This is a genomic window from Microbacterium sp. (assembly GCF_047607465.1).
Lineage (GTDB): Bacteria > Actinomycetota > Actinomycetes > Actinomycetales > Microbacteriaceae > Microbacterium.
Window position 1 is genome coordinate 1 of record NZ_JASGCY010000058.1, and the last position, 55,091, is coordinate 55,091.

Here is a 55,091-nt window from a genome sequence, read left to right on the forward strand (position 1 = left end):
CCTGGCTCTTTTTCCCGGCGTATACTACCCTGTTCCGCGACCGGAACGGGTGGGGGTGGTCAGAGCGTCAGCGCGGCCTGGCGGGCGGCACCAAGGGCGACGTACTCCCCGGGGGGCGGCACCTCGACCGGCAGTCCGAGGATCTCCGGTGCGATCGCGCGGACGGCCTCGGACTGCGCGCCGCCGCCTATGAGCAGGGCGCGCTCGAGCGGGATGCCGAGATCGCGCAGGGCGTCCAGCCCTGCTGCGAGACCCCGCAGCATGCCCTCGACCGCCGCGCGGGCGAGGTTGGGCCGGGTGGTGGAGGCGAGGGTCATGCCGGTGAGGGAGGCCGTCGCATCCGGCAGGTTCGGCGTGCGCTCGCCCTCGAAGTAGGGGAGCAGCGTGAGCCCGCCGGCCCCCGGGGCGGCCTGCAGGGCGAGATCGCTGAACTCGGCGTGCGTGACGCCGAGCAGGCCGGCCGTCGCATCGAGCACGCGTGCCGCGTTGAGAGTTGCGACCAGCGGGAGGAAGTTGCCTGAGGCATCGGCGAACCCCGCCACGGTGCCGGTCGCATCGGACACCGGTGTCTCGCTGATCGCGCACACCGTGCCGGAGGTGCCGATCGAGACGACGACGTCCCCGACGACCGCGCCGAGCCCGAAGGCTGCGGCCGCATTGTCTCCGGCACCGGGCGCGACCCGTCGGCCGGCGGCATCCGTCACCCACGCCGACGGACCGAGCACGCGCGGCAGCACGGCATCGTGCCCGAGCGCCGCTGTCAGGAGCCCACGGTCATACTCGCCGGTCGCGGGGCTCCAGTAGCCGGTGCCCGAGGCATCGGAGCGGTCGGTGACGAGCTCGTCGAGATGCGGGTCGTCTGGACCGAAGCCGCGCAGCCGCCAGGTCAGCCAGTCGTGCGGCAGGGCGACGGCGGCCACCCTGCGGGCGTTCGCCGGCTCGGCGTCGCGCAGCCAGCGCAGCTTCGTGATCGTGAACGAGGCGACCGGCACGAGCCCGGTGCGCTCGGCGAGGACGGATGCTCCGAACTCGTCGATCAGGTCGTATGCCGCCTGGGCGGAGCGGGTGTCGTTCCACAGCAGCGCATCGCGGACGACACGCCCTTCGGCGTCGAGTGCGACCAGGCCGTGCTGCTGACCGCCGATCGACCAGGCGTCGACGTCGTCGAGACCTCCGGCGTCCGCGATCGCGGCCCGCAGCGCCTGCCACCAGGCCTCTGGGTTGACGCTCGTCCCGTCGGGATGCGAGGCCCGACCGGTGCGCACGACCGCCCCGGTCGCGGTGTCGACGACCACGACCTTGCACGACTGCGTCGAGCTGTCGACGCCGAGCACATGTGCCATTGCGGCATCCTCTCCGTTGCTGCTGCTTGTGCGCGACCGGATTTGCGCCGGATCGGTCAGCGGGCGCCGAGCAGGTGCTCGGTGGCGAGCTGCTGCAGGCGTACGAAGCCGAAGCCCTTGCCGCCGAAGTAGGTGTTCGGGTCGAAGTCCTCGTAGGCCGAGCGGTCGGCGAGGAAGTCGTCGTAGGTCTCGCCTTCGGCGAGAGTCGGCACCGACAGCTCGTCGACGCGGGCGGCGGCCAGCGCCTCCTGCACCTCGGGGTCGGCGCGGAACGCCGCGGCGCGCTCCTTGAGCAGCAGGTAGGTGCGCATGTTCGCGCTCGCGGATTCCCACACGCCCTTCTCGTCCTCGGTGCGGCTGGGCTTGTAGTCGAAGTGGCGGGGGCCGTCGTAGGCGGGGACGCCGTTCGGGCCGCCGTTCTCGAGCAGGTCGACGAGGGCGAAGGCGTTGTGCAGGTCGCCGTGCCCGAACACGAGGTCCTGGTCGTACTTGATGCCGCGCTGGCCGTTGAGATCGATGTGGAAGAGCTTGCCGTGGAACAGCGCCTGCGCGATGCCCGCGGCGAAGTTGAGGCCGGCCATCTGCTCGTGGCCGACCTCGGGGTTGAGGCCGACGAGCTCGGGGCGCTCGAGGGAGTCGATGAACGCGAGGGCGTGGCCGAGGGTCGGCAGCAGGATGTCGCCGCGGGGCTCGTTCGGCTTGGGCTCGATCGCGAAGCGGATGTCGTAGCCCTTGTCGGTGACGTAGTCGCCGAGCAGGTTCACGGCTTCGCGGTAGCGCTCGAGCGCCGCCCGGATGTCCTTGGCAGAGTCGTACTCGGCGCCCTCGCGGCCGCCCCACATCACGAAGGTTTTCGCGCCCAGCTCGGCGCCGAGGTCGAGCTGGCGGAACACCTTGCGCAGCGCGTAGCGGCGCACGTCGCGGTCGTTCGAGGTGAAGCCGCCGTCCTTGAAGACCGGGGCGCTGAAGAGGTTGGTGGTGACCATCGGCACGATCAGGCCGGTGTCGGCCAGCGCGCCCTTGAGGCGGTCGATCTGCGTCTGGCGCTCGGCCTCGCTCGATCCGAAGGCGAACAGGTCGTCGTCGTGGAAGGTGAGGCCGTAGGCGCCGAGCTCGGCGAGCTTCTCGACGACGTGGACGACGTCGAGGGCCGGGCGGGTCGGGCCGCCGAAGGGGTCGGCTCCGTTGTAGCCGACGGTCCAGAGGCCGAAGGAGAACTTGTCAGCACGGGTGGGGGTGGTCATGGCTGCTCCTGCGCAGTAGAAGATAAGTTGTGATCGACAACATATATCAAGGCAAAGCCGCTGTCCAGCCCTTACAGTGAAGGGATGCCGTCACCCTCGAGCCCGGCCCCGGGCACCCGCCCGCACAACCTCGCGCGCGTCCTGCGACTTGTGCACGAGGAGGGATCCCAGTCGCGGGCCGCCCTCACCGAGACGACGGGTCTCAACCGCTCGACCATCGCCGATCTCGTCGGCGAACTGATCCGCCGAGGTCTCGTCACCGAGGAGATCCCCGAGACGCCGGGACGCGTGGGGCGCCCATCTCCCGTGGTGACCGCCTCCGCCGAGGTCGTCGCGATCGCCGTGAACCCGGAGGTCGATGCGGTCGAGATCGCGGCCATCGGGCTCGACCGCAGCATCCGCGTGCGCGAGCGCATCGTCTGCGACGAGCTGCCCGACCCGCGGGGAGTCGCCGAGCTGATCGCCGCAACGCTCTCCCGCTGGACCGGCGGCCCGCTCGCCGACGCCACGATCGTCGCGGTCGGCATCGCGGTGCCCGGTCTCGTCAGAGCCTCCGACGGCGTAGTGCGCAACGCCCCGCATCTGGAATGGCGCGACGTGCCTCTCGCCGACCTCGTCTCCTCGAGCACGGGGCTCCCGACCGCCGTGGGCAACGACGCGAGCCTCGGCGTGATCGCCGAGCACCGCTACGGGGCGGGTGCAGGCATCGACGACGTCGTCTACCTCAACGGCGGCGCATCGGGCATCGGCGGCGGGCTGATCATCGGCGGCTCGCCCGTCGCGGGGGCCGGCGGCTACGCGGGGGAGTTCGGGCAGAACCGCCCGCGGATCACCGACGACGCCGATCGCCGCACGGCCGACGGTGTCCTCGAGGCCGAGGTGAGCAGGCGGCTGCTGCTGGATGCGGTCGGCATCGAGGCCGCCGATGACGAGGCGCTGGCCGCGGAGGTCGCCTCCTCCCAGGCACCGGAGGTCGCCGGCGAGGTGTCCCGGCAGGGCCGGGTGCTCGCGAGTGCCCTCGCGAACATCGTGAACGTACTCAACCCCGCGGTGATCGTGCTCGGCGGCTTCCTCGCCACGCTGGGCGAGCTGCGCGGCGAGGAGATCGCGGATGCCGTCGGCGTGCTCGCGATGCGCGAGAGCGTCGACGGGCTCAGCATCCGCTCCGCCGCGCTGGGCGCCGACCGGCTGCTCATCGGCGCCGCCGAGCTCGCGTTCGCCGATCTCGTCGCGAATCCGGGGGAGCACGGCTGACCGGATCCGGCCGGGCACAGCTGACCGGATCCGGCCGACCCGAGCACACAAGAGATCTCCGTGCCGTGCGGGGGAGCGGACGCACGGCACGGGGTGGGATGCCGCGATCAGGCGGCTGGACCCTCGATGAGGGTGATCGTCGCGGAGTGCGCCGTGCCCGCGGAGTCGGTCCACGCGATGGAGACCGTGTCTCCCGCGTCGTAGGTCGCCAGCAGCGCCGACAGGGCGGCGGCGTCGGCGACGGCGGTGCCGTCGACCGCGGTGATGACATCGCCTGCGGCGAGTCCCGCGGCGGCGGCCGGAGTGCCCTCGATCACGCCGGCGATCGTCGCGCCGCTCACTGCGGTGGCCGCCTCGGAGCCGGGCCCGCTCAGCTGTGCGGAGGCGATCTGCACCCCCAGGAACGCCGGATAGCCGATCGTGGCCCCGCCTGATTCGTCGCCCGCGAGGATCTCGTCGACGATCGCGAGAGCATCCTCGATCGGGATCGCGTAGGCGATGGTCGTCGCCGTGCCGCTGGATGCGGCGGTGGTGACGCCGATCACCTCGCCCTCGGCGTCGAGCACCGCGCCGCCGGAGTCTCCGGAGACCACGTCGGCTGCGATCTCGATCATGCCGTCGAGGGTCTCGCCGGCCGTCGTGCCGCTGGACGAGGTCGTGACAGAGGCCTCCAGCGCCGTGATCTCGCCGTCTGCGGCCATCAGCACCCCTCCGCCCTCGGCGTTGCCGACGGCGGTGATCGCGTCGCCGACCGTCTCGTCGTCGTCGTCGATCGTGACGGTCTGCAGGTCTGAGGCGCCGTCGAGCTGGAGCACGGCGACATCGTCCTCGGCATCCGTGCCGACGACCCTCGCGGAGTACGTCTCGCCGGTGGAGGCGATGGTGACCGCGATCTCTGTGGACCCCTCGATCACGTGGTTGTTCGTGAGGATCAGGCCGTCGGAGGTCAGCACCAGCCCGGTGCCCGCAGCCTCTGCGTCTTCGTAGCCCAGCACGGTCTCGATGATGACAACGCCGACGGACTCGTCGGCGTCGGCCTCGACGGCGGCCGAGTTGGTGCTCGTGCTCGTGCCGCCGGCCTGACCGGGATTCGTCGTGCGCTGTCCCCCCGCGCTGCCGCCCCATCGCGGGGCGGTGTCGGGAAGACCGGATGCCGTGTCGGGAAGACCGGATGCCGTGTCGGGAAGACCGGATGCCGTGGTCTGGGCCGAGCTCGTCGCCTCGGCGGCGCTCGCCGCGGCGCCCACGGGGACGCCGATCCCGAATGCGCCGACGGCGAGCATCGCCCCGGCGAGGCAGGCCACCGGCGTGCGGCGGCGGTACCACGGTGTCCGGGTCACCGTCGGATTCGTCTGCGTGGGCGCGGCGCCCCGGGTCGACTCCTGCATCGGGAGCTCCTCTCATCGTCTTGGTCCGATATCACCACCAGGACCGATGCGAGGCCTCTCATCCGGATATGCGATCGCTATGAACCCTCGACCGGTGCTGATCGCGAACCTCGGCTGCGCGCGAGGACGTCGCCGACGGCATCCGCGACCTCGGCGGGGAACGCCGTCGCAATCGTGCTGTGCGTCGCCGTCGGCAACGAGCGGCAGTCCCCGGGGCTCTCGACGAGTGCGAGATAGAGGCGTCGCATCGCCGCGATCTGCTGCTCCAGGAGTTCGGGCGCCCGGTACGCGGCCTGAAGCGGATCGATCGCGGTCGCGTGGAGCACCACCGTCGGCACGACGGGCCGGTCAGGGAGGGCATCGATGAGGTCGATGAAGTCGCCGCCCTCCCGCGGGCCGGTCAGCAGGCGATCGGGTGCCAGATGCCGCTCGATGAGAGTGTTGCGGATGCCGGAAGGAAGCTCGGCGAGCTCTCGCTCGAGCCATTCCCGTTCCGCCTCGACGTCGATGTCCTCGAGCGTGTACCCCCGCGAGGCGCCGCGACCGATCCGCAACTGCTCTGGCATCTCCCGGTTCCAGTTGCGAACCACCGGGTCGAGCAGGACGAGTCCAGCGGTCTCATCCGGGTGCGCGCTGGCGAAGTGCTGCGCATACGCTCCACCGAGGGAATGCCCCACGAGCACGAAGGGCGGAGCCATGCCGAGCGCCGGCAGGAGCGCACGGAGCTCCGCGGTGACCGTGGAGAGCGGACGGGGCAGTGGTGCATCGTCGCTGAAACCCGTCCCCGCGCGGTCGTAGAGCACGGTGGTCGTCGTGGCCGAGAGCCGCTCGGCGCAGCGGAACAGGTCGAGGCCGAACGCACCGGCGCCGGGAAGGAACACCACAGACGGACCGGTGCCGTCGACGCGGACCCACAACGCGCGCCCGTCGACGCGGACACGATCCGTCACCATCGGTTCAGCTTGCCACAGGGGCGAGCCGCACCGTCCCGTCGGATGAGAAGCTAGGAGGATGACCGAATCGATCGCCGCGCTGACGGATGCCGAGGTCCGCCGCATCCGCGAGGACTTCCCGATCCTCGAGACCGAGGTGAACGGGCATCCGCTCGCCTACCTCGACTCCGGGGCGACCTCGCAGCGTCCCTTCGCCGTGCTGGACGCGGAGCGCGCGTTCGCCTCGACCATGAACTCCGCCGTGCACCGCGGCGCGCACGCCCTCGCCGCCGAGGCCACGGAGCTGTTCGAGGATGCACGCGCGACGGTCGCCCGCTTCGTGGGCGCGGGGGACGACGAGATCGTCTGGACCTCGAACGCCACCGAGGCCATCAACCTCGTTGCGTACTCGATCTCGAACGCGTCCCTCGGACGCGGGGGAGTCGCGGCGGAGCGCGTGCGGCTGCGTCCGGGTGACGAGATCGTCACCACCGAGATGGAGCACCACGCCAACCTCATCCCGTGGCAGGAGCTCGCCGCCCGCACCGGCGCGACCCTCAAGGTGATCCCGCTGGAGGACAGCGGGGCGCTGCGACTCGACGCGGCGGACGAGCTCATCACCGAGCGCACCCGGCTCGTCGCCTTCACGCACGTCTCGAACGTGCTCGGCGTGATCAACCCCGTGGCGGAACTGGTCGCGATGGCCCGCGGGGTCGGCGCCCTCGTGCTCCTCGACGCCTGCCAGTCGGCACCGCATCTGCCGCTGGACGTCAAGGCCCTCGACGTCGACTTCGCGGTGCTCTCCGGCCACAAGATGCTCGGCCCGACCGGCATCGGGGCTCTCTACGGCCGCCGGGAGCTCCTCGAGGCCATGCCACCGTTCCTCACCGGCGGGTCGATGATCACCACCGTCACGACGACCGAGGCCGAGTACCTCCCGCCGCCGCAGCGCTTCGAGGCCGGCACCCAGCGGGTGTCGCAGGCGATCGCGCTCGCCGCAGCCGTCGGCTACCTGTCGGAGGTCGGGATGGCGCGCATCGCCGCACATGAGGCAGCCTTCGGGGCCCGCCTCGTCGATGGTCTCCGCGCGATCGAGGGCGTCCGCGTGCTCGGCGCCGGCATCGACCTTGCGCGCGTGGGCCTGGCGAGTTTCGACGTCGCAGACATCCACTCCCACGATCTCGGCCAGTTCCTCGACGATCTCGGCATCGCCGTGCGGGTGGGCCACCACTGCGCCCAGCCGCTGCACCGCCGACTCGGCATCACCTCGTCCACGCGGGCGAGCACCTACCTCTACACGACCGACGCCGAGATCGACGCGGTGATCGCAGGTGTCTCGGACGCCATCGACTTCTTCCGGAGGGGCGCATGAGCGACCTGCAGAATCTGTATCAGGAGCTCGTCCTCGACCATTCCCGCACGCCGCACGGGTACGGGCTCCGCGGCGAGATCCGCGCGCAGTCCCACCAGCTGAACCCGACCTGCGGCGACGAGGTGACCCTCCAGGTGCACCGCGCTGCGGACGGCACGGTCGAGGCGATCGCCTGGGAGGGGCACGGATGCGCGATCTCGCAGGCGTCCGCATCTATGCTGGCCGTGCTCGCCGAAGGGCTCACCGTGGCCCAGCTCGAGGCGCGCATCGCCTCGTTCCGCGAGGCGATGCGCTCGCGCGGCACGATCCAGCCCGACGAGGAGCTGCTCGGCGACGCCGCAGCGCTCGGCGGGGTGTCGAAATACGTCGCCAGGGTCAAGTGCGCCATGCTCGCCTGGGTCGCCGCAGAGGACGCGCTGACCAGGGTCTGAGCTGCCGCTGCCTCGGCGCCCGTGCGCCGATTTGCATTCACGCCGTTGGAATACCGGATTGCCTCGGGCGATGCCGGGATGAGAGGATTCCTCCATGGCGGGGGTGCTGGAGACGGAGCTCGAATCGGTGCGCGTTGCAGGCATTCTGCGCGATGACATCGTTCGCGGGCGGCGTCTTCCGGGTTCGCGTCTCATCGAGCGCGACATCGCCACCGAGCTGAACGTCTCCCGGCTTCCGGTGCGCGAGGCCATCAAGACTCTCGTCTCCGAGGGCGTTGTCGTGGCGCGGCCTCGCAGCTGGGCTGTCGTGCGCCAGTTCACCCCGCGGGACGTGCGCGAGCTCGGCGAGGTGCGCCAGGCGATCGAGACGCAGATCTTCGAGTTCGCGGCGCAGCGGCATGACGAGACCGGGCTCGCGCGTCTGCAGGCCGTGCTCGACGAGGAGATCGACGCTGCTCGCGCCGGAGACCCTGAGCGCGCGCGTCTCGCCGCCGGACGGTTCCACGAGATCGCGGGACACCTCGCCGACAACGCCATGCTCACCGAGCTCATCTCCGTGTTCGCCACCCGGCTGCGCTGGCTGTTCGGCCAGCACGACGACCTCGTCGCGATGGCCGAGGACCACCGCCGCATCCTGGAGGCGCTGCGCGCCCGCGACGTCGAGGAGATCCGCCGCCTCATCCCCGAGCATCTGGCCAAGGGCCAGGACGAGGCCGAGCGTCGACTGGGTTCCGAATACGCGGTCTGAGCTTTGCGGGAATAGCGTCGGCGAGCGTATCGTTGTCGACAGAGAGGTACCCCAGGGGGGTATCTGATCGCACTATCGAGAGGACCCGCGCCATGACCACCACCACGTACGCCGTCACCGGGATGACCTGCGGGCACTGCGAAGGCTCGGTGCGCACCGAGGTCGCCAAGCTCGGCGGCGTCACCGGCGTCGAGGTGAGCGCCGCCTCCGGCAGCCTCGTCGTCACCAGCGCCGCCCCTCTCGATGACGCGGCCGTGCTCGCCGCCGTCGACGAGGCGGGATACAGCGCCGTCCGCGCCTGAGGGTCGGCCGGCATGGCGAGCACGACCTACGATCTCGAGATCGGGGGGATGACCTGCGCCTCGTGCGCGGCGCGCATCGAGAAGCGGCTCAACCGGATCGACGGCGTCACGGCATCCGTCAACTACGCGACCGAGAAAGCGCACGTCGAGGCGGCGCAGGGCGTCGGCGTCGAAGACGTCATCTCCGAGGTCGTCCGCACCGGTTACACCGCGGCGCTTCCCCGCGCCATCGAGGCGCCCGAGACCGACCGCGAGCACCGGATGCTGCGGCTGCGGCTCCTCGTCGCCGTCGCCCTCGCGGTGCCAGTGATCGCGCTCGCCATGGCGGAGCCCCTGCAGTTCCCCGGCTGGCAGTGGGCATCGCTCGCGCTCGCCACGCCCGTCGTCACCTGGGCGGCCTGGCCGTTCCACCGTGCGGCATGGCTCAACGCCCGCCACCGCACGGTCACGATGGACACCCTCATCTCGGTCGGCGTCACGGCCGCCTTCCTCTGGTCGCTGTACGCGCTCTTCTTCGGCACCGCCGGCATGTGGGGCATGACGCATCCGTTCCGTCTCACGATCGAACGCGGCGACGGCCTCGGCAGCATCTACCTCGAGGTCGCCTCCGGGGTGACGATGTTCCTGCTGTTCGGACGGTTCCTCGAGCACCGCTCGAAGCGGCGCGCGGGCGCCGCCCTGCGGGCGCTCGGCGAACTGGGGGCGAAGGACGTCGCCATCGTGCGGGGCGGCGAGGAACGGCGGATGCCGCTGGATCGTCTCGTCGTCGGAGACCTGTTCGCCGTGCGCCCCGGCGAGAAGATCGCCACCGACGGCGTCGTCGTGGATGGACGCTCCGCGGTCGACGCCTCGATGCTCACCGGCGAGTCGGTGCCCGTCGAGGTCACCGCCGGCGATGCCGTCACCGGCGCCACCGTGAACGTCGGCGGGCGTCTGCTCGTGCGCGCGACCCGCGTGGGCGCCGACACCCAACTCGCCCGCATGGCCCAGCTCGTCGAGGAGGCGCAGTCGGGCAAGGCCGAGGCGCAGCGCCTCGCCGACCGGTTGTCTGCGGTGTTCGTGCCGATCGTGTTCGCCATCGCCGCGGCGACCGCGGTCGGCTGGCTGCTCGCCGGAGGGGGAGCCGCCGCAGCGCTGACCGCCGCCGTCGCCGTGCTCATCATCGCGTGCCCGTGCGCGCTGGGGCTCGCGACCCCCATGGCGCTACTGGTGGGCACCGGGCGCGCAGCGCAGCTCGGCGTGCTCATCAAGGGCCCCGAGGTGCTCGAGTCGACCCGGCGCGTCGACACGATCGTGCTCGACAAGACCGGCACCGTCACGAGCGGACGCATGACGCTGCTCGAGACCATCCCCGCTGATGGCGAGGACGGGGACGAGGTGCTGCGCCTGGCTGCCGCCGTGGAGGAGTCCTCCGAGCATCCGATCGCCCAGGCCGTCGTGCGCGCCGCCACCGAGCGCTTCGGCGTCGTGGCCGAGGTGAGCGACTTCCAGAGCGTGCAGGGCCGCGGGGTCACCGGCGTCGTCGAATCGCACGCGGTCGTCGCCGGACGGCCGAGCCTGCTCGCCGACTGGGCGCTGCAGATGCCGCAGGCCCTCGCCGCCGCCTTCGACCGCGCCGAGTCCGAAGGGCGCACCGCCGTCGCCGTCGCCTGGGACGGCGCCGTGCGCGGTGTGCTCGTCGTCGCCGACCGCGTCAAGCCGACCAGCGCCGGCGCCATCGCGGCGCTGCGGGGCCTTGGCCTCACCCCGGTGCTGCTCACCGGAGACAACGCGCAGGCGGCGCGGCAGGTGGCGGCGGAGGTCGGCATCGATGAGGTGCGCGCCGGCGTGCTCCCGGAGGGCAAGGTGGCGGAGATCGCCGCGCTGCAGGGGCGCGGCCGGGTGGTCGCGATGGTCGGCGACGGCGTCAACGACGCCGCCGCGCTCGCGCAGTCGGACCTCGGGGTAGCGATGGGGACGGGAACGGATGCCGCGATCGCCGCCTCCGACCTGACGCTCGTGCGCGGCGACCTCTGGGGCGCAGTCGATGCGATCCGCCTCGCGCGCCGCACGCTCGGCACCATCAAAGGCAACCTGTTCTGGGCCCTCGCCTACAACGTCGCCGCCCTCCCGCTGGCCGCGCTGGGACTGCTGAACCCGATGCTCGCTGGCGCGGCGATGGCGTTCTCGAGCGTGTTCGTCGTGCTCAACAGCCTGCGGCTGCGGCGCTTGCGCAGTGCGGCTCCCGCCGCGGACGAGGGGTCGGCTCCGCGCTGATATCCTGCTCGCAGCGCCGCTGCTGCAGGTGGCGGGGTCGGAGGGGCATGATGCGGGTCGCTGCGATGGTGCTCGGCGGTGTCCTGCTGCTCGGCGGCGGCGCGCTCGTGGTGGTCGCAGACCAGCAGCGGGTGGCGGCCGTGCAGAGCGCGAAGGACGCCGTCGACGACGCGCGCGAACGGCTCGCGGCGACCCGCGCGGCGAACCTCGACCTCGCCGATCGGCTCACCGGGCTCCGGGCGGAGATCGCCGAGCAGGAGAACCAGCTCGCCGACGTCACGGGGCTGCTGCCGTGAGGCGTCTGCTCGTGATCGCCGTGGCGCTGGCCGCCGTGACGGGCGCGGGAGCCGCGGCGCGGTCGGGGGCCCTGGACGCCGAGCGCGCCGATGTCGTCGCCGAGCTGCGGACGATGCACGCCTCGATCGACGAGGCCGCGCGCCGTGGCGACTATCTGACCGGCGCGATCGAGGTCGCCGAGAAGGAGGTGCAGGCCAGGGACGACGTGCTCGAGGTGCGCCCGGGGTTCGCCGCCGAGATCGCCGCCCTCCGTGTCGCCCTCGATCGTGCGCAGGGGCACGTCGACACCTCCGCCGACCGTGCGGCCGCGCTCTCGGCGCAGGAGGCCGTGCTCGCCGAGCGCGCCGACCCGGCGGTGGTCGCCAACGCCACGGCCACCGTGCATGCGCTTGCCGCCAAGATCGACGGCGACGTGGCCAGTTGGGCCGCCGCCCAGCGGGTGCGCCCTGGCGGGCAGGCCTGGGCCTCGAGCGGGCCGGACGGGTATGCGCGCGTGCGGGCGGCGCTGGATCGCGTCGGCGGCGCGGGGATCGGGCTGTACGAGTCGGGGTCGTGCGCCGGCGGCAACACCCCGGCGTGCGCCAGCAGCGACGGCTACATCAAGTACCGCGCCGACATCGCCGAGTGGGGCGAGGGGCGGCTGAACTGGGCGATGGCGCATGAGCTCGCGCACATCTACCAGTTCCAGGTGTGGGGAGCGCTGAACTCGTCGGCGGCGTACGACTCGATGTTCGGCCACGACCCCGAGTACCTCGCGAACTGCATGGCCGTCGTGCGCGGCTTCCCGGGGTCCGTGGGCTGCGACGGCGATCAGCAGGAGTGGGCGTCGGGCATCTGGGTCGGCGCGGTGCGTTGACTCAGCGCGCGGGCGTCGTCGTATCGATCGCTTCGCGCAACGGTCGGCGCATCGCCTTCCAGTAGTTCACAGGTGACAGGCGCGTGAGCAGGTCGACGAGCCTGGCCTGCCGGCCGACCATGGTGCGCGCGCGTCGGCGCACGGTCGCGCGCACGATCATCGCCGCGGCATCCGCGGGGTCGGTGCGGTACATCGCGGCCTGGGCGGATGCCGCGCGCGCCGCTACGGCCGGGTCGATCGCCGCGGCGTATCTGCCGTGCAGGATGATCCCGGTGCGCACGCCTGCCGGGTACACCGCGCCGACGGTGACCGAGGTGCGCTCGAGCTCGTGCCGCAGCGCCTCGGAGAAGCCCCGCACGGCGAACTTGCTGATCGCGTACGGGATGCGCCCGGCCGGGGCGGCGAGGGCGTACACGCTGGCGAGGTGGGTGATGTGGGCCGCTGGCTGCTGCTTCAGCGCGGGCAGCAGGGCCTTCGTGATCGACACCGTTCCCCACAGGTTCACGTCGACGAGCCAGCGCATCTCCTCCATGGTGAGCTGCTCGATGTCGCCCAGCATCGACGAGCCGGCGCAGGTGATGAGCGCGTTGATGCGCGGATGGGCGGCGCGGATCGCCTCGGCTGCGGCGAAGACGGCCTCATCATCGCGGACATCGACGGTGTGCGTCGTGACGGTCGAGCCGGTGAGCGCGCCCGCGACCTCCGCCAGGGCCTCGGCATCGCGGTCGACGAGGGCGAGGCCGACGCCGCGGCCGGCGAGGATGCGGGCGATCTCCGCTCCCATGCCGCTGGCGGCGCCGGTGATCACGGTCGTGCCGTCGCTGAGGTCGAGATGCTTCATCGCATCCTCTTTCTGACGCGGTTCGGAGGTGTGCTCCTGCGGGTATGCAGGTCTATTCTCACGCATCGGGACCTGCGTGATGTCGGTGGCGAACGGGTACCCTCGTTTGCAGAGGAGGTAGCGGTGGGACGAACTGCGGATGCCATCGCCGAGGGCGTCGCGATCGCGACCTCTGCCGCGCGCCTCCTCGTGAAGAATCACATCCTCGTCGGCACGATCGCCGAGGGCGGCGCGTTCGACGTCGACAAGTACATCGACGACACGCGCGAGGCGTTGCGCGCGATGGCCGAGGAGTCCGAGGCGGCCGAGAAGACGCTCGACAAGTTGCGCAAGCGCGCCCGCGGACGCCACTCCGATCCGGTCGGCACCCACGACTACCGAGACCGCGACGTGCGCAACCTCAAACGCCGCGCGAAGCAGTCGCGCGGTGTGGCGCATCGGCTGCGCCAGATGATGGACGACCGCGAGACGCTCCGCGTCATCGTCGAGGAGGCGCGCAGCGCCGCATGGGCGGATGTGCGGCACAACCTCGACCGCCGGCTGCGCGTCGAGGGCATGCGCCCCGACCAGGATCCCGATTACACGCAGATGCGCGAGGCGCGCATGCAGGCGCTGCGGCTGGTCGATCTGCAGGCGCTGTCGAGCGAGCAGCGGGCGCGCGAGAGGGGTCGCAAGAAGCAGCAGAAGCTCATGCAGGAAGAGGCGGCGACGGCGGAGCCCGAACAGCACTGATGGCTCGTTTCGCTTTCCGTTGGAGTCTGTTGTAGGCTGTTCCACGGCCCGCTGAGCGGGCGGAGCGCCTCTAGCTCAATGGATAGAGCATCTGACTACGGATCAGAAGGTTGGGGGTTCGAGTCCCTCGAGGCGCACCATAGATGGCGTACTGCAAATTCCAACGGTTTCCGCACCCTGGGAGAGCAGCGCCGACAAGAAATCATCAAGCAGGCCATCGGAGACGGTGGCCTGCTTTTCTGTTGCGACGGCTTCGTGGCGCTGGGCTTCCGCGATCGCGAGATCGCGAGCGTAGACGATGTCTTCGGTGGCTGCGAAGGCTGTCCAGCCTCGCTGGGAGGCGAGGAGTTCGCGCATCGGTGTGTTGAGTTCGTCGCCGACGACTTCTTCGTTGACGACGTAGATGTGCTTGAAGATGGCCTGGTTCAGCATGCGTCGGGTCTGGTCGCTGGCGTAGCGGTATAGCTCGTATGGATCGTGGAGCAGGTCGAGGTGGGCGTCGATGTAAGCCATGCCGGGTCGGATGTCGTCCGTGATCGACTCCAGCTCGGCTTCGAGTTCTTTCCGCTGGCGGGCGATGTCGCGGAGCTTGCTGCGTACGCGCGAGGTGTCGATGCCGCCGTCGGCTGCGAGGTCGATGAGGTTGTCTTCCTGGGTGGCGAGGCGGGTGAGCTGGGCTTTGGTCTGCTCCTGGAGCATCTTCTGGGCGCCGATCTGGTCATTGACCGCGGCTTCCATGAGGGTCCGGACAGCAGCAGTGAACTCGGGTCGAAGCGAGAGTGTCTTGTAGTGCTTCTCGACGGCCTCTTCGATGCGGTCGATGTTGGAGTACGGAGCGTCGCAGGTGTGGTCTTGTACGCCGCGGCAGAAGAAGTACGAGTACGTCGCCTTCGTCTTGCTGTTGACGTGCATGAGGATCATGCGCCGGTTGGTGTCTGCTTCGAGGCGGCAGCGGCCGCACCAGATCGACCCCTTCAGGTAGTGGTCGTGCTTGCGTCGGCGCTCGCTGGCGTAGCCGCGGGTGTCGAGGAGCTCTTGGACGCGGTCGAAGAGCTTCACGTCGATGAGGGCTTCGTGGCGTCCCTCGTAGTACTCGCCTTTGTAGCGCACCTCTCCGAGGTAGTACCGGTCGCGGAGCATCTGGTGGATTTTCGAGTCTGACACCGGTCCGGCCGGCCAGCGGGTCGTGGCTCGCGTGAGCAGGCCGCGGTCGGTGAGTTCGTCGGCGATGTCCTGGAAGGTCATCTGGCCGCGGGCGTAGAGCTCGAACGCGAGTTTCACGAACGGTGCTCGTTCGGGGTCGATCGCGACGGTGTTGATCTTGCGCCCGTCGATGTTCTCGGTGACGTTGAGGTAGCCGAGCGGCGCGCGCCCCAAGGTGCCGCCGCTCTTGGCTTTCTGGCCCATCTTGTAGGACACCTCCGCGCCGTCTTTGGCGCTTCGGTATTCGTTGAACGCCGCGAGCAACCCGTGCATGAGCTGCCCGACCGGTGTGGCGTCGATGGACTCAGTCGCCGAGATGAGGGTGACGCCGCGCTTTCGAAGGTCCGCCATGACGATGGCGTCATCGATGCGGTTGCGGGCGAAGCGGCTGAGGTCGTGAACGATGACCGCGTCGACGTCGTGTTGGCGTGAGATGCGTTCGAGCATCTGTTGGAACGCGATGCGCTTGGTCATCTCGGTGCCCGAGCGTCCAGGCTCGATGTACTCGCCGATGACGGTGAGGCCGAGCTGTTCAGCCTTGCGAGTGCAGGATGTGCGCTGCGCGGGGATGGAGATGCCCTCGGGGTCATAGTCGGTGTCGACCTGGCCCTTGCTCGAGACGCGAAGGTAGAGCACCGCGCGTGTGCCTTTGGGGAGGTTCGATGGCGCCAGCGGGTTGTCGCTGGCGACGCTTGCGACCGCTTCGTCTTCGGTCATCTCGATCTTCGCGCTCCGCAGTGGTGGCGGTGCTCCCTGAAATGCGGATGGGGTGTCGGTTCCGGGCATGCTCATCGCTGCCCTCCTTCCGTGTGAGTGAGGGCTGCGACCGCTATCGCGGCGAGCTTTCGAGAGAGATGTGGTGGAGTGTGCGCCCCCGAGTATCTCGGGCCGGGGCGCGGGCCCGTAGTCTTGAATCGCGACATGCGGGGTGGGCTCCGTTTACCCTCTAATTTTACCGTCTTATCGGGGAGTTTCCGTTGTGAAATTGGCAACGGCGGCCGTCTGCCGTGGGCGAACGGGGCCGGTCCGCGAATCTGAGGCGGTGGGCCGCTACTTGATGAAGGCATGGAGTGCTCCTTTCCAGGGGACGAGGTCGTAGACCTCGGCGAGACGTTCGAGGAGCGGCGCGTAGTTCCATTCGAGGGACTCGGGGTCGACGGCGTTGTCGATCTGCCAGTCCGCGAGGCTGCCTTCCCACTCGACAAGCGGACTGAGTGCACGGAGGGCGTCTTCTTCGGTGTGGAAGCTCCCGGCGAAGCTCTCGTGAAAGCTCTCCATGATGTCGCCACTCATGGCACTGACGTCCGGGAGCGCCAGGAAGGCTTGGAGCGCCTCGTCCTCGGGGAGCTGGAGGTCGGTCAGCGTGGCGCGGAGGTCTTCGATGGCTTCGTCGCCGTAGCAGCCGGGGATGTGGACGGTGATGTACTGGCCGTGCACGGTGATGCCGGTGCGGACGAGCACCTGCTCGAGCTTCGGCGGGAGGTGCTCGTTCATGAATTGCCGCCCTGAGCCGAGTTTCTCGCGCTGGATGAGGAACGTGCCGAACCAGTCGATCAGTTGCTTGCTTTCGGCCGTGATGTGCTCGTCGGTGTAGAGGTCGAGATACTCCTCGCGGAGGTCGAGGTATTGGCCTTCGCCGGTGCGCCCGTACTCGGCGAGCAACGATTCGGGTCCGAGGGCGCGTCCCAGGACGTGCGCGATGCAGCGGGCGGTCGGCTTGTCGATCTCGCTCTGTGTTTCGAGCGCGCGGGCGATGCCGTTGTCGAGGTACTGATGGAAGCGGCCGCGGGCGACCTCGAGGCGGCGGAGGTCAGGACCGTCGCCCTCTCGGGCTGGTCGGGGACGTGGTTCGTATTCGCTCATGAGCGGTGCCCGCCGTTGATGATGAATCGGCCGAGGGCGTCGACCCAGGCCTCGCGCTCAAGCGGCACTTCGGCGTCGCCGAGCTCCCGGAGCGCGTCGTCGGCGATGAGGACGCCGGTAGCGGCGAAGCGATGTAGGGCGGTGTCGGGGCCGTCGTGCAGGGTGGCGGCGATGAGGCGGGCGATGCCCTCGTCGATGTCGGGGCTGCCGCCGTCGGCCCAGTCGTCGAGGATCCGTAGCGCGGTCTCCGCTTGGTCGAGGCTGGCCGGGACGATGCGGTCGATGTCCAGGGCGAGTTGCGTTGATGAAGTCATGGTGGGGTGGTCCTCCTTTACTGAGGTGAAGTTGGTGTGGTGGATGGCTCGTAGGGGGCCAGTGCGGCGAGAGCCGCGCCCGTCGTGACGACGGTGAAGAGGTCGGTGTCGAGCGTGGTGTCTGCCTCGATCGCGGTGCGAATGGCGGTGGCGCGAGGTTCGTCGGGCACGACCCAGACGACGGCGGGGAACACGCCTCGGGTGCGTTCCTCGGAGCCGTCGCGGTAGTACCGCTGGTAGAGGTCGCACTTGCGGCGGATGGCGGGCAGGTGCTCGGTGCCGCGGTCGACCTCGGCGAAGGAGTGGGTCTCGGTTGTGGCGTCTGCGGTGACGAGCAGCAGGTCGGGGCGGAGAGTGGTCGTACCGGCGCCGGTTTGGAAGGTGCGCCAGCTCCAGGGTTCGGTCTCGATGTCGAGAACCTCGTAGTGGCCGAGTTGTGCTTGCTCGATGGCTTCCACCGCTACGTCAGCGATGGCGAGGGTGTGGGAGATGAAGGCAGCTCCCGGTGCCTCGAACTTGCGTCGGTCGGGGTCACCGCGAAGTGCTCGTAGGAACCGTTCGCCAGCTGGAGCGAGCTGCCAGATGGTGGCGCCCGATCCGTGGCTGGGTCCGCCGATACGCCGCGACACTCTGGCGATGACGCCGAGCTTCTCGATGCGCGTCAGGACGCGGTTGGTGGCGCGGATGCCTGCCAGGAGCGACACGTGATCACCGAACGGAGCAACGCCGAAGTGCAGCCGCTGGAGGTGGTCGCTGCGCAGCAATCGGAAGCGTTCGAGGTCGTGAAGGATGGCTTGGTCGCGTTCGGTGAGGTGCTGCTCGAGCTCACGGATACGGCGGGGCTTCCAGGCGGCAGTGTCACTCATAGGGGCCTCCTGTCAGGGGTAGCGCCCGATGCGGCCTTTGGAATCACCCCTGCAAAGCAGGGGGAGTCCCCGCCCGTAAGGGGCTGAAAGGGCCGGAAACGGGCGGGGTGCGGGGTGCTGTGCTGGAGGCGAGCGGACGGCCGAGCGGACGGGAGAACGGACATCCGCCCCTCGAGGTGGCGCGCAAGTGGTGTGAGCGTCATCGGCGCCTCGCTTGCTGCCCACGTGGGAGCTTCGGCTCCGGAGCACTCGCGGCGAGAGCGGCTTCTACGTGCTCCATCGAGCTGTCGAGGGCGGTCTGAACGTGCGCTCCGTAGAGGCTGCGGCTGGCTTCGCGGATGCGGTCGGCTGCGCCCACGACTGGTGCCGGAGGCAGTGTGTGGGCGGAGAACCAGTCCGTTGGGGCGCCGCCTGCAACCAGGCGGCAGTAGATGTCGTACTTGCCCAGGCGCTGGAAGTCGTCTGCGGTGAGGTCGGGTGCGTGTTTGGCGAGGTCGCTGGCGTCTTTCGGCCCCAGCACGAAGGCGAACTTCGCCCGAGCGTTGGTGTCGAACCCTTCCCGCATGCCAGGCGGCAACTGGGTGCGGAACTGGTGGGCGACGTGCCAGGCGATGCCGTAGGAGCGGCTGGTGGCCATGGCGTCACCGATGTCGGTGGGCAGGTGCAGATAGTTCTGCGCCTCGTCGACGAAGACCATGCCGGGCCGCTTCCACGGATCCTTCTCGCTGGCGCGGCGCAGAGTCGCTGTCCAGAGCTCGGCCAGCACGAGGCTGCCGAGGAAGTTGGCCGCGCCCTTACCCAGGAGTGCTTCGTTGAGCGGCACCAGCACTGTCTTGTTCTCGCGGAAGACGTCGCGGAGCCGGAAACGCGGCGAGGGCTGACCGAGCACGGCGACAAGGTTGCGGCGCATCACGATCTTGCGGAGCTTGTTGAGCGGAGCCGCGATCTGACTGACGCGCTGGCGTACGGGCATCTCCTCGAACTCGCGCCAGAAGGTGGCAAGCGCCGGATCGTCCACGACGTACTTGGTCGCTTCCAGGCGCAGTGGTGCGTCGGTGAGCAACGACGGGAGGTCGATGATCGTGTACGGCGCGGCGCGCTTCTGTCCCGCGACCAGGAGCGTCACGAGCGCACCCTGGATCAGGTACTCCGTACGTGGCCCCCAGCCGTCGGCGAACAGGGCGGCGAAGGCAGCCAGCAGGTTGTCGGCGACGACATAGGGGTCGTCGTCGGGGCTGAGTTCCAGCGGATTGAACCCGACCGGCTGGCGCTCCGAGGCGTCGAGGACGACGATCTGCCCTGCGGCGGACGCAGGTACGCGATCGAGGATTGAGTCCACCAGTTGCTTCTTCGGCTCGACCACCACACAGGCCCGTCCGGCAACGATGTCGCTCAGGATGAGGTGCTCCAGGAGCACCGACTTCCCAGAGCCGGTTGGCCCGATGGCCACCGCATGCTGGAGGCGGTCGATTGGATCGAACCCGATGGGGCGCTGCGGTCCGGGTGCCGTGCCGACTGCGAAGACGCCCTGCGTCGATGACACGCCCTTCGGTACGGGCAGTCGCTTCGGGTGAAGCGGATCGACGCCCGGAAGCGTGCTCTCGCCCAGCGGCCACCCGAGCAGGGGTGCGAGTTCGGACGGTGTTAGCTGGAGGCGTGCGTGCTTAGCCGAACCGTGATGGAGCTCGCGGGGCGATTCCGGCACCAGCCGCAGCCGGACGCCGATCGCCTCTAGCCCTTGCAGGCTGCCGAACACGCAGTGGGTCAGGGCCTCGCGGCGCTTCGGGTCCGGACTGTCGACCCCGATCCGCAGCGTGATGTGCAGCCGGGGTTCGGCGGCGTGGTCTTGGAGCTTGCGACGCGTCTCGGGTGCTGCCTTCTCTACGCCGTGCCAGAGCCGTGAGCCGACCGGCTGCAGTGGATCCGGCGCATCCGGACGGACGAAGTACGGTGCCAACGTGCGGCCGAGGACGACTTGCAGCGCGACCTTCTCGCCGGGCTTTCTGGCATCCAAGGCGCGATAGATGGCCGCCGTGAGGTGCTCCGGATCGAGCGCGGCAACGGGCAGGCCGTTCTGTCGGGCTTCGACGCGTCGCGCTGCGGTCAGCGGATCGCGGGTCGTTGTGGCGAACACGACGTCCGGGGAGAGCCCTCGCAGGAGGTGACGCACCTTGTGCACGCTGGTCGGTGTGCACCCCAGGATGTAGTGGATGCCGTCGTCCACCGCCCGTACCTCAAGCGAGAGCGGGCGGGGTGCGTCGGAGCCGGTCAGGCGGCGGAGCAGGTTCGTGACCGTCTCGGCCAGGATCGGGCGTGGCAGGTAGAGCCGAGTGAAGACGAAGGGCTCAGGCATCGCTGGCCTCCTCGCCTTCAGTTTTCGGCTCGGCATCCGCCAGCAGGCGAGCCTCCTTTTCGGCGCGGGCCTCGGCCTCTCGTCGGGCCTGCTCCAGACCGCCGCTGACGAGGATCTTCGCGATTTGCTCGGGACGGAGGTCGTGATTGAGTTCGGAGAAGACCCAGACGCGGCGATCGCGACTCTTGCGATAGCGGCGTCGGCCTGCTCGGTTGGTTGGAGTGCTCAAGGCAGTACCTCCTCTCTGTTCAGTTGTTGATGTGCTCCTCCCGCAGCGCCGTCAAAGCGCTTGTGATCGCGGAGGGGACGGTCGTTTATGAGGCATAGCCAGGGATTTGTCAATACCCGTTGTGTATTCCACAACGCCCGGCCAGAGGTGAATGTGCTCATGGTCACCACCGCCCGTTGCGACGCCAGCGGACGAACCAGACGGTCGCCCAGGCGAGCCCGCAGAGGGCGGCTGCCAGTAGCAGCCATCCCCAGAACTGGGCCAGCAGCTGCAGCGCGAGCCACAGCACGATCACGCCGCCGAGCGCCAGCAGGCAGGCGCGGAAGAACTTGTCCATGAGCGTCTCCGGCTTCTTGTCGTCGGGCTTCTTCTCGTCCCAGAACACGGCTTATCCCTCGCCTTCGTGATCGGAGGCGGGTGCATCGTCGTCCTGGCGGGCGTAGTCGCTCGGCACCGGGTAGCCCCAGGGGGCCAGGCTGACGTCGCTTTCGATTTCGTTGCCCCAGACGCTCCAGTTGGGGGCCGGTGGCTGGCGGCGAGCGAACAGCTCGAGCTTCTTGGTGTCGCGTCCCGAAACGCGGTCGATGATCGCGTACATCTCATCTGGCTTGACGGAGTGTTCCTGGAGCGGGGCGAACACCCATGTGGGCTGACTGCGGAACTGCACCGGTGCCTTGCCGCGGGTGCCGAACAGGACATGCTCGGTGGCATTACGGAGGTACTGGCCGAGCGTGAAGCGCGACTTCACCCAGGTCAGGGGGGAGCGCGGGGTGAAGCCCCAGGTTTCCATGACGTCGTAGCCGACGCGGAGCGTGGCGTTCGTCACCCACAGGTACAGATGGGCGTTGTCTTCCGCGAGCGCTTTGACCGCCTCGCCCATGCCTTTGATCTGATCCAGGGTCATGACGTCGTAGTGCTGGTTTGCGCCGAGCGGGCCGCGCTGCAGGACGTCCCACGGCGGATCTGCCGCGATGACCGCAAAGCGCTCGGGCGCTACCGCCGTCTTCTGGACGGGGAGAGTCGATGCTCCCAGTGCGCTCGGTGTTGCTGCTGGTGTGGACATGGTGATGTCTCCTTTCCCGGAGCCCGGCTCGTGGCCAGGCACCGGAGGATTGGTATGAGGCAAGGCGGGTAAGTCGTCAACCGTCCGATCGCTCCCGCCGCCACGCGGCGAGACGGTCGAGCGGACAGCGGCTCGCTCAGGAGCTGCGGTAGGTGACGGGGATGTATTCGCGGGTGTTGTGGAATTGACGACACCCAGCTCGGACGTATGCAGCGTGGGTTCACTCATGAGCGCGCCCCCTTACTGGCTCCCCGGCGCAGCACGGAGTACCGGCGCCCGCGACGAGTCGCGGTGAGGCTGCGGTGCACCGCAGCAGCGAAGCTGCCCGGAGGGTCGCTGGCGCGCAGCGGCGTCACCGTGACGCCCGCGGCATCGATGAGGTCGAGCGGTGGCTGGCCTCCGAGTACGACCGCGTGCACCGTCCCGGGGAACGCCAGCAGGCTCGACAGCGCCGCGTCCGGGTCGGCGTCGGTGAGCTCGAAGTCCGAGAACACCGTCAGACGCACGTCGTGACCCGGATGCTCGAACGCGAGGATCTCGGCGGCTTCCAGGCTTGGCAGCAGATCGCTTGTCCCTGCCCCCGCGCGTGGTGTCTGCAACGACGGCTCGAGAACGGTGCTGAGATGGCGATCCGAGAGTGTGACGACCGGGCTGGCCCCGACCGGATGGTCGAAGTGAAGCACCGCGACCTTCGCTCGGTTCGTCACCGACCAGCTGCCCACCACCCGGATCGCCTGCCACGCCTCTCGGAACCGCCCGCCGACCGGATCAGTCCCGACAGGTGCAGTCACGGAGCCGGAGTCGTCGAACAGGATCAGGTCGAGGCTGGGACGGGTGGCGTCCAGGCCCGGCCATCCGAGCTCCACCCACGGTTCGGGCGTGAACCGCTCGGGGCGAAGCGGCAGAACCCCACCAGGGAGCAGCTGCGGGTGGATGATAGGCGGGATCACTGGGCACCACCGCCTCGGCGCGTCGTCTGCCCGATCGCGGTGTGCTCGGCGGCCGGGCCGTGCCCGACGACCTGCGGGTTCCGGCGCAACACCCCGAACCGCAGCGCCCGCAGGTGTCGGCGGGCTGCCTCCCCGCGATGGTCGTGTTCCGCCGTGACCGATTCGGCCTCGGCGAGCACCGTCTCGCGGTGACGCCAAGCGGATGCTCCGGCCAGCTGCTGATGACGGGCAAGCGCGCGGGCGTAGTCCGCTTCGGCGGTTTCGATGAGGTCTGCCGCTTCGTCGGCGTACATGTAGCTCTCGATCCAGCTGGCTGCCGCGACCGCCATCGCGATCCCGCCAAACACGGCCCCGGCGAGCGGATCCTCGATGCTTGCCCGCAGCGCGAACACTGAGACCGCGATCATGGAGGCCACCGCCCCCGATACCCACAGCAGCGCCTTCACGAAGGGCCACCCGGTGTCGGGGGCGGTGAACAGCGGCGCGAACGGACGCTCTTGCTCGGTGAGGGTGTCGAGCGGGCGAGCCCGACGCTCTCGGGCGCGGAGGTCGCGCACCTCGGCACCGGACAACCCCGCCGTGACAGTGGCAGCTGCCGCAGCGATGGCCATGACTACTGCGATCTCCGGGTACTCGCCGAGCCAGATGGCCGCACTGGCGACCCCGGCGAGGTCGCCACAGAGAAACGCGGTCTTCGCCAGGTAGTGCCAGCGCTTGGCCTTCGGGGCGCGGCGCCGGTGCGGCGAGAGCACCACCGTTGTCGCGACCAGCCGCTCTTCGGCAGCGGTCAGGATAGGAAGGTGCCCATCGAGTAGGCGCCTCCCGGCCTCGGCGGCCAGGGCGAGCCCGGCGGCCTCGGCCCGGAGCGGGCGGGCGGTCTCGATCCCGAGCGCCGTGAACTGCTCCGGTTGTTCCAGCTCGAGTTCCTCGCGCTCCAGCTCCAAGTATGTGCTGCCGATGGAGCTCGGGCGCGGGACGGCCGCCGCTTCGTCGATCCGCTGCAGCGCGACCTCCGCGGCCTCCGCTTCCGACTGGAGGGCGGCGTCGAACACGCCGAGCATCTTCACTGGGTCACCGCCAAGTCCGTGACGGCCAAGCACGTACCTGCACCGGTCTCTTCGCAGAGGGCGGTGTAGAAGGTGACCTCACCGGAGATGACGTCCGAGGGCACCGGGTCGCCGGCCACGCGCCCCAGGCCCGCGACCGTGAGTGAGGAGTCTGCAGGCAGGCTCGGCACGTCGACCTGCTCGGCCAGCGCCGTCGCCTCACCTTCGGTGAGCGCTCCGGTGATCTGTACCGGCCCGACGTTGGTCAGGCCATCGGTGAGCAGGTACGCATCGAGACGGGACTCCGGGAACTGGGCAGCCTGCTCCGTGAACAGCCGGTACGCGGCCAGCACATCGCTGCCGTCCTGGGGCAATGCCTCGACCGCCGGATCGAACGCCGTCGCGATCTCACGCATGACCTGGTTCAGCGCATTCGGCACCCGCTTGAGGCGGGCGTTCTCCGTCGGGGTCTGGATGGTGACATCGCCGTCGTAGAGCGCGCTGATGGCGCCCGAGCTACTGCTGAACACGGACACCTTCAGGTGCCCGCCGCAGACCAGCGTGCGCTCCGCGACCGACTGCACCAGCAGCAGCCGCTCCTTCGCGAGGGCGGCGTCGCGGGCAGAGCCGGACTCATCGAGCTGGATGAAGGTGTTGAGTGTGGCGTCCGGGCAATCCGCCAGGATTCCCTGGAGGCGTCCGAGCTCGCCGGGAGCGTTGGCTCCGGTGGAGCAGCCGGCCAGCAGGCCGACCGAAACAGCGGTGGTGATGCCGAGCGCGAGCGCACGGCGGGATACTGAGAACGTCATCGACGTTTCCTTTCCTTGATCTTTCGCAGGTGATGGGGTGGAGCTTCAGTGACAGGGGTGGCTCAGTTGGCGCTGAGCCACCCCGCTCTTGGCTTCGGCTACGTGGCGGACGGTTCCTCCGTGCCTGCGGCGTCGAGGAACTGGAAGATGCGGTAGCCCAAGCGGCTGCCGCCCGCCAGCGCCGCCTGCAAGACGATGCCCGTGAACTCGAGATCTGCCTGGAAGGACGGGTGCTGGGCGAGCTGAGCGCGGGCCTGCTGCATCGAGGTGCGCAGCGCCGCGGCCAGACCGACGGTCACCCGGTCGACGAGCGCGCTTTCGTCGTCCGAGAGGAGCAGCTCCTGCAGGGTCGGCGGGGGTTCGGACTCGACCTCAGCGGGGCTAACGGGACGGATAGCCTGCGTGAGGTCGTGCGCGGTGCTGGTGATCTCAGCCAAGTGCTTTAGACCGGACGGTGCGATGATCGCGCCCCCGGCGAGGTTCAGGTCGGGATGCTGCACGGCGCGCAGCGCCTTGGCGAGGGCCTCGGCGGCAAGCTCGAGGCGGGTGATCGCCTCGAGCTGCGCGCTCGGGATCATGGTGGGCATGGACTGTCCTTTCACTGATGGATGGTCGTCGGGATGAGGAGTTCGGACGCTGTGTCGGGTGCGACGCGGCAGGCAGAGAACGTCGGGAACCACTCGCCATGCGTCATCTGCTCGGAGGCCAGGCACTCCGCGTGGTACTTCGACTCGGCGTGGACGTAATACGTGGTGCCGGGGTGGAACAGCCCCTGATACGTGACGACCTCCCAAAGCGGCGCGGTCGCGATGACCTCGTCCTCCGCGGTGAAGCCGGTGGTGACGCCAAGCGTCGAACTCAGGATGGGGGTAACCATGAGACGCCCTTCAGATGGATTGGCTACGGCGGAGTGCTGCGTTCAGCCGACGGTAGATGCGGCCGAAATCGCCGTCCAGCGGAAGCACCTCGAACGTGGTGCGGAACCTGGAGACGGGGCGGAGGACGTGGCGTGGAACGTGGTGCGAAACCTGGAACCACCAGATGAGTAGCCAAATCGCGCCATCGTGACCGGGCGCTCGTTCCGGGGCAGAGTGGGTTGCTCGATACCCTGTGGGAATGGGAACCTCGACGCGGCAAGACCACGACGAGGTCCCCGCCTGGGAGCGCGAACTCCGGGAAGACTCGATGGGCAGACAGCACATCGGTCATGTCTTCACGGCGGAGCACTTCCCGAGGCTCGCGGCCGCACTGCACGTCACCGCCGGGCAATCGCTCGAGCAGCGGGTCGTGAACAGCGTCGATGCGCTCGACCGCGACCTCGCGACTTCGCCGCTATGGGATGAGTACCGCAGGTTGCTCTATGCCGCGTGCGCCTGGTGGGGCATCTCCGAAGCCTGGCCGACACGCGAGGACTGGCAAGCGTTCTGCGTATTCGCAGACCTCGCGGAATCACGGAAAGGGGCGATGGAGCGGGAGCGTCGTTCCTTCCGGCACGCGTGGGCTGCGCACGAGTATCAGGCCAAACGTGAGCAGATCACGGACCCGTTCCCACTGACCAGCACGCACCACCACGATGGGCACCGCGAGCCGTTCAAGACGCAGATCCAGGACGCATTCGTCGCTCTCCTGCTTGCGCTCGTCGATGGCGGGGACGGCATCGAGTTCTGGGATCCGCGCAGCAATCGCCTGCTTCGAGAGCCGCTCCCGACGGCTGAGCAGGAGCAGACGAAGCCCGCCGTGCCATCCGCGCCCGACCCAGCACAGCCCGTCACTTCCGCGGTGCGTGCCTTTTACGAGCGCGTCCGAACGCTCGAAGCGCGGATTATTCCGCGTCTCCTGAAGGAAGCTGACCAGGTCGCGGGCGAGCTTGAGATGTCGGCGCCGACCTCGTGGTCCGAGTTCGGGCGTCGCCTCACGCTCCTCACGAACATTCGCGACACCCTGGAACGGCTGACACCCGCGGTCTTCGAGGCGTCCCTCCCCACCCTGATGTCGATGACCACACCGATCGGTGGGGATGCCCTCATCGATTCCCATGCGAAGCACACACGGCTGCTCACGGAGCGCTACGTACGCCCGTGGGTGAAGCTGAGTCCGGTGCAGTTGAGTAACACGGTCGCGCTCGTGATCCGTGCCAGACGGGAGTGGCAGGAGCTGGCAAGCCAGGCGGTGCCGACCGTTGTTCCGCTCGGCCTCGACGATCTACGCCTCGCCTGGTCAGCGGCGGGTGCGCAACTCGAAGAGATCGATCGTGTGATCGGATTGCAGGGCGACAGCCGTCTCGGCCAGCGCACCATCTCCGACCTGCGGGCTGCGCTGGAGCGGATCTCCGCCACGGAGCCGTCGTAGGACGGTCGGGCATGAAGAAGCCCCTGCATTGCTGCAGGGGCTGGGTGCCGGGATATGACGATGCCCCGCTCACTCGTAGTGACGGCGCTTCGACCGGGAACCGTGAGGTTCCGCGGGAGCATCGTCGCGCCGGAGCGGCGGGGTTGGATGATGCGAGGTCTGCGTGACTCTCGTCAGGACCGAGCGGCGGCGCAGATCGCGAGATAGCGCGGACGCGCGCGACCGAGCTTGATGCCTGCCAGCAGCAGTTCGGGGTAGCTGTACGGGAACTTCCGCTCCGCGTTGATCTCCCATGCGTCAACCAGGCTCTCGTATGTCGTCCTGAATACGAGATCGTCGGAGTCGAAGAGCAGCTCCTCCCAGATGATCTGTTCGAAGCGCTCGATGCCGGCTCCCGCAACGACCTCAATGAAGTCTGCGACGTGTGCGCGCACGTGATTGTTCTCGTGTTTCAGCATCAGTTCGAGGATCGCCATCGAGTGATCCTGGTAGCCGAAGAACGCGATTTCCCTCAACGTTTCGAGGAGGTCGGGGATGTACTTGCGCGCGGGCCCCTGTTCGAGCTCGGACAGTAGCGCGACAAACTCTTCAGGGCTGTGGGTGACGATGAAGGTGAACCGTTGCACGTGGCTGCCGCTTCTTGGAACGGACGGCAGCGGCGGGTTGTAGACGTGAGGCATCGAGGTGTCCTTTTGATCTGTGTCGGTGGATGCCTGACGCTCAAACACAGAAGTGATTGAGAGCGGCGCGCTGCCGTCGCGTCGTTCATTTCGGACGGCAGGGCGCGGCCCTCAGATCTCGTAGGACAGCCCTTGTTATGACACATCAGCTCCGTCTTGTAAAGAGCCCGGGTGATGCCGCGGCATCTGCCGACAGAGGTCAGAAGGCGGTTGTGCTTTTGACAACGAACCGACGCCATTTGCCTCGTTCGGGCGCTCACGTGTGCCGCGGAGACGGGGGTCTACTCTGCGGCGCAGTAGTCGCGGATGTTGGTAGCGAGCAAGCTGGCGGCGCCACCAGTCGGGTCGTCGGGGAGGTAGAACTCGCCGTCGTTGGCGATCAGGTTCGCGGCGCTTGAGGAGAGGTACTCGGCGGTGGACTTCATCTGTGATGTCGGCGGGTCCGCCATCACGCTGTTGCCGATCTCTTCGACTGTTCGGGTCGAGTCCTCGTCGTAGGAGCTGCCGCTGGTAGCGGCGAAGCTGTCGAGTGTCGAGAGGTAGCCGGTTAACGTGGTGCAACGGGTGGCCTTGTCGGCGCTGGATACAGTGGAGCCCGCGATGACGCTGACGAACACGATCACGGCAACAGTTCCGATTATGGCGAGTCCGGTGAAGGCCGAGCTGAGGATGATCGCGAGCTTTGCGAGAGTGGTCGGTGCCGCTCCGGCACGCTTGGACTCGGATCGTGAGACGAGGCCGAGGATCAGCCCGACGGGAGCTATCAGGAAGGCGCAGATGAGCGCCACGATCCCGAGGCTCGTTCCTGGCGCCGGTGTCCCGACGGGACGGGTGGTGGGTGCGGCGTTCATCGGGCGGCTGCCTTCCAACTCGTGACGTGAGGTGGTCGCCACCCGCTCCAAGCGGCCGACCACACCGCACATTACCAATTTTCATTGGTTTCTGGGTATGTTCGAACCCAGCGGCCAGCAGCCCCGGGAAACACCCGCTTCTCCGGGGCGCTGGCAAAGGAACTCTGGGGGCTTCTCGTGGCGTGTCTCACCTCTCGTGCAGGATCGGTCGCGGCAGGGATCGGGGTGTTGCTCGCGCTCTCCGCTTGCGCATCGACTCCCGTGGCTGGGTCGTCGACCGCGACGGCTGGCGCGGCCTCGGCCGCAGCGGCGACGGTCACGGTGACCTGCGAGGAGTTCAATGCGAGCGCCACGCTGGATGCGGCCTATGCCGCGATGGGCAGCGTAACCGGCAGCACCTACACGGAGGCGAATGACCACAGCCTCCTCGCCGGGGCGCAGAACGCCTGCAGCATGGACATGTCCCGCACTCTCAACGACGTCATGATCGACCTGACGGGAGGGCAGATGGCCGCTGCTCCTTCGGACGACACCGATACCTCGTCGGGCAGCGCCGGCAAGGACGCTGTCGCCGAGGAATGCAGCTTCGGCAGCATGGAGCCGACTTACACCGTCGAGATCCTCACGGACTTCCCCGACGTCTGGAAGGCGAATGCCCCGCTCCCGGCGACAGATGGCCACGCGGTCTGCCACCAGAACACACCGGATACCTCACAGGTCGACCGGTACTGGGTGTGGTTCGAGGACGAACAGGCGGGAGAGGCAGCGGCGCTTGCCTGGGAGACCGCCCTCACGAACGCGGGCTATGCCAAGAGCTGCGACCCGCTCTACGACATCGTCAACGCCCGCGCAGAAGCCAGGACCGGGAACTGTGGCTACGTCAGCGCGTCCGGCCAGTCCGCCATGATCGAGCTCAACGGTAGCTTCGGCGACGGTTGGATCCTCTGGTTCTTCCCGCAGAACTGACTCCGAGAGGTGGGCGTGCGCTGCGTAACTGCGGCGTGTTCTCCATCGGCGATTTCGCTCGCTTTCCGGAGCATTCTCGGGCTGTGTGGTTCCTCGCCTGGCCGCGTTCATGGCCGGGCGGAAGGAGCACTACGATGACGTTCGAACGCCCCGACTGGCTTACCGAACCCTGCCCGGCATGGTGCGACGGCGAGCACGCCGGCCAGCACCTTGAAGACGACCGGTGCCACCACAGCGACTATCGTGTCGTCCCGATCATTCAGCAGCAACGTCGGTGGCCGCGCCCTGCTCTTCGTCCAGGCGACGACGTCGAAGCCGGTGAGCTCAACGTGCTCACGTTCCGAAGCGTCGGTGCTCGTGAGACGTGGATCGCGATCGCGAACGACCAGCAGAAGCTCGAACTCACTCATGAAAGCGCGTGCAGACTCCATGCCGCGCTCGGCAGCCTTCTGCGCGACGTGAGTGATGAACGCGAGAAGCCGTAGGTTGCGTGCTACCGGGTGGTCAGCTTCGGTGCTGCCGGCAACAACTCCTCGAGCCGGACATCGAGCACCTGAGCAATCGCGAGAATCGTCGCCAACCGCGGGTTTGTCGGCGCACCCCGTCGTGTCGCCGCACCCCGCTCATACTGCTGATACGCGTAGAGCGAGATTCCCGCGAGTTCCACCAACTGTTCTTGCGTCAGCCCCGCCTCGTCCCGAGCGCGTCGCAGCCGATGCCCAAGCTCGCGAGCGAACGCGGCCCACTCCTCGCGCGCCTCGGGTGCAATAGCCATCACCCCAGGCTCTGACCAACAAGAGTTGGTGAACACCGATAAAAATTGGTCTCATCGGCGATCTTGGCAACGCACGCTGCAAGAAGGCTCCGACCCCAGATGTGGTGGTCGCGTAAGTGGGGTGGGCACTACGGGCTATTGACAATATAGAACAAATGTGCGATAATTCGTCATGATTGAAGCCCGTGCCTGATGCACGGATGCTTCGACATCAGCACGCTTCTGCCTCATGCCGTGCTCAGAATAGCTCTCTCCAGCCATCTCTCGGGTGTGGGAGCGATGACGCCATCGCGCCGCTCGTCGGCGCGGAGGAATGGTGTCGTCACTCCTGCAACCGCAGGGCTAGGAATCAACACGCCAAGGAGGGCGCTCGTGCCTCACACATGTGACGCAACCACCATCAAGAAGAACACCAACATCGGTTCGGAGGTTGACGATCCCGAACTCGAAGGACCACTCCTGCTGCCCTGGCGCGAGCGATACGGGAGCGAAGACATCCTCATCGGTGATCAGCGCTTCCACGTGCATAGGCACGGCGGCGGGCTAGTGAGCTTGCTCGCCGTGGTCGCGCCGACCGTCTATGTTGCACCAGGGGCCATGATCAAAGATCGTGCGATCGTGGTCGGATCCGTCCGACTCTTCGACCGCTCGGTGATCGAGGGCACGGCGATCGTCGCTGACATGGGTACGCTCCGCGACAATGCAGCAGTCGGTGGTGAAGCCATCGTCAGAGGACAGGTCACGCTCGCTCACCACGCGCGCGTAGACGGTGATGCCCGTGTCAACGGCGGAGTGTTCCTGCAGCACTTCGCCCACATCAGCCGCGGAGTCCTCTCCGGCGGTATGACGGTCAACTGACCTTCACCCACTCGAGCCCGCCTCGAGCGACTAGAAGAGCCCACCGGCACTCGTCGCTCGGCGGGCTCTTCTTCAAGAAAACCATGCTCAACCGAGGTCGGCGCCGCATGTGCTGCTTGCCGTCCGCCCGTATACACAGAACCCGTTGCCCACCGAATGCACCGCCGGCTCTTCTTCATGAAGTGCGAGCGTCGTGATGACAAAGCCGAGAGTTCGCGAATTGGGGCGTTGAGAGGCGAAACGAGCCGACGTGAGCGCATCCCATTTTAATACGTTTCTGGCAACGCTAGTCTGGGTTACTTACTCATGACGGATTGAACCTGCTCTTGGGTCAGGGCGCTACTGTAGATCCTGACGTCATCGAGATAACCTCGCATGCAATCGTCCTCCCCTTTGCCGAACCACCAGGTGTTCGAGCGTTTGAGCGCAGCATTGATCGTGATCGTGTCGGTCTTTACAACGTTGCCGTCGTAGTAGTAGGTGAGTTTGCTCGACGCAGAATCGGCGACGAGGGCAATGAAGTGCCATGCGTTCAACGGCATCGCGATGGGATAGCTGTACTCTCCGGACCCGAAACCGAGATTGCCGCTGCTGTTGACTTCGATCCAATACTGGTTGGTGTCCCAGATGATATTTGCGTAGCTGGTCGATGTTCCGGTTCTTTTGTACCAGAACGCCACCGTCCAGGTGCTTAGGTTCTCAGCGCCTAACCCATTGCGGTAGAAATACCCCGTGCACGCATTTGACATCCCTGCACCGCTGTGCCCAGAGGCGGTCCAGAGCCCGCTGCCCGAGGCAGTGAGCGTGTAGCCGTTCCCGGACGAGTCGCCGGCTGTTGTGCCGGATCCTTCGTTGAACTTCCACTCAGCAATCGGTGCTGGGTCCGTTCCCCCGCAGCTGGTGGACGTGATCTGCCGGACGCTGGAACTGTAGTAGTAGGTAACCGATCCTGCGGTCACGCTAAGGCAGTACCCCTCGCCGACGAGTGAATACGTGAAGGTTCGACCACCGCCGACGACGAGCCCCTTGCCTCCGTTCGCGACCGAAGCCGACGCTGGATACTCGCCGTTCTCTGCGGCGTCGAGTTCGAGCTGTGTTGCGAGAGTCTGCAGATCACTCTTGATCGCGGTCTCGGTCGCGCGGGCCGTGATGCCCCTGTAGGACACGGCCGTGATTGTCGCAAGTATCGCGATTACCACGATGACGATCAGAAGCTCGACGACGGTGAAACCGCGGCGCAGGATTCGAGCGTCATCGATAGGAACCGTTGAAGAACGAGAACGCTCGAGGCCTACGTCGCGGAGCGGCCGACAGCGGTAGTTCGGAGTGGTACGTGATGCTTTCGTGCCATAGCTGCGCCTGACTATGAACCACAAGCGCAAAGCAGTCAACAGCAGCGTACGCGCTTCAGCGCAGGCAACTGGGGTAGGTGTTGACGAAACCACAACGTACAGCGTGGACATCCCCAGCGCGAAACCCGCAGGGAACGCTACGTCATCCGACAGGAGGACGCCACTCAGCGAGAAAATTACGACTCCACCAATGCGGCGTGCCCGTCCCGCAACGCACGGCTGCATCGAGGTGCTTGGGCGCGCCTCTTGGCCGGTTGCGGGCCTCGTCGATGAGAGGACTCGTGCGCCGCGTGGTGCGGCATGTCCTGATCGAGATGATGCGCACGGTCACCGTGCGCATGGCGACCGCTTTCGGTGCCAGCAAGAGCGAGATCAGCCTGTGGCGCCGGGCGCTCAAACAGGTCGACGCCATGATCGGGAAAATTGTCACGCAAGTAGCGGCCGTGCTGAAGGACTCGTGACCACGGAACCCCGCTGAACGAGACTAACCGTTGTGGAATAGACAACGGGTATTGACATTTCAAACCATTCGTTCATACTCAATTGTCCACTCCTCGTCGGACTGCGATGTAGAGGAGGCCACCCAGGCCTCGTCCATCGCTTCCGATGAGGAGGCTCAGCATGGCTGAGAATGAACTGCCCGAGGTGCCGTCCACGGCCCTCGGCCCCCTGCGGACGCTTGCCGTTCGCATCACCGACGGGTTGCGTGCTCAGCTGGACGTGATCGCTCAGTTGAACAACCGCTCCGTCACCGAAGAGATCCGTCTGGCCCTGGAGTCCTGGATCGAGGCTTCCAAGTCCGATCCCAAGGTGCTGCAGCGCGCCGAGACGGTACGGGCCGAGATCGAGCGCGAGGCACAGACCAAGCAGAGCGCGATCGAGGCCATCTTCGGCGCCGCCGGGCCGGGAGCGAAGACTCCCTCGCCGCGCGGCAAGTCTGCCTGAGCTCCCGACTAAGGCGCCCTGTGCGTCATGGTCGGTCGAGCTCGGGCGCGCGCAATCCTCCCTCCCTCGTTGCTGGGGGACAGGGAGCGGGGCGGCTGTCCCGGAGGTCGAGCGCCACGCGCGCTCCCTCCGGGCAGTCGCCCAAGAACACCTTCGGCTACGAGCCGAGGCTTGTCGCCTGTTCAGGCGAACAGGTAGTAGAACGTCAGGTGGAGCGACAGGATCAGGTGGATCGATCGTGGTCGAGTACGAAGCAACGCCATCACGACTCCGAGCACTAGGATCGCAATGCTCGGCACGAGGTGCGCCAGCCCGAAGCGCTCTGGCAGAAACAGCACATGTCCCAGCCAGAATGTGACCGCGACCATCGGTACGGCCGCCCAGCTTGAAAAGCGCTCGCGTACATAACTCTGGAGCAGCCCGAACGTCAGATAGTCCTGCCAGAACACGGACACAGCCATCCAGAACATGTACAGCGCGACCGGCAGAATCAGGCCGTAGTGAAATGGCAGCGCGATGCCCGCAACGACGGGAAGCGCGTAGAGCCAGCGCAAGCGGTCTCCGGCGAAGAGGACGCGGTTGAACCGCTTGTGCAACAGCACGAGAGGTACCGCAAGAACAACGGCGACGAGTGACTCTATGAGGATCACCGTTGCGTAATCGTCGGAGAACCAGCCGCCCACACCACCGGCAAGTAACCCGGGCGTCAGCGCCCACCCTGCCACCCATCCGGCCCAAGCAAGCATCAGCGTGAGCGCCGACGGAAAGCGTCGTGTTGATGGCTGAGGGCGATGTTCGCGTGATGTGTCGGTCATTCTCGCTCACTGTGAGCTATGCCGTCGTGCTTGTCAATTCGTACCTCTGATTCCTCGTTGCTGCCCCGCGACTTGTCAGAGAACCCACCAGGGGTTCTCGGTCGCGACAACAGTAAGGAGGTGGGAATGGTGGTGCGAAGCATCGTCATCCCGCACGATCCCGTGCATCCCCCGCGCCTGCGGGAGCTGGCCGACGTCGGCGACTTCCAGGCCGCAGTGGACGGCTGGATCGAACCGCTCGAGATGCCGGCCCTCGGCGTCACGCTCTACGCCAACGAGGCAGCCCGACGCGACCTCGCGCCGATCAACCGCCGTGCTATGGCGGTGTGGTGGCTCTACACGGCCGACCCGACGCAGTACCCGATGATCCTCGGCGACGTCGTGCTCACCGGCAACGGCAGCGACGAGGACACCGGCGACGTGCCGGAGCGGATCATCCGCGACATCTTCGGGACGCAGGAGTTCGTCCTCCAGGCCAAGCCCTTCGGGGCCGGTCCCTGGCGCGACACCTACGCCCGATTCGGCAACGTCTTCGACGCAGCCACCTGGTGCATGCTGTTCACCTACTGCCTGCGCCCCGGTGCCCACTTCCGCCTCCGCAGCAACGTAGAGGAACCGGAGCATCACAGCGGCTCACTTCACGGCGGTGATCGCGCATGGTGAAGGCGCTCCGCATCCCCGTCGACGAGTCCGAGCCGATCACGGAGCTGGAGGTCTTCCAGCTGGAGGACTACCAGGCCGCGGTCGGCGGGTGGATCGAACCGGTCGACATCCCGCAGCTCGGGGTGACGATCTACGTCCACGAGGAAGGCCTGGTGATGGGCTTACCGCTCAACGCCCGCGCCATGTTCCTCTGGTGGCTCTTCGTCCCGGAAGCTCGCCAGAAAGCGATGTTGGTCGGGCCGGCGCTCGTCGTCGGCCTGCCGGATCGAAACGGCGACAGCACGGACGTCCCGGCGCCCGTCGCCGACATGTTCACCCAAGCCGGAATCTGGCGCGTGCACGCGCACGTGCCGGGCATCGAGCAGTGGTACGAGAGTCAGGAGACCCACGACGACTACTTCGAAGCCCTCATCTACGCGATGACCCTGCTGGAGCGTTGGGAAGAGGTCGACGACGTCCGCGTCGTCCCCGTCCATCCCGAGCGCGGCGCAGACCCCGTCGGGGGAGCAGCTCCTATCGAACCCGCCGCCTGACGGCATCAGGCACCAACAACCACGGCGGCGACTGCCCGGACCTTGAGAACCACGAGTTCTCGGTTCGGTGCAGTCGCCGCCTTCTTCACGTCGGTTCGGTAGCCGCCTCTGTGCGCACGCGCGAGTGCTTGACGCTCTCCTCGCACTTCCGCACCTTTCTGATCACCAGACCTACTGACATGTGCCACACGGGACATGCTGGTGATCAAGCCGCCGCGTGCCACTCCTACCTGAGTACGCGCGGCTCTTGCCATCAGTCAATTCGCTTTACTCAATCCGCTTCGGATTGTAAAATGTATACAAACGTATGAAAGAGCCCTCACAACGCCAATCTGTAAACACTGAAATCGCCGAAGCCCTCGAAGGGCTGCTGATTCAGGCTCGGGCCGAGTGGCCTACCGAACCGATCGGCTACCGGGCGAAGCTCCACAAGCGTGTCCCGGACGACCGCTACGGCTTCTTTCATCTCCTCGAAGTAACCCCTCGCCTGCGGGACCGCTACGAGTTCAGCCTCCTCGACCCCCTCAGCCCAGCCGCGGACGAGCTCCGCTTCACGGCCCGTCTCGACGTAGGGCGCAGCGAGTATCACCTCGAAGGCGACGAGCTTGTGCTGGTCGTCGCCCGCGACATCCATCGCCCGGATCTGGGCTAACCTGTGCTCCACAGCCACGCCGACCTCCCGAGGGTCGGCGTCTTAGTTGCGGTTCAGGCCGTGTCGCACGGAGTCCAGCGCAACCTTGAAGTGGCTCTCTGCCGCGTTGATATCCCTGGTCGGCGTCGCAGGGTCAAAAACCCGTAGCAGCGAGAAGCGGAAGCTCGAAGGATCGAGCGTCTTCAGTTCGACGTTGCCGCCGTGCCCGTTGGTCGCGTAGGCGTGCCAGCGCTGCCGGATGCTCTCTTCGCCATCCGCCTTGCCAACGTAGTGCCGGCCATCTCTCGTGTCGGTGATGAGGTAGATCCCGAACACGGAAGAGAGCGCCGTGCGCCACGAGGCGTAGCGGTGCTCGCGCATGACGGCCTGCAGCTGGGCGTGGCTCAGGATGAGGCGGTCAAAGCCCGGGAACGGGATGGGTTCCGCGTCCGCGATCCCCACGACCGGATACTTTCCCGCTGCGGCGGCGCTCATGCGCCAGGTGCGCGGAGACTTCCACCCAATGACCAGCCGCCCGCGAAGGTCGGCCATGTGCTCCGTCTCGGAGACGTCGAACGTCCGGCGGATGTCGTCGCGTGCGGTCTCGCCGCGGTTCTCCACCACGGACCACAGCCGCGCCTGGTCGCCGCCCTCCTTAATGAAGACCACCCAGAGGCGAGGTGGCACGGCGGGGAACCGCCTGCTGTCCGATGACTGCGTCGCCGTGTACGCCAGGATCTCGGCGTGCGTCGAGTCCGCATGCAGACCCGTCAGGCCGCTCTCCTCCGGCTCGGTCACGAAGGCGTGACGAATGACGAGGGTCTGCGCCGGGTCGATACCGGCGTCGAGCAGAAGCGGGGCGAGAGTCAGGGTCATGTGCAGATCACCCGGCCACGTCCTCTCTCGGGTCTTCGGCCGCGTTTGGCTCGGCCGCAGCGGATGAGTTGCCGTGCCCCCGACGCCATGGCAACCGCTCGGACGCTCCTCCGACCAGCTTCTCCGTGCCTGCTTTCGCGCCCTCGAACGTCTTCACGCTGAAGCTGCTCACCGCCTTGGCGCTGCGCTCCGTGATCTCCAGGGCGTCATCTCGGGCATCGCCGACTGCCTCACGCCAGGGCTTCGCCTCGATGGCGCTGCGGTTGCCGTCGATCCCCAACTTCTCGTGAAAGACCAGCACGTCATCCGCCACCTCGTTGCCGGAGCGCACGACGCGGCCGGCCCTGAGCGGGTGAAGGAGCACCTGCTGGTTCGCGCCTACCGCAGCGGCGTCCATGCGTGAAAGGAGCCGAGCGGTGCTCTTCGAGATGTCGTCGCGGCGCTTGGCGCGCGCCGCTTTGAGCGCGGTGCGGTGGCGGTCGACGTCATCGGGACTGGAATCCAGCACCCGGTCGAGCTCGAGAATGTCCAAGCCGTCTTGGAGCTGGAAACACCGCGCCAGCACTGCCAGCCACTCTTCGACGGTCTCCTCGGCGGTGCCGGAGAGCTTGGAGAGATCCCTGACCTTGGACTTCTTCTCCATCTTCTTCGCAAGCGCGTCGAGCTGGAGCAGGGCGTAGGCCTGCGTGGTGGCGATGGTCTGCGCGGCGCCGTGCAGGTTCGACCAGGTCACCTCGGAGACGCGGCCGACGTGCTCGCGTTTGAACATGGCGTCGTCGATCACCATGCCGACGCCGATCATCTTCGCGAGCTCCGCGTTCTTCTGCGCGAGCAGGATGTCGTCGACCTTCTCGTCGATCACCTTGAGGTACTCGGTGATCTCCTCCATGGTCTGCTGCATCGCCAGCTGCGCCATGATCCCCGCTGCGCCCGCGAGCATCGCCGGGTTGGTGAGCATCGAGCCGACCGAACCGGGCTTCATGAACTCCAAGATCTTCGTGACCTTGCCCTTGCTCGTGGTCGCGATCGCGCGGCTGACGCCGTCCGACGACCCCTTCATCGCCTTGCCGAGCTTGAGCGCCTTCGCGGACTCCTCCGTGAGCTTCACCCAGCGGCCAGAGTTCGCTGCGATCTGCGACCCGGCCTGCGCGACACCGGAGCCTGCGTTCAGAGCCGAACCAAGCTTCCGGTGGAGCTGGAGATCCTTCGAGGCAACGCCCGCGGACGAGAGATACCGCTCGACAGCCGACGGCTCGCCAATGACAGCGAGGCCATCGCCGTCGCTGATGAGTTCGATCTCGTCGCTCACGTCTCGCCCCTTCCGGGGTGAAGAAGCCCCTTCAGCAAAAGTAGCGGAGGGTGCTGACAGTGCCTCATTGCGGGGCACCCTCATCGCCGAGGATGACCCACTCGGCCTCCGATCGTTCGGTGTCGGTGACCTGCGCAATCATCACTGGATCGGGGTGAGTGTTCGATGCCCCTGGTTGTCCTGCCTCGGCGGGGCTCACGATCCGGGGCGACGTGCCTTGTAAAGTTCTTGATACAAGCACGATGGCGACGGAGGAGGGACGGACACGTATGGCGGAAGCACTGGGGTCGTCCAAGGGCACGACGGCGCGGATCGTCTGGGATACGGCAGACAAGTACCTGCGCAACATCGTCGACGAGGAGGACTACGGCGACTACATCCTGCCGTTCACGGTGCTTCGTCGGCTCGAGTGCATGCTCGCCGACACCAAGGATGAAGTCGCGCAGTTCGTCCAGTCGCTCGGCTCGCTACCGCAACACCTCATCGACATCGCGGTCAAGGACCGTTTCGGCTTGGGCTTCTACAACGTCTCTCCGCTCGACCTCGCCACGATCGCATCGGTCGACGATAACGTCGACAAATCGCTGAAGAGCTACATCGACGGCTTCTCGAACAACATCGCTGACATCTGGGTGTCCTTCGACTTCAACCGGCGCGCGAAGGTACTCGCCGACGCCAACCGTCTGCATGCCGTGGTGAAGCACTTCTCGACGCTCGACCTCAGCCCAGGCAGCCTCAGCAACACGAGTATGGGCGACGTCTTTGAGGACGTCATGTACCGGGCCTTCAACAAGAAGGGCAAAGCGGCCGGCAACTTCTACACACCCCGTGATGCGATCCGCCTCATGGTGGACGTGCTGATCAGCAACGACGATGACACCATCGCTTCCGACCATGCTGCGCGTTCGGTGTACGACCCGACCGCAGGCTCTGGCGGCATGCTGCTCATCGCGCAGGAGGCGCTAAAGCGCACCAACGAGAAGGTCGATGTCACCCTTTACGGCCAGGAACTGATGCCCTCCGCGTTCGCCCTCGGCAAGGCGGATTTGCTCATTCAGGGCGGTCGCCCGGACGCGATCAAGAAGGGAAACACCCTCGTCGAGGACCTCTACGAGGGGCAGACCTTCGACTATGTCCTCTCAAATCCTCCGTTCGGTATCGACGGGGAGGTCGAGGAGCAGTCCGTACGTGAGCAGGCCAAGGTGCATGGCTCGCGCTTTAGCCACGGTCTTCCAGGAACCTCCGATGGACAGATGCTCTTTTTGGCTCACTGCGCTTCGAAGCTGAGTCCTGCAAGCAAGGGCGGTCAAGGCGGGCGCGCCGCGGTCGTGTCGAACCAGTCGCCCCTCTTCAACAGTGACAACGGGCCAAACGCGATTCGCCAGTGGCTCCTCGAGGAAGACCTCATCGACGCGATCATCGCGCTACCAACGAGCATGTTTTACGGCACGGGCATCGCGACGTACATCTGGATCCTCGACGCAAATAAGGACACAGAGCGCGAGGGCAAGATCCAACTCATTGACGGGTCTGGTCAGTGGGACTCGCTCCGCAAGCCCATGGGTGAGAAGCGACGCGAGGTGGGCAAGCGTCATCGAGCGCGACTGCTCGAGGCGTACAAGGAGTTCGAACTCGCCGATCCGACAGTCTCTCGTGTCATGGCGCGGGAGGACTTCATGTTCCGCGACGTCCCGGTCTACAAGCAGGCGCGATTGGCGACTCGGTTTAGTGAGGACATAGTTGAGGCACTGCGCGGACGGCGAGATTTCGTCGAGGCACACGTCGCCGTGCTCCGGGCTCTTGACGGAACGGCCTGGAATGACCTTCCCAAGGCATTCCCTGCGGCTGCGAAGTCTGCTGAGCTGAAGGCTCCGGTTGGTCTGGTCGATGCTGTTATGAATGCGATGGGTGTCCAGGACGAATCCGCGCCGTTTGCGGTTGACCGCAAGGGAAAGCCCGTGATCGTTCCGGGGTGGAAGATCACCGAACGCGTACCGCTGAGTGAAGACCTGAACGAGCACATGGCGCGCGAGGTGCTCCCCTACGCGCCGGGCGCTCAATGGGACGAAACCAAGGCCAAGTATGGCACCGACATCCCGTTCACTAGGCTCTTCTACGTTCCTGAAGAGCCGCGCCCGCTTGTGGAGATCGACTCCGAGGTAGACGAGCTCATGAGCGAACTGGGCGACTTGTTCCGACAGGTGAGATCAGAGTGAGGCCCGTCGCACCAGTGTGGAAGTTCGCAGTGGTCAATCCAGCAACCACTGAATTCAGCCAACTAGATGAAGGCGACAGTGTCGCCTTCATGCCGCTGGAGGCGATCTGGCCCGGCTCCAAATGCGATTACAGCCGCACGCTACCTTGGTCACCTAATCTGAGCTACGTCCAATTTCGGCGCGGAGACGTTCTCGTGCCGAAGATCACGCCGACGTTCGAGGCCGGGCGAACAATCGTCGCGGATATCCCTTCTCGTGTTGGGCTCGCTTCCACTGAGGTGCACGTTGTCAGGGCGAACGAAGGCGCTGACCCAAGATTCCTGCGATACACCTTCCAGAGCCAGCCGTTCCTGGATGAAGGTGCGAACTCCCTGCAAGGAGTTGGAAATCTTCGACGGATCACCCCACGCTTCGTGCAGGACTATCGAGTTCTTGACGCATCGGCGGAAGTTCAGGCTGTCCTTTGCGACTACCTTGATCGAGAGACGGGTGAGATCGATGCGATCATCGACAGGCTCGATGGTCTGGCGGAAGTCCTCCGTTACCGCGCAGCGATAGTAAGTACGCGCCAAGTATGCGGGCTCTTCGAGAGTCATGACGGTGCCCAACGCAGTGTTCATTCTCCGCTGGCTGGTATTCCAGAACACTGGGGACGCACGAAGTTCGGCTACGACTTCACCGAGAGCACCGAGCGTAACGGTGACCACCCGCCAGGACCGCTTCTCTCGATTTCCGAGTACCGCGGCGTGGAGTTGAACACGCGAACCGAGGGCCAGCAGGCGTCGCTCGATGTCTCGAAGTACCGCGTCGTGCGCCCGGGCCAGCTCGCGGCAAACATGATGTGGCTGAACCACGGGGGCCTCGGTGTGTCCTCGCTCACGGGTTACATCAGCCCTGACTACAAGGCCTTCTGGATATCAGATCGCTTCGAGCCTCGTTACGTTCACCACCTGTTCCGTAGCTCGCGGTACATCGATTACTTCGCTGCTATCGCCACAGGCGTTCGTCCCAATGCACAGCGCGTGACCAAGACTGTCCTCGATGCGACTCCGGTACCGTTGCCGCCTCGTGATGAACAGGTGAGGATCGCGGACGAGCTTGATGAGGCGACCGCTCGCGTGGACGCCATGCTGACAAAGGTCGCAGACCTGAAAGCTTTGCTCCTGGAGCGTCGCGCTGCGCTCATCACCGACGTCGTGACCGGCAAGAAGGAAGTTGCCTGATGAGCCACGCTCAGCTGATGGAACTCGAGTTCGAGAGCAACCTTTGCACGGAGCTGTCCGAGCGCGGCTGGCTGTACGAAGACGAGGGCAAGCCCACCGGCTGGGACGTTGGTCTTGCGATGGTGCCCGCCGATGTCTTGCACTGGCTCGGGACTCAGTATCCGGACGAGTACGAGAAGGCCGTCCCGAGTGATCTGGTCGACGGGCAGAAGGCCGATGCCGAGCGCAAGCTTCTCGACCACGTCACTAAAGAGCTGGCCAAAGCCACGCGGATGGATCCGACGACCGGGCACCCGGTGGGCGGCCTGCTCGGCGTGCTGCGCAAGGGCTTCTCGTACGCGCAGATCGGTCGACCGGCTGCCAAGTTCGGCCCGCTGATGGCGTTCCCGCCCGCGAACCCAAACCTCACTGAGGTCGTTGAGGCGGCTGCATCTGTGCGGCTCCGGATCCTGCGTCAGGTGCGATTCGACACGACGAGCAACGAGAGCATCGACGTTGTGCTCCTCGCTAACGGGTTGCCGGTCGTGACGCTGGAACTCAAGACGGACAACACCCAGACGGTGAACCACGCGATCCGCCAGTACAAGGAGGATCGCAAGCCCGGGAAGAACCGTCCACTGCTCGCACCGGGCCGTGCACTCGTGCACTTCGCCGTCTCGAACGACCTCGTCTACATGACAACTAAGCTGCAGGGCGGCGACACGATCTTCCTGCCCTTCAACCAGGGCGACAACGGCCACGAGGGCAACCCGCCGTCAAGCACGGGATCGTCGACCAACTACCTCTGGCGCGAGATTCTTGCCCGTCCGACCTTCATGCGCATCCTCAAGGACTTCGCCCTTTTTGAGCCGAGCAAGTCGGGTGGCAAGGATGGGCGTCTCGTGTTCCCGCGCTTCCACCAACTTCGCGCGGTGGAGCGGGTAGTCGCCGACATCGAGGCGAACGGAACGGGCAAGCGCTACCTGGTCTGGCACTCCGCGGGCTCGGGCAAGACGAAGACGATCGCGTGGCTGAGTCACCGTCTCATCCGGCACATGAGCGCCGATTCGAAGTCAACGTTCGACTCGGTCATTGTCGTCACCGACCGCACAGTCCTTGACGAGAACATCCGAGACGACATGAACCTGGTTCAGTCAAGCAAGGGGCTCGTCGTTGCGGTCGGTGAGAAGTCCGGCGCGAAGTCGCCGCAACTGAAGAAGGCGCTCCTTGAGGGCGACCACATCATCACGTGTACGCTGCAGACCTTCCCCGAGGTGATGAAGCTCATCGAGGACACCCAGGAGCTGCGCGGCAGGCATTGGGCGGTGGTCGCGGACGAGGCGCATTCGTCGCAGTCGGGTTCCACCGCGCGTCAGCTTAAGGAGCTGCTCGCCGACGTGGAGTTTGACGCTGACGAGGACGACATCGGCGCGGACGACCTGCTGATGGCCAAGGACTCGGCAATCGCTGCCTCAAGCAACATCACCTTTATCGCCCTCACCGCGACTCCCAAGGCGAAGACCCTGCGCTTGTTCGGAACCGAGCGTGAAGGGCGTTGGGAGGCGTTCGACACGTACACGATGGCGCAGGCGATCGAGGAGGGCTTCATCCTCGACGTCCTGACCAACTACTCGACCTACGACATGTTCCTGCGCGTCAAGGACACACTCGACGGCCAGGAGAGCGAGAGCGAGATCCAGGTCAACACCGGAGAGGCTGTTTCCAGCATCGTCCGGTACGCCAGGCTGCACCCGACCGCCATCGCTCAGAAGGTACGCGTGGTCATCGAGCACTTCCGACGTAACGTCATGCACATGCTCGGCGGTGAGGCCCGCGCCATGGTGGTCACGAGTTCGCGATTCGAGGCCCTAAGTTGGTCGAAGAAGATGGACGCGTACATCGCTGAGAAGGGATACGACGACCTGCGCACGCTCGTGGCGTTCTCGGGCTCCCTGACCGACGACGACGGCGAGAGCGTGACCGAGATCTCAATGAACGGTCGCAGTGACGTCGCGAAGGCGTTCCGCGAGGAGGGCATCTACCGGGTGCTCATCGTCGCTAACAAGTTCCAGACCGGCTTCGATGAGCCGCGGCTCGTTGCGATGTACGTGGACAAGAAGCTCACGGGGGTGGCGACCGTGCAGACCCTGTCGAGACTCAACCGGATCTATCCCGGCAAGACCGCGCCGATGGTGGTGGACTTCCGAAACACTCCGGCCAGCGTGCAGGAAGACTTCAAGCTCTACTATTCGGACGCCCACGTCGACGGTGACGTCGATCCGAACGCTCTCATCACGCTCGGCGAGCGGCTCGACACGTCCGCGTTCTACACCCACGACGAGATGGATGCTGTTGCCGACGCGTTCCTCACCGACGCCGGCGGCGAGGCGATTGCCAAGGCACTCTCACCGATCAAGCACCGCTGGAGCGGACAGTGGCGGCAGGCCGTGCTCGGCAAGGACAAGGCCAAGAAGGATTCGCTGGAGTCCTTCCGTTCCGACGTACTTGGCTACCGCAACGCCTGGCAGTTCCTTAGCCAGATCGTCGATTACCAGGATCCGGAGTTGCACCGTCGGGCGATTCTCGCCACCCTCCTCGGCCGCAACCTCCACACCGACGGCAACGACTACGACGACAGCTTCCTCGAAGGTGTGCAGCTTTCGGGCGTCAAGCTCGTGCCGTCCGCCATCAACGAAGATCACTCCCTGAGCGAGGGCAGCGAGAAGGGCATCCGTCTGCCGGACTTCGACGGCGAGCACAAGGGCGGTGCCGCTCCGCAGAAGGGACCACTGACGGAGGCCATCGAGAAGGTCAACGAGATGTTCAAGGCCAAGGGCGTCGATGTCAGCCCGGAGAGCGTGTCGGGGTTCATCACGACGTTCTGGGGCTTCCTCGATGCGAACGAAGAGGCGGTTGCCATGGCGAAGAACAACACGGTCGCCCAGTTGAAGGCCTCAGAAGGTTTCAGCGGTGCAGTGGGGCTCGCTGTGCTGAAGACCGTCAACGAGTCGAAGGAGATCCAGACCTACATGACGGATCCCGCCTTCCTCGGCGAGATCTCCGACATCGCGGCAGATGCCCTGCACGCCCAGCACCGTCCGGATGCAGGCTCGGATGCTGAAGGCGACGAGCCGTGAGCGAGCCCGGGCAAGACGGTGGCGGCTTCGGTGATGTGATCCGTGAGGCTCGAAAGAAGCGCGGGTGGTCACAGGCGGAGCTTGGTGAGCAGTCCGGGGTCTCTCGTCCTACGATCGCGCGGGTCGAGGCGAACAACGACGTGACAACCGCGACCATCGCCAAGATCGCGCAGGCGCTTGGGCTGACGCTGCAGCTCAAGTAACGTGCCCGGGTGCGGTCGCGCGTGACCTCACCGAGAGCGACCGGACGCGACCTGTTTGGCCACGCCTGTCGTGTTGTAGCGGAATCGGGCCATCTCCACGGTTACCGAGTACTGGTCGGCAATGGCGTCGACGCTGGCTCCGCGACGGGCGGCCGAGACGAGCAGATCGCGCGGAAGCAGGAGTGTTCCGCCGAGCGCGGTCGCCTCCTCCTCCTCGTCCGGCTTGCAAGTTCGAAAGGGCATGCCGGCAAGCTCTCGGACCTCAGACAGGTCGTGTTCGAGGATGATGTGCGACAGCTCGTGGGCGATGTCACTGTTCTGGCGTCCGCGTCCCCGGATGGGGTTGACGACGATGATCTTGCGGTCGCGCACCTCGAACGTCGCGGCGGAGAAGGCGTATGCCTGAATGCGCTCCAGCTCCTCGAGTTCAGCCATCGGCACGAGTGTTGCGGCGTCGACGATCGCCACGTTGAGATGCCCCGCAAGCGCCCGCGGGTCGAGCGGATCGGCCGACGAGAGGGAGAGTTCCTGGCGGTAGCGCTTGGCCGTTCGTTCCGCGTTCGCCTTGAACCCGTGTTTCAGAGTCAAAGTCTTCCCGAGTCCACCAGCCGCTCGAGCTCCGAGTTCATGGTGCCCAGCAGCTTGTTCAGGCGCTCGGGTACCCCCGGCCGCAGCACGCTGGCGGCGCGGAGGTGACATGCGACGACGGGTTGGCCGGCGACGTTCTGAGCGAGCGCGTCGTACATCGTCCGAAGCACATCCGCGATCTTCCCCGCGGCTTCTGGCGCCAGCCGAGGGTCGGACGAAAGGTGGGAAATCGCAGCATCGACGCCGCTTTGCTCGCGCGGCGCGATCGGCGCGAAGAACTCGCTCGGCGGCACACCAAGCCACGCGCAGAGCAACATGAACGACGTGAGATCGGGCTGCGACCCGCTCTCGACGCGGGAGAAGGTGCTGAAGCTCACGTTAGCGTCCGCGGCCGCTTGACGGAGAGACAGCGATCCTCGGCGCTCGCGCAGCATGGCACCCAGACGCGCCAGGTCGAGGCGTTCGATCTCTCCGGCGGCCGCTTGGGGAAGGGCCTCGTTGCTCATTTCCGTCGTGCTCGATCGGTCAAGGGCATGTACTCAGCATAGCGCTGGATGAATCTTCGGTGAATCAGACACGCGTAGCGCTTGATGGACACTGCCGCTTTGCTGATACAATGAGAGGACACAGCAACCGCTCGCACTGCGGGCAGATTGGAGGCGGCCATGAGCGCCACCGACGTCCACAAGAAGTTCCAGATCTCGATCGACGGCAAGGAGTACACGACCCGAGACGACGACCAGGAGGCCGCGAGTCTGCTCCGTCTCGCCGGGCGCGACCCCAAGATGTACGACCTCGCCCGCCTCATCCCGGGCGGTGAGCCGAAGGTGTATAGGGACGGCAAGGTGCTCGACCTTCACGAGGGCGATGCGTTCATCTCGGTGAAGCAGCGCACCAAGATCACCTTCACGATCGACGGCGTGAGCTACACCACGAAGGACGACGACCAGGAAGCCGCCGCACTGCTCCGTCTCACCGGCCTCAACCCCGCGGAGTATGACCTCGCCCGCGTCCGCCCCGGACAGGACCCGAAGGTCTATAAGGACGAGAAGGTCCTCGACCTTCGCGAGGGGGACACCTTCATCTCCGTCAAGCAGAGCAGCCCCGTCGCCTGATGGCTGCCGAACAGAGCGCTCCGGTCGCCGCCTTCATCGCAGACCTCGCCGAGCATGGCATGCACGCCGAAGTTCAGGGCCCGGCCGTCGTCTACTCGGTGTACGCCGTGGCTGGAGCGCTCGCGGGGACGGAAGTTCCCACCGCCGTCAGCACGAGCGAGCTCGCCGGATGGCCCGCCGTCCCGCCGCACTGGCTCCATTTCGAGAACACGGTGCGGTTCGCGACGACGAACACCGACGCCAACGAGTGCCTCGACGGCTGGCTTCGCCACTCCCGCGACATCGGCGCATGGAGCACCGACCGCCCGCCCATCGTGAACTGGTTCGCTCACGTGCGCGGCGTGATCAAGGACGCGATCGCATGAACCTCTCCATCGCCATGACCGCCGAGGTGGCCACGGAGCTCGACCACCACCTCGCCCGAGATGACGGTCAGGAAGACGTCTGCATCGCGACGTACGTCTGGTCTACCGGTGCCGAACGCCGGACGGCGCTGCTTCGTAGCGTGGTGTTGCCCCGAGAGGGGGAGCGGTTTGTCCACGGCAACGCCGAGTTCACTGGAGGCTACGTCGTCCGGGCGGCTACTGAGGCGCGCGCAAGAGGAGAGGGGATTGTCCTCCTTCACTCGCATCCCGGCGCGCACGGCTGGCAAGGGCTCAGCGGCCCGGATCACAACACCGAGTCCGAGTACGAACGCGTTGCGCGGGCGATCACCGGCATGCCCCTCGTGGGAATGACGCTGGCCACGGCCGAGCAGGAGTGGTCGGGTCGGATCTGGCACGACCGCACCGCGCCGACCTTCGCTGAGTCCGTGCGCGTCGTCGGTGAGCGACTGAACGTTACATGGAACGATGCGGCTCGCCGCCGCCCGGTTGGGACCGCGTTCCAGCGCCGCACGATCGCTGCTTGGGGCGAACGCCGCCAGGCGAACATCGCGCGGCTCAGGGTGCTCGTCATTGGCGTCGGCAGCGTCGGGCTCGACGTAGTGGCGCGCCTTGCCGCTACGGGCATTGAGCACCTTGGCGTAATGGACATCGATATCGTCGAAGACCTCAACCTCGACCGCATGATCGGCGCCACCCGCGAGGACGCTCGCGTTGGCCGACGCAAGACCGAGGTCGCAGCGCGCATCGCTCGGCAGGCTGCGACCGCTGCCAACTTCACGGTCGCCGTCCACGACGTCAGTGCCACGACACCGCAGGGACTCGCAGCCGCTCTCGACTACGACATCATCTTCTCCTGCGTCGACCGCCCCTGGCCCCGAGGGGTACTGAACGTCCTCGCCTACGCGGATCTCATTCCGGTCATAGACGGTGGCATCGCACTCGACGCGCTCCCGAACGGTGAGATGCGGGGCGGAACCTGGCGGGCGCATGCACTCGTTCCGGGACGCCCCTGCATGGTCTGCAACGGACAGCTCTCGGTCAACGAACTCAGCCTCGATCGGGCGGGCCTGCTGGATGACCCCGAATACATCCGCCAGTCCGGGATCGACCCTGGACTCGGGAGCCCGAACGTTGCCGCGCTCGCCGCCTCCGTCAGCGCCGCGCTGCTCGCGCAGTTCGTCAGCCTCGTTGCCGCTCCCGCAGGTCAAGGAGTTTCGGCGCCGCTACGGTACATGCTCGCCCTCCACCAGCTCGAGCACCTTCCGGTCAAGAGCGGCGCGTACTGCCCATACGAGAACGCGACGGCTCACGGCGACGCGCGGCAGGCGCTCGCAGACGACACGCGAGAAGTGACCGTGCCGGATGGTGTCGCGAAGCGTTCGTGGTGGGCCCGGCTGATCGGCTCTGCGCGCCGAGCGTTTCGTAGCGACCCCGCGAGGCCTGCATAGGGCCTTCGGCCCCCGCCAACCAGGCTCCGTCAGCCTCTAGTGAGGGCTCAGAGTAGGGCGGCGACCTTCTCGGCGGTCTCCTTCGCGGATCCTGGGTTCTGCCCCGTGACGAGGTTGCCGTCGACGACGGCGTAGGAGACGAACGGCAGCTTCGCCTTCTCGTAGAGCGCGCCGCGTTTCTTCATCTCTTCTTCGGCGTTGTAGGGGACGAGCTTGTCCACACGCGCGAGCACTTCCTCCTGCCAGGCGAACCCGGTGACCTTCTTGCCCTCGACGAGCAGGGTCCCGTCGGAGAGGCGCGTGTTGAGCAGCCCGCAGTAGCCGTGGCAGACCGAGGAGACGATGCCACCGCGCTCCCAGATCTCGCGGGTGATTCGCTGCAGCCCCTCGCTGCCGGGGAAGTCGTACATGACGGCGTGGCCGCCGGTGAAGTAGATCGCGTCGAACTCGTCGGAGTCGATCTCGTCGGGACGCTTGGTGTTCTCCAGCAGCGCCATCTTGGCCGGGTCAGCGTGCCATGCCTTCGCGGTCTTGTCGTAGTTGGGGAACTTCAGCGCACGCGGTTCAAGGGGAACGTGGCCGCCGGCGGGGCTGGCGATGACCTGCTCAAACCCGTGCTCGGCGAACACCTCCCAGGCGTGAGTGAGTTCCGACAGCCACAGGCCGGTCGGGTGGGTCGGGTCGTCGTAGTGGCCGACGTTGGTGACGACGTGCAGGATGCGGCGGGTCATGACACTTCTCCTTGGTTCAGGGCGAGGATCGCGGCGATGGCGGCGCGGACGCGCGCTTCGACCTCGTCGGTGGGTTCGGGGCGGAGCTTGCCGTCCAGGTGCAGGAACGCCAGGCCATGCGCCACACTCCACAACGCCAGCGGCAGACCGGCTCCGTTCGCGGTTGGGAACAGGCGCACGACGACACCGCCCAATAGGTCGTGGAGCTGCCCGGAGGCTCGGACTCTTTCGCTGTCCAGATCGTCGCACTCGTTGCCAAACATCAGGTGGAACAGCGCAGGACGGCGCAAGGCGAAGCGTACGTACGCGACAGCGAGAGCGCTCAGCGTCTCCTGCGCTGACGCGGTGGCGGAAGCGTGAGCGAGTGCGGCAGTCAGAACTTCGTGCAGTTCGTCGAAGCCCCGCACCGCGAGCGCTGAGTCAAGAGCATCCCGGTCGGCGAAATGACGGTACGGCGCAGCGGGAGAGACGCCCGCCCGGCGGGCTACGGCACGCATCGAAGGCGTTTCGCCCGACTCCAGGCTCTCGATGGCCGCGGCGAGCAGCGCCGCGCGGAGGTCACCGTGGTGGTACGTCTTCTCGGTCGTCGACATCAGACCTCCCTTTCACTGTCAGCACCGCCGCAATGTATGCAGTGCTAACATAGCGCATGAACGAGAGGAACGCACCATGCAGACGATCTTGGGCGCGGGCGGACAGATCGCGATGGAACTCGCGCGTGAACTGACAGGCGCGCACAGCACGGAGCTGCGTCTGGTAAGTCGTAACCCGCGAAAGGTGAACGAGACTGACACGGTGGCGCGAGCTGACCTGCTCGATGCTTCGCAGACGGCCGCTGCGGTCGCGGGCAGCGATGTGGTCTACTTCACCGCGGGTCTGCCCGCGAACACGGCGCTGTGGGAGGCGCAGTTCCCGACGATGCTCCGCAACGCTCTGGATGCCGCACGCGCTGCGGGTGCGGCGTTCGCCTACTTCGACAACACGTATATGTACCCGCAGGACAACCGCGTGCAGACCGAGGACACGCCCTTCGCGCCCGTCGGGCCGAAGGGCAGAGTCCGCGCGGCCATGGCGGCAATGGTGTTGGAGGAGATGTCTCGTGGGGACATCCCGATGCTCATCGCCCGTGCACCCGAGTTCTACGGCCCCGGCAGGACCCAGAGCTTCACGAACGCCCTCGTTCTCGAACGACTCAAAGACGGCAAGAGGCCGCTCGTGCCAGTCCGCGATGACAAGCGCCGCACTCTCATCTGGACGCCCGACGCGAGCCGCGGGCTGGCCCTCCTCGGCAACACTCCGGACGCTTTCGGTCAGACTTGGCACCTTCCCGTCGCGACGGAGCATCCGACCTACCGCGAATTCGTCACCGAGGCGGCCGCTGCGTTCGGGCGCGAGCCCGGCTATACCGTGCTGCCGAAGTGGCTCTTGAGCGCAACGGCGCTTGTCTCACCGCTGGTGCGCGAGATGAGAGAACTCCTACCCCGATACCGGCACGACAACATCTTCGACTCCACCAAGTTCGCCTCTCGGTTCCCCGAGTTCGCTGTCACCAGCTACCGTGACGGGCTTGGAGCCATCAGCCAGTCTCAGTAGGGGCGCATCGTCGTCCCAGTGGGTGAGCCGGCGATTGGGGTCAGTCTCTCCGGCCGGAGTTCCTCATCCCGACTCCGGCCTCGATGAGCGCCTTCTTGATCGTCTTGTCGTTGAACCCGAGCCTCAGTGAGAGCTGACGTAGCGACTCTCCGGCCTCGTAGAGCCGTGCCGCCTCCTCGATCTGCGCCGGGGAAAGGCCGCGCGGTCGCCTCTCCACACCGAGACGGTTCAGGCGGTGATGGATCGTCCATTCGGTGGTGCCGACTTCACGGGCGATATCCACAGGCTTCATACCGCCCTTGTAGAGCTTGACGATCTGCTCGTTTTGGCTCATATTAAGGCGCGGAACAGCACGGTTTGGCGGCGAGTAGGCTCGCTCGACTCGTTCCTCAGCTGCACGCCTGCAGAGGTCGCGCAGCCTTGCTACCTCTGGGGACGAATTCAAGTAGCGTCCCAGTAGGCGCACACTGTGTTGAGACAGTGCCCCCGGTTCCTCGGAGCCGGGGGTTTTCTCATTCTCACCCGCCGTCGGTTCAGAGCAGGCTCGTGATCGCCGGGTCGCGCCGCGCGACCTCGGCGGCCGTCGTGATGATGGCGCGCCGCATGGCCGCGACCGCGATGGCCGGGGTGACGTCCGAGCGGTGTGCGAGGCTGATCGTGCGGGTCATCCACGGGTGCTCGAGGCGCACCGAGCGCAGGGCCGGGCGGTCCAGCAGCACCATGGCGGGTACGACGGCGACGCCGATGCCGCGCTCGGCGAAGCGCAGCACGGCATCCATCTCGGCTCCTTCCAGCACCGTGCTCGGGGTCAGGTTCGCCGAGCGCAAGGCGGCGTCCGTGGTCGCGCGCAGCGAGTAGCTCTCGTCGAAGGCGATGAGAGGAAGGGCGGCGAGCTCCTCGAGGGAGATCACCTCGGCGGCGGTCAGGGGCGCCTGGGAGGTGGATGACACGACCACGAGCTCCTCGGAGAGCAGCGCCGTGCGGGTCAGGCTGATGCCGGGCCTGGGCTGCGAGGCCGACTCGGTGATGAGGGCGATGTCGACGCCGCCGACGGCGAGCTGCTCGACGAGCAGGCGGGAGCCGCTCTCGGTGAGATGCAGCTCGACCTCGGGGTGGGCGCGGTGGAAGGAGCTCACAGCCTCCGCCACCAGGCCGATGAGGGTGGGCGGTGCGCCGAAGCGCACGCGACCCCGGCGCAGGCCAGCCAGCTCCCCCATCTCCTCGCGGATCGTGTCGGCCTCCGCCAGCATCCGCTGCGCTCGGGGGAGCAGGGTCTCGCCGGCGGCGGTGAGGGAGATGTTGCCGCGCGCCCGGTGGAACAGCTCAGCGCCGAGATCCCTTTCGAGGGTGGCGATCTGCCGGCTCAGGGACGGCTGAGTGAGGTGCAGACTCTCGGATGCTCGTGTGAAATGCCCGAGCCGTGCCACCTCGACGAAACTGCGGAGCTGCTCCAGATTCATGCCCGGAGTCTATCGTGATCACTCGAACTATGCATTGGCGACATAAGGTGACCCTAACTAGCGTCGAAGGCATGAGTACACGCGAACGTCAGTTCTCCACCACCGTCCTCGTCATCGGAACCGGAGGATCGGGCCTTCGTGCAGCGATCGAGGTCGCCGAGCACGGGGTCGACGTCGTCGCCGTCGGCAAGCGCCCCCGCCACGACGCGCACACCGCCCTCGCCGCGGGCGGCATCAACGCCGCCCTCGCCACCATGGACGCCGAGGACAGCTGGCAGCAGCATGCGGCCGACACCATCAAGGAGAGCTACCTGCTCGCCAACCCGCACACGGTCGAGATCGTCACCCGCGGTGCCGAGCGCGGCATCGGCGACCTCGAGCGATGGGGGATGGACTTCGCCCGCGAGGACGACGGGCGCATCTCGCAGCGGTTCTTCGGCGCGCACACCTACCGGCGCACGGCCTTCGCCGGCGACTACACGGGGCTGGAGATCCAGCGCACCCTCGTGCGGCGCGCCGAGCAGCTCGACGTGCCGATCCTCGACGGCGTCTACATCACCCGCCTGCTCGTGCGCGACGGCGTCGTGTTCGGCGCCTACGGCTTCGACCAGGCAGACGGCACCCGCTATCTCATCCACGCCGACGCCGTGATCCTCGCCGCAGGGGGCCATAACCGCATCTGGCGGCGCACCTCCTCGCGCCGCGACGAGAACACCGGCGACTCCTTCCGGCTCGCCGTCGACGCCGGAGCGCGCCTGCGCGACCCCGAGCTCGTGCAGTTCCACCCGTCCGGCATCCTGGAACCCGAGAACGCGGCGGGCACCCTCATCTCCGAAGCCGCACGCGGCGAGGGCGGCATCCTCACCAATGCCCTCGGCGAGCGGTTCATGGCGAAGTACGACCCGGAGCGGATGGAGCTGTCGACCCGCGACCGGGTGGCGCTCGCCGCCTACACCGAGATCGCCGAGGGGCGCGGAACTGAGAACGGCGGCGTCTGGCTCGACGTCTCGCACCTGCCGCGCGAGACGATCATGACCCGCCTGCCCCGCGTCTACCAGACGATGATGGAGCTGCAGATGCTCGACATCACGACGACGCCGATCGAGATCGCCCCGACGGCGCACTACTCGATGGGCGGCGTCTGGGTGCGTCCGGAGGACCATCAGACCGACGTCGAGGGCCTCTACGCGATCGGCGAGGCATCGAGCGGGCTGCACGGTGCGAACCGCCTCGGCGGCAACTCGCTCATCGAGCTGCTCGTCTATGGACGCATCGTCGGACAGGCCGCGATGGCGCATGCGGCGGGTCTCGACGCGCAGCGGCGGTCGGCGGATGCCGTCGGCGCGGCCCGCGCCGAGATCGACGACCTGCTGGCCGCCGATGGCACCGAGAACGTGCGGGCGCTGCAGCGCGCGATCCGCGACACGATGACCGCGCACGCCGGGGTGGTGCGTTCCGAGGAGGGACTGCGCGCGGGGCTCGTCGAGCTCGACCTCATCGAGGGGCGGATGGCCGACATCGGCATCCACCCCGACATCGCCGGTTTCCAAGACCTCGCGCACGCCTTCGACCTCAAGGCATCGGCGCTGGCGGCGAGGGCGACGATGGAGGCGGCGCTCGAGCGCCGGGAGACGCGCGGATGCCACAACCGCAGCGACTACCCCGACACCGATCCGACGCTGCAGGTGAACCTCGTCTGGTCGCCGCGCGACGGGGTGACCCGCGAGGCGATCCCGCCGATCCCCGACGAGATCGCCGAGCTCATGCGCGAGGTCGACACGGCAGGCAAGCTCGTCGAGTAGCCGTCGCGCGGCATCCGCCCCCGCGGCCGGGCGTACCCTGGAGAGGTGACAGCGTACGTCTCGGCCTTCGACTTCTTCTCCATCGGAGTGGGGCCATCGAGCTCTCACACCGTGGGGCCGATGAGGGCGGCGCTCGACTTCGCGCAGCGCCTCGACGCGACGGGTGCGCTGCCCCGCGTTGCACGCGTCGGCTGCACCCTGTACGGATCGCTCGGCGCCACGGGGATCGGGCACGGGACACCGGATGCCGTCGTCGCAGGCCTTCGCGGACTCGCCCCCGAGACCTGCGATCCCGCCGACGTGCGCTCGGCGTGGACCGACCTCCCCGATGACGCGACGCTGGCCGTGAACGGCGGCCACGGCATCCGCTTCTCGAAGACGGACATCGAGTTCGCGCCCCGCACGCGGCTGCCGGGCCACCCCAACGCGATGACGCTGACGGCGTGGGATGCGGTCGGCGCGATCGTGGCGGTGGACACCTACTACTCGATCGGCGGCGGGTTCATCCGGCGTGACGGCGAAGACGCGGAGCTCGCCACCGCCGCCCTCCCGTACACGTATGCCGATGCCGCGTCGCTGCTCGAATTGTGCGACGAGCACGGGCTCACCATCGCCGAGCTCGCGCGGCTCAACGAGACGGCGATGCGCTCGGAGGACGAGGTGGCCGCCGGTCTCGACGCGATCTGGAACGCGATGGCGGCCTGCGTGGAGGCGGGGCTGTCGGCCGAGGGCGTGCTGCCGGGGATGCTCAAGGTCAAGCGGCGGGCTGGGACGATCCGCGCCCAGCTCGAGGAGGCCGAGGCCGGCGGGCATCGTGAGCTCCCCGGGGAGTGGCTGGGCGCCTTCGCCCTCGCCGTGAACGAGGAGAACGCCGCGGGAGGGCGGGTGGTCACCGCGCCGACGAACGGCGCAGCC

At 67.0% G+C, this 55,091-nt stretch carries 59 protein-coding genes and 1 tRNA gene (1 of these 60 running past the window's edge); 28 read left to right on the forward strand and 32 right to left on the reverse strand.

What is annotated here, in order from left to right:
- Positions 1-59: 59 nt before the first annotated feature.
- Together xylB and xylA are read right to left on the reverse strand one after the other, a co-directional pair.
- Positions 60-1,343 (reverse strand): xylulokinase, encoded by a 1,284-nt coding sequence (gene xylB / locus QM568_RS07575; protein ID WP_415137420.1) that lies wholly within the window; start codon positions 1,341-1,343, stop codon positions 60-62.
- A 56-nt stretch (positions 1,344-1,399) separates the two neighbouring features.
- A complete protein-coding gene (gene xylA / locus QM568_RS07580; RefSeq protein WP_415137422.1) occupies positions 1,400-2,587 on the reverse strand; it encodes a xylose isomerase in 1,188 nt (395 codons plus the stop codon).
- A gap of 84 nt (positions 2,588-2,671) precedes the next feature.
- On the opposite strand from xylA, the gene QM568_RS07585 reads away from it, so the two are divergent.
- Positions 2,672-3,841 (forward strand): ROK family transcriptional regulator, encoded by a 1,170-nt coding sequence (locus QM568_RS07585; RefSeq protein WP_415137424.1) that lies wholly within the window; start codon positions 2,672-2,674, stop codon positions 3,839-3,841.
- A gap of 107 nt (positions 3,842-3,948) precedes the next feature.
- Here QM568_RS07585 and QM568_RS07590 read toward each other — a convergent pair whose 3' ends face one another.
- Positions 3,949-5,229: a S1C family serine protease gene (locus tag QM568_RS07590; RefSeq protein ID WP_415137426.1), complete on the reverse strand. Its 1,281-nt coding sequence runs from the start codon at positions 5,227-5,229 to the stop codon at positions 3,949-3,951.
- A 77-nt stretch (positions 5,230-5,306) separates the two neighbouring features.
- A complete protein-coding gene (locus QM568_RS07595; RefSeq protein ID WP_415137428.1) occupies positions 5,307-6,182 on the reverse strand; it encodes an alpha/beta fold hydrolase in 876 nt (291 codons plus the stop codon).
- A gap of 58 nt (positions 6,183-6,240) precedes the next feature.
- Here QM568_RS07595 and QM568_RS07600 point away from each other — a divergent pair, with 58 nt between their 5' ends.
- The 7 genes from QM568_RS07600 to QM568_RS07630 all read left to right on the forward strand — a co-directional run bounded on the left by QM568_RS07600 (position 6,241) and on the right by QM568_RS07630 (position 12,423).
- Positions 6,241-7,533, forward strand: coding sequence for an aminotransferase class V-fold PLP-dependent enzyme (locus QM568_RS07600; RefSeq protein ID WP_415137430.1), 1,293 nt, complete (start codon positions 6,241-6,243; stop codon positions 7,531-7,533).
- The gene (gene sufU, locus QM568_RS07605; protein WP_415137432.1) at positions 7,530-7,964 is read left to right on the forward strand and encodes a Fe-S cluster assembly sulfur transfer protein SufU; all 435 of its coding nucleotides are present in this window, start codon (positions 7,530-7,532) and stop codon (positions 7,962-7,964) included. The genes QM568_RS07600 and sufU overlap by 4 nt, the downstream gene beginning before the upstream one ends.
- 94 nt (positions 7,965-8,058) lie before the next feature.
- Positions 8,059-8,712 carry a GntR family transcriptional regulator gene (locus QM568_RS07610; RefSeq protein ID WP_415137434.1) on the forward strand — a complete coding sequence of 218 codons (654 nt, stop codon included), beginning with the start codon at positions 8,059-8,061 and terminating at the stop codon, positions 8,710-8,712.
- A gap of 92 nt (positions 8,713-8,804) precedes the next feature.
- Entirely contained in the window at positions 8,805-9,014 is a 210-nt protein-coding gene (locus QM568_RS07615) for a heavy-metal-associated domain-containing protein (protein ID WP_415137436.1), read from the forward strand.
- Positions 9,015-9,026: 12 nt separating this feature from the next.
- Positions 9,027-11,270 (forward strand): heavy metal translocating P-type ATPase, encoded by a 2,244-nt coding sequence (locus tag QM568_RS07620; protein ID WP_415137438.1) that lies wholly within the window; start codon positions 9,027-9,029, stop codon positions 11,268-11,270.
- 47 nt (positions 11,271-11,317) lie between these two features.
- Positions 11,318-11,566 (forward strand): hypothetical protein, encoded by a 249-nt coding sequence (locus QM568_RS07625; protein WP_415137440.1) that lies wholly within the window; start codon positions 11,318-11,320, stop codon positions 11,564-11,566.
- Entirely contained in the window at positions 11,563-12,423 is an 861-nt protein-coding gene (locus QM568_RS07630; protein WP_415137442.1) for a hypothetical protein, read from the forward strand. Before QM568_RS07625 ends, QM568_RS07630 begins: the two co-directional genes overlap by 4 nt.
- Position 12,424: 1 nt before the next feature.
- Here QM568_RS07630 and QM568_RS07635 read toward each other — a convergent pair whose 3' ends face one another.
- Positions 12,425-13,264: an SDR family NAD(P)-dependent oxidoreductase gene (locus QM568_RS07635; protein ID WP_415137444.1), complete on the reverse strand. Its 840-nt coding sequence runs from the start codon at positions 13,262-13,264 to the stop codon at positions 12,425-12,427.
- 123 nt (positions 13,265-13,387) lie between these two features.
- Between QM568_RS07635 and QM568_RS07640 the strand changes: the two genes are divergently transcribed.
- Positions 13,388-13,996: an asparagine synthase gene (locus QM568_RS07640; protein ID WP_415137446.1), complete on the forward strand. Its 609-nt coding sequence runs from the start codon at positions 13,388-13,390 to the stop codon at positions 13,994-13,996.
- A gap of 64 nt (positions 13,997-14,060) precedes the next feature.
- Positions 14,061-14,136 (forward strand) — tRNA-Arg (locus QM568_RS07645).
- Here the strand turns inward: QM568_RS07645 and QM568_RS07650 are convergent.
- The 13 genes from QM568_RS07650 to QM568_RS07710 form a co-directional block, all read right to left on the reverse strand.
- On the reverse strand, positions 14,099-15,991 hold the full coding sequence (locus QM568_RS07650; protein ID WP_415137664.1) for a recombinase family protein: 1,893 nt from the start codon (positions 15,989-15,991) through the stop codon (positions 14,099-14,101). The genes QM568_RS07645 and QM568_RS07650 overlap by 38 nt on opposite strands.
- A 258-nt stretch (positions 15,992-16,249) precedes the next feature.
- Positions 16,250-17,062, reverse strand: a complete 813-nt coding sequence (locus QM568_RS07655) for a hypothetical protein (RefSeq protein WP_415137448.1) — start codon at positions 17,060-17,062, stop codon at positions 16,250-16,252.
- Positions 17,059-17,376, reverse strand: a complete 318-nt coding sequence (locus QM568_RS07660; RefSeq protein ID WP_415137450.1) for a hypothetical protein — start codon at positions 17,374-17,376, stop codon at positions 17,059-17,061. Before QM568_RS07660 ends, QM568_RS07655 begins: the two co-directional genes overlap by 4 nt.
- A 17-nt stretch (positions 17,377-17,393) precedes the next feature.
- The gene (locus QM568_RS07665; RefSeq protein ID WP_415137452.1) at positions 17,394-18,242 is read right to left on the reverse strand and encodes a replication-relaxation family protein; all 849 of its coding nucleotides are present in this window, start codon (positions 18,240-18,242) and stop codon (positions 17,394-17,396) included.
- Positions 18,243-18,441: 199 nt separating this feature from the next.
- Positions 18,442-20,466: a type IV secretory system conjugative DNA transfer family protein gene (locus QM568_RS07670; protein ID WP_415137454.1), complete on the reverse strand. Its 2,025-nt coding sequence runs from the start codon at positions 20,464-20,466 to the stop codon at positions 18,442-18,444.
- 121 nt (positions 20,467-20,587) lie between these two features.
- Positions 20,588-20,824 carry a hypothetical protein gene (locus QM568_RS07675; RefSeq protein ID WP_415137456.1) on the reverse strand — a complete coding sequence of 79 codons (237 nt, stop codon included), beginning with the start codon at positions 20,822-20,824 and terminating at the stop codon, positions 20,588-20,590.
- Positions 20,825-20,987: 163 nt separating this feature from the next.
- Positions 20,988-21,209, reverse strand: a complete 222-nt coding sequence (locus QM568_RS07680) for a hypothetical protein (RefSeq protein ID WP_415137458.1) — start codon at positions 21,207-21,209, stop codon at positions 20,988-20,990.
- Between the two features lie 3 nt (positions 21,210-21,212).
- Complete coding sequence (locus QM568_RS07685) at positions 21,213-21,887, reverse strand: MT-A70 family methyltransferase (RefSeq protein ID WP_415137460.1); 675 nt, start codon at positions 21,885-21,887, stop codon at positions 21,213-21,215.
- A 224-nt stretch (positions 21,888-22,111) separates the two neighbouring features.
- Positions 22,112-22,837 (reverse strand): hypothetical protein, encoded by a 726-nt coding sequence (locus QM568_RS07690; protein WP_415137462.1) that lies wholly within the window; start codon positions 22,835-22,837, stop codon positions 22,112-22,114.
- Positions 22,834-23,898, reverse strand: a complete 1,065-nt coding sequence (locus tag QM568_RS07695; RefSeq protein ID WP_415137464.1) for a hypothetical protein — start codon at positions 23,896-23,898, stop codon at positions 22,834-22,836. Before QM568_RS07695 ends, QM568_RS07690 begins: the two co-directional genes overlap by 4 nt.
- Positions 23,899-23,900: 2 nt before the next feature.
- The gene (locus QM568_RS07700) at positions 23,901-24,692 is read right to left on the reverse strand and encodes a hypothetical protein (RefSeq protein WP_415137466.1); all 792 of its coding nucleotides are present in this window, start codon (positions 24,690-24,692) and stop codon (positions 23,901-23,903) included.
- 98 nt (positions 24,693-24,790) lie between these two features.
- Complete coding sequence (locus tag QM568_RS07705; protein ID WP_415137468.1) at positions 24,791-25,279, reverse strand: hypothetical protein; 489 nt, start codon at positions 25,277-25,279, stop codon at positions 24,791-24,793.
- Between the two features lie 11 nt (positions 25,280-25,290).
- Positions 25,291-25,569 carry a hypothetical protein gene (locus QM568_RS07710; RefSeq protein WP_415137470.1) on the reverse strand — a complete coding sequence of 93 codons (279 nt, stop codon included), beginning with the start codon at positions 25,567-25,569 and terminating at the stop codon, positions 25,291-25,293.
- A gap of 239 nt (positions 25,570-25,808) precedes the next feature.
- Here QM568_RS07710 and QM568_RS07715 point away from each other — a divergent pair, with 239 nt between their 5' ends.
- Complete coding sequence (locus tag QM568_RS07715) at positions 25,809-27,041, forward strand: hypothetical protein (RefSeq protein WP_415137472.1); 1,233 nt, start codon at positions 25,809-25,811, stop codon at positions 27,039-27,041.
- 173 nt (positions 27,042-27,214) lie between these two features.
- On the opposite strand, the gene QM568_RS07720 is transcribed toward QM568_RS07715, so the two are convergent.
- Positions 27,215-27,721 carry a hypothetical protein gene (locus tag QM568_RS07720; protein ID WP_415137474.1) on the reverse strand — a complete coding sequence of 169 codons (507 nt, stop codon included), beginning with the start codon at positions 27,719-27,721 and terminating at the stop codon, positions 27,215-27,217.
- 281 nt (positions 27,722-28,002) lie between these two features.
- Complete coding sequence (locus tag QM568_RS07725) at positions 28,003-28,572, reverse strand: DUF4190 domain-containing protein (protein ID WP_415137476.1); 570 nt, start codon at positions 28,570-28,572, stop codon at positions 28,003-28,005.
- A gap of 225 nt (positions 28,573-28,797) precedes the next feature.
- Between QM568_RS07725 and QM568_RS07730 the strand changes: the two genes are divergently transcribed.
- Complete coding sequence (locus QM568_RS07730) at positions 28,798-29,538, forward strand: hypothetical protein (RefSeq protein ID WP_415137478.1); 741 nt, start codon at positions 28,798-28,800, stop codon at positions 29,536-29,538.
- Positions 29,539-29,672: 134 nt separating this feature from the next.
- Entirely contained in the window at positions 29,673-30,023 is a 351-nt protein-coding gene (locus QM568_RS07735; protein WP_415137480.1) for a DUF6907 domain-containing protein, read from the forward strand.
- Between the two features lie 8 nt (positions 30,024-30,031).
- Here QM568_RS07735 and QM568_RS07740 read toward each other — a convergent pair whose 3' ends face one another.
- Entirely contained in the window at positions 30,032-30,313 is a 282-nt protein-coding gene (locus QM568_RS07740) for a helix-turn-helix domain-containing protein (protein WP_415137482.1), read from the reverse strand.
- A 192-nt stretch (positions 30,314-30,505) separates the two neighbouring features.
- Between QM568_RS07740 and QM568_RS07745 the strand changes: the two genes are divergently transcribed.
- Positions 30,506-31,171 carry a hypothetical protein gene (locus tag QM568_RS07745; protein WP_415137484.1) on the forward strand — a complete coding sequence of 222 codons (666 nt, stop codon included), beginning with the start codon at positions 30,506-30,508 and terminating at the stop codon, positions 31,169-31,171.
- A gap of 296 nt (positions 31,172-31,467) precedes the next feature.
- Here the strand turns inward: QM568_RS07745 and QM568_RS07750 are convergent, their stop codons facing one another.
- Positions 31,468-32,634, reverse strand: a complete 1,167-nt coding sequence (locus QM568_RS07750) for a LamG-like jellyroll fold domain-containing protein (RefSeq protein ID WP_415137486.1) — start codon at positions 32,632-32,634, stop codon at positions 31,468-31,470.
- Positions 32,635-32,804: 170 nt separating this feature from the next.
- Here QM568_RS07750 and QM568_RS07755 point away from each other — a divergent pair, with 170 nt between their 5' ends.
- Positions 32,805-32,984 carry a hypothetical protein gene (locus tag QM568_RS07755; RefSeq protein WP_415137488.1) on the forward strand — a complete coding sequence of 60 codons (180 nt, stop codon included), beginning with the start codon at positions 32,805-32,807 and terminating at the stop codon, positions 32,982-32,984.
- A gap of 160 nt (positions 32,985-33,144) precedes the next feature.
- Positions 33,145-33,468, forward strand: a complete 324-nt coding sequence (locus QM568_RS07760) for a hypothetical protein (protein WP_415137490.1) — start codon at positions 33,145-33,147, stop codon at positions 33,466-33,468.
- Positions 33,469-33,650: 182 nt separating this feature from the next.
- Here the strand turns inward: QM568_RS07760 and QM568_RS07765 are convergent, their stop codons facing one another.
- Entirely contained in the window at positions 33,651-34,283 is a 633-nt protein-coding gene (locus tag QM568_RS07765; protein WP_415137492.1) for a hypothetical protein, read from the reverse strand.
- A gap of 126 nt (positions 34,284-34,409) precedes the next feature.
- Here QM568_RS07765 and QM568_RS07770 point away from each other — a divergent pair, with 126 nt between their 5' ends.
- On the forward strand, positions 34,410-34,946 hold the full coding sequence (locus QM568_RS07770) for a DUF3846 domain-containing protein (protein ID WP_415137494.1): 537 nt from the start codon (positions 34,410-34,412) through the stop codon (positions 34,944-34,946).
- Positions 34,940-35,479, forward strand: a complete 540-nt coding sequence (locus QM568_RS07775; RefSeq protein WP_415137496.1) for a DUF3846 domain-containing protein — start codon at positions 34,940-34,942, stop codon at positions 35,477-35,479. Before QM568_RS07770 ends, QM568_RS07775 begins: the two co-directional genes overlap by 7 nt.
- Before the next feature lie 319 nt (positions 35,480-35,798).
- On the opposite strand, the gene QM568_RS07780 is transcribed toward QM568_RS07775, so the two are convergent.
- From QM568_RS07780 to QM568_RS07790, 3 genes are read right to left on the reverse strand one after another with little or no spacing between them, the layout of a single operon-like run.
- Positions 35,799-36,149 carry a hypothetical protein gene (locus QM568_RS07780; RefSeq protein WP_415137498.1) on the reverse strand — a complete coding sequence of 117 codons (351 nt, stop codon included), beginning with the start codon at positions 36,147-36,149 and terminating at the stop codon, positions 35,799-35,801.
- A gap of 24 nt (positions 36,150-36,173) precedes the next feature.
- Positions 36,174-36,986: a GIY-YIG nuclease family protein gene (locus tag QM568_RS07785; protein ID WP_415137500.1), complete on the reverse strand. Its 813-nt coding sequence runs from the start codon at positions 36,984-36,986 to the stop codon at positions 36,174-36,176.
- 7 nt (positions 36,987-36,993) lie between these two features.
- Positions 36,994-38,295 (reverse strand): hypothetical protein, encoded by a 1,302-nt coding sequence (locus QM568_RS07790; RefSeq protein ID WP_415137502.1) that lies wholly within the window; start codon positions 38,293-38,295, stop codon positions 36,994-36,996.
- 242 nt (positions 38,296-38,537) lie between these two features.
- On the opposite strand from QM568_RS07790, the gene QM568_RS07795 reads away from it, so the two are divergent.
- Genes QM568_RS07795 through QM568_RS07810 form a run of 4 tightly spaced genes read left to right on the forward strand, consistent with a single transcriptional unit; the run spans position 38,538 to position 45,053 of the window.
- Positions 38,538-40,511 carry a type I restriction-modification system subunit M gene (locus tag QM568_RS07795; protein WP_415137504.1) on the forward strand — a complete coding sequence of 658 codons (1,974 nt, stop codon included), beginning with the start codon at positions 38,538-38,540 and terminating at the stop codon, positions 40,509-40,511.
- A 29-nt stretch (positions 40,512-40,540) separates the two neighbouring features.
- On the forward strand, positions 40,541-41,734 hold the full coding sequence (locus QM568_RS07800) for a hypothetical protein (RefSeq protein ID WP_415137506.1): 1,194 nt from the start codon (positions 40,541-40,543) through the stop codon (positions 41,732-41,734).
- Entirely contained in the window at positions 41,734-44,850 is a 3,117-nt protein-coding gene (locus QM568_RS07805) for a type I restriction endonuclease subunit R (protein ID WP_415137508.1), read from the forward strand. The genes QM568_RS07800 and QM568_RS07805 overlap by 1 nt, the downstream gene beginning before the upstream one ends.
- The gene (locus QM568_RS07810) at positions 44,847-45,053 is read left to right on the forward strand and encodes a helix-turn-helix domain-containing protein (RefSeq protein ID WP_415137510.1); all 207 of its coding nucleotides are present in this window, start codon (positions 44,847-44,849) and stop codon (positions 45,051-45,053) included. The genes QM568_RS07805 and QM568_RS07810 overlap by 4 nt, the downstream gene beginning before the upstream one ends.
- Before the next feature lie 27 nt (positions 45,054-45,080).
- Here the strand turns inward: QM568_RS07810 and QM568_RS07815 are convergent, their stop codons facing one another.
- Positions 45,081-45,521 carry an ImmA/IrrE family metallo-endopeptidase gene (locus QM568_RS07815; protein ID WP_415137512.1) on the reverse strand — a complete coding sequence of 147 codons (441 nt, stop codon included), beginning with the start codon at positions 45,519-45,521 and terminating at the stop codon, positions 45,081-45,083.
- A 116-nt stretch (positions 45,522-45,637) separates the two neighbouring features.
- Positions 45,638-46,147 (reverse strand): helix-turn-helix domain-containing protein, encoded by a 510-nt coding sequence (locus QM568_RS07820; protein WP_415137514.1) that lies wholly within the window; start codon positions 46,145-46,147, stop codon positions 45,638-45,640.
- A gap of 159 nt (positions 46,148-46,306) precedes the next feature.
- On the opposite strand from QM568_RS07820, the gene QM568_RS07825 reads away from it, so the two are divergent.
- The 3 genes from QM568_RS07825 to QM568_RS07835 are packed head-to-tail and all read left to right on the forward strand — an operon-like array spanning position 46,307 to position 48,590.
- Complete coding sequence (locus QM568_RS07825; protein WP_415137516.1) at positions 46,307-46,756, forward strand: hypothetical protein; 450 nt, start codon at positions 46,307-46,309, stop codon at positions 46,754-46,756.
- The gene (locus tag QM568_RS07830) at positions 46,756-47,121 is read left to right on the forward strand and encodes a hypothetical protein (RefSeq protein WP_415137518.1); all 366 of its coding nucleotides are present in this window, start codon (positions 46,756-46,758) and stop codon (positions 47,119-47,121) included. Before QM568_RS07825 ends, QM568_RS07830 begins: the two co-directional genes overlap by 1 nt.
- The gene (locus QM568_RS07835) at positions 47,118-48,590 is read left to right on the forward strand and encodes a ThiF family adenylyltransferase (RefSeq protein WP_415137520.1); all 1,473 of its coding nucleotides are present in this window, start codon (positions 47,118-47,120) and stop codon (positions 48,588-48,590) included. Before QM568_RS07830 ends, QM568_RS07835 begins: the two co-directional genes overlap by 4 nt.
- 47 nt (positions 48,591-48,637) lie before the next feature.
- Here the strand turns inward: QM568_RS07835 and QM568_RS07840 are convergent, their stop codons facing one another.
- Entirely contained in the window at positions 48,638-49,321 is a 684-nt protein-coding gene (locus QM568_RS07840; RefSeq protein ID WP_415137522.1) for a type 1 glutamine amidotransferase domain-containing protein, read from the reverse strand.
- A complete protein-coding gene (locus tag QM568_RS07845; RefSeq protein WP_415137524.1) occupies positions 49,318-49,914 on the reverse strand; it encodes a TetR/AcrR family transcriptional regulator in 597 nt (198 codons plus the stop codon). The genes QM568_RS07840 and QM568_RS07845 overlap by 4 nt, the downstream gene beginning before the upstream one ends.
- Positions 49,915-49,990: 76 nt before the next feature.
- Between QM568_RS07845 and QM568_RS07850 the strand changes: the two genes are divergently transcribed.
- Positions 49,991-50,914, forward strand: coding sequence for an NAD-dependent epimerase/dehydratase family protein (locus QM568_RS07850; RefSeq protein ID WP_415137526.1), 924 nt, complete (start codon positions 49,991-49,993; stop codon positions 50,912-50,914).
- A gap of 40 nt (positions 50,915-50,954) precedes the next feature.
- Here QM568_RS07850 and QM568_RS07855 read toward each other — a convergent pair whose 3' ends face one another.
- Together QM568_RS07855 and QM568_RS07860 are read right to left on the reverse strand one after the other, a co-directional pair.
- A complete protein-coding gene (locus tag QM568_RS07855; protein WP_415137528.1) occupies positions 50,955-51,248 on the reverse strand; it encodes a hypothetical protein in 294 nt (97 codons plus the stop codon).
- Positions 51,249-51,447: 199 nt separating this feature from the next.
- Positions 51,448-52,374 carry a LysR family transcriptional regulator gene (locus tag QM568_RS07860; RefSeq protein WP_415137530.1) on the reverse strand — a complete coding sequence of 309 codons (927 nt, stop codon included), beginning with the start codon at positions 52,372-52,374 and terminating at the stop codon, positions 51,448-51,450.
- A 71-nt stretch (positions 52,375-52,445) separates the two neighbouring features.
- On the opposite strand from QM568_RS07860, the gene QM568_RS07865 reads away from it, so the two are divergent.
- Together QM568_RS07865 and QM568_RS07870 are read left to right on the forward strand one after the other, a co-directional pair.
- Positions 52,446-54,176 (forward strand): L-aspartate oxidase, encoded by a 1,731-nt coding sequence (locus QM568_RS07865; protein WP_415137532.1) that lies wholly within the window; start codon positions 52,446-52,448, stop codon positions 54,174-54,176.
- Positions 54,177-54,221: 45 nt separating this feature from the next.
- Positions 54,222-55,091: the 5' portion of an L-serine ammonia-lyase, iron-sulfur-dependent, subunit alpha gene (locus QM568_RS07870; protein ID WP_415137534.1), read on the forward strand. Its footprint extends 636 nt past the window's final position; 870 of the gene's 1,506 nt are visible here — the first part of the coding sequence; it begins with the start codon at positions 54,222-54,224; the stop codon falls past the right edge of the window.

Bases quoted from the DNA above. Each gene is read 5' to 3' on its own strand.
- QM568_RS07610 (WP_415137434.1), top strand. From the start codon at position 8,059: ATGGCGGGGGTGCTGGAGACGGAGCTCGAATCGGTGCGCGTTGCAGGC.
- QM568_RS07830 (WP_415137518.1), top strand. From the start codon at position 46,756: ATGGCTGCCGAACAGAGCGCTCCGGTCGCCGCCTTCATCGCAGACCTC.
- QM568_RS07695 (WP_415137464.1), bottom strand. From the start codon at position 23,898: ATGCTCGGCGTGTTCGACGCCGCCCTCCAGTCGGAAGCGGAGGCCGCG.
- QM568_RS07760 (WP_415137490.1), top strand. From the start codon at position 33,145: ATGGCTGAGAATGAACTGCCCGAGGTGCCGTCCACGGCCCTCGGCCCC.
- QM568_RS07585 (WP_415137424.1), top strand. From the start codon at position 2,672: ATGCCGTCACCCTCGAGCCCGGCCCCGGGCACCCGCCCGCACAACCTC.
- QM568_RS07715 (WP_415137472.1), top strand. From the start codon at position 25,809: ATGGGAACCTCGACGCGGCAAGACCACGACGAGGTCCCCGCCTGGGAG.
- QM568_RS07590 (WP_415137426.1), bottom strand. From the start codon at position 5,229: ATGCAGGAGTCGACCCGGGGCGCCGCGCCCACGCAGACGAATCCGACG.
- QM568_RS07805 (WP_415137508.1), top strand. From the start codon at position 41,734: ATGAGCCACGCTCAGCTGATGGAACTCGAGTTCGAGAGCAACCTTTGC.
- QM568_RS07835 (WP_415137520.1), top strand. From the start codon at position 47,118: ATGAACCTCTCCATCGCCATGACCGCCGAGGTGGCCACGGAGCTCGAC.
- sufU (WP_415137432.1), top strand. From the start codon at position 7,530: ATGAGCGACCTGCAGAATCTGTATCAGGAGCTCGTCCTCGACCATTCC.
- QM568_RS07650 (WP_415137664.1), bottom strand. From the start codon at position 15,991: ATGAGCATGCCCGGAACCGACACCCCATCCGCATTTCAGGGAGCACCG.
- QM568_RS07795 (WP_415137504.1), top strand. From the start codon at position 38,538: ATGGCGACGGAGGAGGGACGGACACGTATGGCGGAAGCACTGGGGTCG.
- QM568_RS07785 (WP_415137500.1), bottom strand. From the start codon at position 36,986: ATGACCCTGACTCTCGCCCCGCTTCTGCTCGACGCCGGTATCGACCCG.
- QM568_RS07820 (WP_415137514.1), bottom strand. From the start codon at position 46,147: ATGAGCAACGAGGCCCTTCCCCAAGCGGCCGCCGGAGAGATCGAACGC.
- QM568_RS07740 (WP_415137482.1), bottom strand. From the start codon at position 30,313: ATGGCTATTGCACCCGAGGCGCGCGAGGAGTGGGCCGCGTTCGCTCGC.
- QM568_RS07700 (WP_415137466.1), bottom strand. From the start codon at position 24,692: ATGACGTTCTCAGTATCCCGCCGTGCGCTCGCGCTCGGCATCACCACC.
- QM568_RS07735 (WP_415137480.1), top strand. From the start codon at position 29,673: ATGACGTTCGAACGCCCCGACTGGCTTACCGAACCCTGCCCGGCATGG.
- QM568_RS07615 (WP_415137436.1), top strand. From the start codon at position 8,805: ATGACCACCACCACGTACGCCGTCACCGGGATGACCTGCGGGCACTGC.
- xylB (WP_415137420.1), bottom strand. From the start codon at position 1,343: ATGGCACATGTGCTCGGCGTCGACAGCTCGACGCAGTCGTGCAAGGTC.
- QM568_RS07720 (WP_415137474.1), bottom strand. From the start codon at position 27,721: ATGCCTCACGTCTACAACCCGCCGCTGCCGTCCGTTCCAAGAAGCGGC.
- QM568_RS07705 (WP_415137468.1), bottom strand. From the start codon at position 25,279: ATGCCCACCATGATCCCGAGCGCGCAGCTCGAGGCGATCACCCGCCTC.
- QM568_RS07685 (WP_415137460.1), bottom strand. From the start codon at position 21,887: ATGTCCACACCAGCAGCAACACCGAGCGCACTGGGAGCATCGACTCTC.
- QM568_RS07635 (WP_415137444.1), bottom strand. From the start codon at position 13,264: ATGAAGCATCTCGACCTCAGCGACGGCACGACCGTGATCACCGGCGCC.
- QM568_RS07660 (WP_415137450.1), bottom strand. From the start codon at position 17,376: ATGACTTCATCAACGCAACTCGCCCTGGACATCGACCGCATCGTCCCG.
- QM568_RS07840 (WP_415137522.1), bottom strand. From the start codon at position 49,321: ATGACCCGCCGCATCCTGCACGTCGTCACCAACGTCGGCCACTACGAC.
- QM568_RS07750 (WP_415137486.1), bottom strand. From the start codon at position 32,634: ATGTCCACGCTGTACGTTGTGGTTTCGTCAACACCTACCCCAGTTGCC.
- QM568_RS07770 (WP_415137494.1), top strand. From the start codon at position 34,410: ATGGTGGTGCGAAGCATCGTCATCCCGCACGATCCCGTGCATCCCCCG.
- QM568_RS07845 (WP_415137524.1), bottom strand. From the start codon at position 49,914: ATGTCGACGACCGAGAAGACGTACCACCACGGTGACCTCCGCGCGGCG.
- QM568_RS07600 (WP_415137430.1), top strand. From the start codon at position 6,241: ATGACCGAATCGATCGCCGCGCTGACGGATGCCGAGGTCCGCCGCATC.
- QM568_RS07745 (WP_415137484.1), top strand. From the start codon at position 30,506: ATGCACGGATGCTTCGACATCAGCACGCTTCTGCCTCATGCCGTGCTC.
- QM568_RS07865 (WP_415137532.1), top strand. From the start codon at position 52,446: ATGAGTACACGCGAACGTCAGTTCTCCACCACCGTCCTCGTCATCGGA.
- QM568_RS07850 (WP_415137526.1), top strand. From the start codon at position 49,991: ATGCAGACGATCTTGGGCGCGGGCGGACAGATCGCGATGGAACTCGCG.
- QM568_RS07725 (WP_415137476.1), bottom strand. From the start codon at position 28,572: ATGAACGCCGCACCCACCACCCGTCCCGTCGGGACACCGGCGCCAGGA.
- QM568_RS07595 (WP_415137428.1), bottom strand. From the start codon at position 6,182: ATGGTGACGGATCGTGTCCGCGTCGACGGGCGCGCGTTGTGGGTCCGC.
- QM568_RS07860 (WP_415137530.1), bottom strand. From the start codon at position 52,374: ATGAATCTGGAGCAGCTCCGCAGTTTCGTCGAGGTGGCACGGCTCGGG.
- QM568_RS07625 (WP_415137440.1), top strand. From the start codon at position 11,318: ATGATGCGGGTCGCTGCGATGGTGCTCGGCGGTGTCCTGCTGCTCGGC.
- QM568_RS07710 (WP_415137470.1), bottom strand. From the start codon at position 25,569: ATGGTTACCCCCATCCTGAGTTCGACGCTTGGCGTCACCACCGGCTTC.
- QM568_RS07620 (WP_415137438.1), top strand. From the start codon at position 9,027: ATGGCGAGCACGACCTACGATCTCGAGATCGGGGGGATGACCTGCGCC.
- QM568_RS07825 (WP_415137516.1), top strand. From the start codon at position 46,307: ATGAGCGCCACCGACGTCCACAAGAAGTTCCAGATCTCGATCGACGGC.
- QM568_RS07855 (WP_415137528.1), bottom strand. From the start codon at position 51,248: ATGAGCCAAAACGAGCAGATCGTCAAGCTCTACAAGGGCGGTATGAAG.
- QM568_RS07775 (WP_415137496.1), top strand. From the start codon at position 34,940: ATGGTGAAGGCGCTCCGCATCCCCGTCGACGAGTCCGAGCCGATCACG.
- QM568_RS07765 (WP_415137492.1), bottom strand. From the start codon at position 34,283: ATGACCGACACATCACGCGAACATCGCCCTCAGCCATCAACACGACGC.
- xylA (WP_415137422.1), bottom strand. From the start codon at position 2,587: ATGACCACCCCCACCCGTGCTGACAAGTTCTCCTTCGGCCTCTGGACC.
- QM568_RS07665 (WP_415137452.1), bottom strand. From the start codon at position 18,242: ATGAGTGACACTGCCGCCTGGAAGCCCCGCCGTATCCGTGAGCTCGAG.
- QM568_RS07655 (WP_415137448.1), bottom strand. From the start codon at position 17,062: ATGAGCGAATACGAACCACGTCCCCGACCAGCCCGAGAGGGCGACGGT.